The organism is Pseudomonas sp. SZ57 (assembly GCF_009495975.1).
Classification (GTDB): Bacteria; Pseudomonadota; Gammaproteobacteria; order Pseudomonadales; family Pseudomonadaceae; genus Aquipseudomonas; species Aquipseudomonas syringae.
The window spans coordinates 86,685-144,355 of the sequence record NZ_WIBD01000021.1; the positions used below are offsets into that span (position 1 = coordinate 86,685).

Genomic DNA, 57,671 nt, shown 5'->3' on the forward strand with positions numbered 1-57,671 from the left:
GCGCACGGCGTGTTCTTCGCTGTCCTGCTCGCTGATGCAGGTGTGCAGGGTCAGGCGGGCGCGGCCTCGGCGTTGGTAGGTGGCGATGAATTTGTCCCACTGCGCCAGCTCGGGCGCGTCGCAGCGGGCGATGGCGTCGCTGCGTACTGGCAGTGGATAACTGATCTGTCCGTCCTGAATCACGATATGCCCATCGGTGATCCCGGCCTCACGCAGTCGCAGGTGCAGCCAGCCCCAGCCCGCCAGTACTGCGCCGCAATACAGGCTGCCGCCGAACAGCGTGCTCTTGTGGTTGACGTTGGGTGCCAGCGGCAGGTGCAGGCGCAGGGTCTGGTTGTGCCAGTCAATCACGCGCATGCCCATCTCGCGGGTCAGCGGGATGTCGTGGTGCAGCACCTGCTCCAGCGCGTGGGCGGCGTCATGTTCAGGCTCAATCGTTGTCATCGGAAGCTCCGCTGCTGTCGCCAAACGTCAGGCCGTGCTTGCGCAGTTTGTCGTGTAGGGTCTTGCGCGGCACACCCAGCGCTTCCGCCAGGCTGCGCACCGAGCTGTGCGGGCGCGCCAGTTCGGCGGCGATCAACGCGCGCTCGAAGCTTTCCACCTGATCGCTCAGCCCGCCGCCCGGCGGTGGCGCCTGCTCTGCATCAGCGCCTTCCAGCTCCAGTTCCAGACCCAATGCAAAACGCTCGGCAGCGTTTTGCAGTTCCCGGACATTGCCCGGCCAGTTATGTCGCAACAGCAGCGCGCGCTGGCCCGGCTTGAGTTCGTGCTTGGGGATGCCGTGGCGCATGCTCGCGGCATCGGCATAATGTTCGAACAGCATCAGCGCATCTTCACCCCGTTCGCGCAACGGCGGGATGCGCAGCGAGGCCACGTTCAGTCGGTAATACAAGTCTGCCCGGAAGCGGCCCTGATCGGCCGCGTGCCGCAGGTCTTCCTTGGTCGCGGCGATGATGCGGATGTCCAGCGGGATCTGCTGATTGCTGCCCATTCGCTCGACCACGCGCTCCTGCAGCAGGCGCAGCAGCTTGACCTGCACGTCCAGGCTCATGCTTTCGATTTCATCGAGGAACAGCGTACCGCCGTTGGCAAACTCGAACTTGCCGATACGCCGCCTCTGCGCGCCGGTAAAGGCCCCTGGCTCGTGACCGAACAGCTCGCTTTCCACTACCGATTCAGCCAGCGCGCCGGCGTTGATCGCCACGAACGGGCCGCTGCGGCGGTTGGACAGATCGTGCAGCGCGCGGGCGACCACTTCTTTGCCTGCGCCGGTTTCGCCGAGGATCAGCACGTCGGCCCGCGTCCCGGCCAATGCGCCGATCTGTTCGCGCAGACGCAGGATCGGCGGCGACTGACCGATCAGGCGTGTGCTCAGTTGTTGCCGATCACTCAGGGCCAGGCGCAGGCTGCGGTTATCCAGCACCAGACGGCGCAGCGCCAGGGCACGGCGCACGCTGTCGAGCATGGCGTCGCTGGCGAAGGGCTTTTCCAGAAAGTCGTAGGCCCCGGCGCGCATGGCCTTTACCGCCAGCGGTACATCGCCATGCCCGGTGATCAGCAGCACCGGCAGGTCGGGGTCCTGCGCGTGAAGCTGGTCGAGCAGTTCCAGGCCATCCATGCCCTGCATGCGAATATCGCTGACCACCACGCCCGGCCAGTCGCGGCCGATGCGCTCGGCCAGCCCGGTCGCTTCGGGCAGCGACAGAACGTTCAGGCCAGCCAGGTCCAGCGTCTGGCGCAGTGCCTGACGCAGGTGCGAATCGTCGTCGATCAGCACCACCTGAATCTGGCTGTCGATGGCTGTGTCCGAACTCATGCAGAAAGGTCCTCTGGCGGTTGAAGATTGGCTCCGGAAGCACCGGCCCGCAGGCGCAGGGTCAGCAGCGCACCGCCGCTGGGATGGTTGGCGAACAGCAACTCGCCGCCCAGCGCGCGCATCAGCGTATCGCAGATGGCCAGACCGAGGCCAAGGCCCTGGGTGCGGGTCTTGGTCGTAAAGAAGGGCTCGCGGGCCCGCGCCAGTGCTTCCTGGGAAAAGCCGGGGCCGTTGTCACGAATGTACAGGTTAACGCCCTCGGCGGTCTGCTCGACACTTATCCACAGCCTGCGTGGCGGGCCTTTTTCAGTGAGGGCGTCCAGCGCGTTGGCGAGCAGATTGCCGAGCACCTGACGCAGACGGGTTTCGCCGGCCTGCACCCAGATCGTGGCGTCCGGCAGGTCGCGGATCAGTTCGACTTCCATGGCGCGCCGCCGCTTGGCCAGCAGCGCCAGCGCATCTTCCAGCGCCGGTTGCAGTGCCACGCTTTCAGGGGCGTGGCGGTCGCGACGGGCGAAGGCGCGCAAGTGCGCGATGATCGAGGCCATGCGCCCGGTCAGTTCGCTGATCAGCTTGAGGTTGCCGCGTGCGTCCTCGGTGCGCTGATGATCGAGCAGCACTTCGGCGTTTTCGGCGTAACTGCGGATGGCGGCCAACGGCTGATTCAGCTCATGGCTGATACTCGCCGACATGGTGCCCAGCGCCGTCAGTTTGCTGGTTTGCACCAGCTCGTCCTGGGCCTGCACCAGCTCCTGTTGCGCCTGTTCGCGCTCCAGCACTTCCTGACGCAGCCGGCTGTTGAGCCCCTCCAGATCGCTGGTCCGTTCGATAACCCGCATCTCCAGCTCGCGGCGCGCCTTGGCCTCGAACGCGATGCGGTCCAGATAATGACGACGACGCTGCATCATCAGGCCCAGCAACAACATCAGCACCAGCAGCGCTGCGCCGCCAATCGCCACCACCGTGCGCACCTGACGGTCGACAAGGGCGCGAGGCGCGAGGATGTTGACGTTCCAGCCGGTTTCTTCGATGGCCTGGGTCTGGGTCAGCCAGGCGTGTTCATCGATCCTCAACGGGCGCGGATCGCGGGTCGGGTAGGACTGGATCGCGACGATGGCTTTTTTCTCGTCATCGGTCAGGTCGCGGGTCGCCCGAAAGCGCCATTCGGGGTTGGACGTCAGAATCACCACGCCGTTCTGGTCGGTCAGCAGCAGTTGTTCGGGCGTCTTGCCCCACAGGGTTTCGGTGTGGTCCAGATCGACCTTGACCACCAGCACGCCGATGATCCGCTCACCGTCACGCACCGGGCCGGCGAAAAAGTAGCCACGCTTGGCAGAGGTCGTGCCGAGGCCGAAGAACCGCCCGGTTCTGCCCGCCCGTGCATCGATGAAATAGGGCCTGAACGAGAAGTTTCGGCCAATGAAGCTGTCCTTCTGCTCCGAGTTCGAAGCCGCCAGGGTCAGGCCGTTTGCGTCCATCAGATACATGACATCGGCACCGGTCTGGCGCGTGATTTCGCTGAGCAGACGGTTGGCGTTTGCCAGGGTAGGTGTGTCGCCCGGTGCCGCCAGTGCGGCGCGCAAGGCCGGCAGGTCGCCGAGGATCTGCGGCAGGGTTTCGTAACGGTGCAGGGTGCCGAGCAGGTTGGCGACGTACAGGTCCAGGGTCTGGCGGTTCTGATTGGCCAGCACGTTGCGGTAATAACGTTCGGCCAGATGCTCCAGCGGCCACAGCAACGGCGCCAGGCAGAGTGCCAGAAGGGCGAGGCTGCGCCAGCGAGGGCGGCGCGGCAGTGCGGGAGTCATGGTCATCGATTGGCCGTCGCCGAAGGGTTGACGATGCCTGCTGGCGATCACGCCGTGGCAGGCAACAGAAACACCCGGTCGATCCTGACGTGGGCATCAGGCGCGTATTATGCCCGCCGCCGGCTTGTCAGGCACCCGGACATTACGCCGGGCGGCCTTTGGTGGCGGGTTCAGGGAAACAGGTCGGCTTCTTTCAGGCGCTTGCCTTGTTGATCCTTGGCCGACAGGTTGGGCTGGCCGTCGAACTGCCAGTCGATGGCCAGATCCGCATCGTCCCAGGCGATGCAGCGTTCAGCCGAAGGCGTGTAGTAGTCGGTGGTCTTGTAGAGGAACTCGGCGTGTTCGCTGAGCACCACGAAACCATGGGCAAAGCCTTCCGGAACCCACAGCTGACGGGCGTTTTCAGCGGACAGCTCGACGCCGACCCACTGGCCGAAGTTCGGCGAGCTGCGGCGAATGTCCACGGCCACATCTAGCACCTTGCCGACCGTGACGCGCACCAGTTTGCCTTGGGCGTTTTCGATCTGATAGTGCAGCCCGCGCAGGACGCCGCGCTGCGAACGCGAGTGGTTGTCCTGCACGAATTCGCGGGTCAGGCCAGTGGCTGCCTGAAAAGCCTTGGCGTTGAAGCTTTCATAGAAAAAGCCTCGTTCATCACCGAATACCTTGGGTTCGAGAATCAGGACTTCCGGCAATTTTGTTGCGACTACGTTCACGTGGCTTCCCCTGCAATGTTGAATAAGTCGTGGCGACTCGGCAGTCTGCCCTGAGGCGCGCCTGCCGAGAAGGGTGCTGATCAGGCAATCAGGTCTTTAGGCTCGCTAAAGCCCAGTCGTTCGCCCTGATAACTGCCGTCCTGAACCCTGCGGCACCAGTCCAGGTTATCCAGGTACCACTGCACAGTCTTGCGCAGCCCGGACTCGAAGGTTTCTTCGGGCGTCCAGCCCAGATCGTTGTCGATCTTGCTGGCGTCGATGGCGTAACGCTGATCGTGGCCCGGACGGTCGACCACGTAGGTGATCAGGTCGCTGTACTGTGCGACGCCTGCCGGGTGCTGCGGGGCGAGCTCATCGAGCAGCGCGCAGATACCACGCACGACGTCGATGTTTTTCTGCTCGTTGTGGCCACCGATGTTGTAGGTCTCGCCGACCTCACCTTCGGTCACCACCTTGAGCAGTGCCCGCGCATGATCCTCGACGTACAGCCAGTCGCGCACCTGCAGGCCATTGCCGTACACCGGCAGCGGCTTGCCCGCCAGGGCGTTGAGAATCACCAGCGGGATGAGCTTTTCCGGGAAGTGGAACGGCCCGTAGTTGTTGGAGCAGTTGGTCACCACCACCGGCAGGCCATAGGTGCGGTGCCAGGCGCGCACCAGGTGGTCGGACGCCGCCTTGCTCGCCGAGTAGGGTGAGCTGGGCGCATACGGCGTGGTTTCGGTAAACAGATCATCGACACCGTGCAGGTCGCCATACACTTCATCAGTGGAAATATGGTGAAAGCGGAACGCCTGGCGCTGCGCTTCCGGCAGTTTCAGCCACCAGGCACGCGTGGCTTCCAGCAGGCTGTACGTGCCGACGATGTTGGTCTGGATGAACTCGGCCGGGCCATCGATGGAGCGGTCGACGTGGGATTCAGCCGCCAGGTGCATGATCGCCTGCGGCGCAAAGCGCTCGAGCACCGCGCTGACGCGGGCCTGGTCGCAGATATCCGCCTGCACGAACTCATAGCGCGTGTCGGTCGCAATCGACTGCAACGATTCAAGGTTGCCCGCGTAGGTCAATTTGTCGAAGTTCAGCACTTCGTGTTCGGTGTTGTTTATCAGGTGGCGGATCAGTGCAGAACCGATGAAACCTGCGCCTCCGGTAACGAGTATTCGCATGAACTGACCTTCTTGTGTGTTCTGGAGTAATGCAGCATAGCGCTTGAGCGCGTATGACATGATCGGATCATTAAACCCGAGCAGCAGATCGAATAAAATGCCGGCTGTTTTCCGACCTGGCGTGCAAGTGCGGATTGGTCGCGCAGCACAATCCCCCTATAGTCAATGCCCCTATAGTTGCGCGACTGCCCATCACGCCTTGCTCAACGAGCGTGGGCCTGACAACAACGAGGTTCTCCATGCCGCTTGCCACGCTTATTCGCCGATCCAGTCTGCCTTGCCCCGAGGTCAGCGTGGACCAGGCTTCGCAATTGCTCTCTGAGCACTACGGGCTGAGCGGTACGCTGAAAGCGTTGGGCAGCCAGCAGGATCGCAACTTTCTGCTGGATACCGGCACGCGGCGTTATGTGCTGAAAATCTGCCACGGGGCGTATTCGACCACCGAGCTGAACGCCCAGCACGCGGCGCTGCATCATCTGGCCGGCCACAGTACATTCAAGGTGCCGGGCGTGATCCGCGCCAATGACACCGAGCAGTTACTGTCGGTCGACATCGACGGGCAGGCGGTGCATGTGCGCCTGCTGGAGTTCATCGACGGGCAATCGCTGGGGCATGTCGAGCATCTGGGGCGTGACATCGTGGTCGAGCTGGGCGAGCTGTGTGCCCATGTGGATATCGCGCTGGCCGATTTCGACCATCCCGGTCTGCAGCGCATCCTGCAGTGGGACCCGCGCCACGCCCATGCGTTGATCAAGCACCTGCTGCCGGTGATCAAAGATGCCGACGCCCGCGCTTGTCTGATCGAAGCGGGCGAGCAGGCTCATCGCCGTTTGTTGCCATTGATTGCGGCACTGCCGATCCAGGCGGTGCATCTGGACATCTCCGAGCACAACGCAGTCTGGCGGCGTGAGGCGGGGCATCCGTGGCAGTTGCAGGGGCTGATTGATTTCGGCGATCTGCTCAGTACCTGGCGAGTGGCCGATCTGTCGGTGACCTGCGCGGCGCTGCTGCACCATGCCGAGGGTGATCCGCTGTACATCCTCCCGGCCATTGCCGCCTATCACGCCCTCAATCCGCTGAAGATCGAGGAATTGCAGGCGCTCTGGCCGCTGATCGTCGCTCGATCCGCAGTGCTTGTGCTCAGCAGCGAACAACAGGCCAGCGTCGAGCCTGGCAATGCCTATATCCAGGCCAACCTTGCCGGCGAATGGAACATCTTCGATGTCGCCACTTCGGTGCCGATGGCGCTGATGGAAGTCGCCATTCTGCGCGCGGTGGGTCTGGACCTGCCGCCCGTCGAGCAACCTGCCTATTCGCCATTGTTGCCCAGCCTGGCGGGGCTTCAGCCGGTGCTGGTGGATCTGGGCGTGCTCAGCGAACACTTCGTGGCAGGCAACTGGGAACAGAGCGGCATCGATGAATATCTGCTGTCGCAAGCGGCCGGGGACAATGGTCTGGCGGCCAGCAGGTTCGGTGAATACCGTCTGTCACGTACCTTGCCTGACTGCGCCAGCGAGCCGGAGACCTTTGCGCTGCACGTCGAACTGCATGTGCCCGCTACAACGCCGTTGCATGCGCCGTTCGATGGCACCTTGCGGCTGACGGCCGATGCCGCGGTGCTGTTGGTCGGCGAGCGCATCAGTTTGAAGCTGTGGGGTGTATTGCCGGAGGCTTCGCTAGCGGGTCAGGTGGCGGCGGGCTCGTTGATCGGGCAGGGCGGTGGTTCGCTGTTGCTGCAATTGTGTACGGCGCCAGACCTCAGCCCGCCGCTGTTCAGCACACCGGCCTGGGCAGATGTCTGGCGCGCAGTGTGCCCGTCGCCATCGGCCCTGCTGGGTTTTGATTGTGATGCGCCAGCGTTGCAAGACGCCGCGCAATTACTGGCGCGCCGTGATGCCAGCTTTGCCCGCTCGCAAAAGCATTACTACCAGGCCCCGCCGCAGATCGAGCGCGGCTGGCGCAATCACCTGATCGACATGCAGGGCCGCTCCTATCTGGACATGCTCAATAACGTCGCGGTTCTCGGTCATGGCCATCCGCGCATGGCCCACGAGGCGGCGCGGCAGTGGTCGCTGCTCAACACCAACTCGCGCTTTCACTATGCAGCGATCGCCGAGTTTTCCGAGCGCCTGCTCAAGTTGGCCCCCGAGGGCATGGATCGCGTGTTTCTGGTCAACAGCGGCACCGAGGCCAACGACCTCGCGATCAGGCTGGCGTGGGCTTACAGCGGTGGCCGCGACATGCTCAGTGTGCTGGAGGCGTATCACGGCTGGTCGGTGGCAACCGATGCCATTTCAACCTCGATCGCCGACAACCCGCAGGCACTCAGCACGCGCCCGGACTGGGTGCATCCGGTCACCGCGCCCAACACCTATCGCGGGCCGTTCAGGGGCGCGGACAGTGCGCCGGAGTACCTGTGCAGTGTCGATCAGGCCCTTGCCACGCTGGCTGAGCAGCAGCGGCAGGTGGCGGGCTTCATCTGCGAGCCGGTGTATGGCAATGCGGGTGGGATTTCCTTGCCGCCGGGGTATCTGCAACAGGTGTATCAGAAGGTCCGCGCGGTGGGCGGCGTGTGCATTGCCGATGAGGTGCAGGTGGGTTATGGCCGGCTGGGTCATTACTTTTGGGGCTTCGAAGAGCAGGGCGTGGTGCCGGACATCATCAGCATGGCTAAAGGCATGGGCAACGGCCATCCGCTGGGCGCGGTGATCACCCGCCGTGAGATCGCCGAGGCGCTGGAGGCCGAGGGCTATTTCTTCTCGTCATCCGGTGGCAGCCCGGTCAGTTGCCGGATCGGCATGGCGGTGCTGGATGTCATGGAGGAAGAAAAGCTCTGGGACAACGCCCGAATCGTGGGTGACCACTTCAAGGCACGGCTGCAGGCCCTGGCCGACAAACATCCGCTGGTGGGCGCGGTGCACGGCATGGGCTTTTATCTGGGCATGGAACTGGTCCGCGACCGGCACACCCTGGAGCCCGCCTCAGAAGAAACCGCCCGCCTGTGCGAGCGCCTGCGTGAACTGGGCATCTTCATGCAGCCGACCGGCGACTACCTGAATATCCTTAAAATCAAACCCCCGATGTGCACCACCCGCCAAAGCGTGGACTTTTTCGTTGATAACGTATCGAAGGTTTTGCACGAACTGGAATAGAGGACGCAGAGCGTCCAGAACGGCATACCCACGCGGAGCATGGGTACGATAGGGGTTGGCCGGACATTATCGTCATACCCGTATCTGTTTTTGATTCTGGCCGAAGGCCGTAGGAGCGAACCGGGCGACGCTTCGCTTGTTCGCGAAGGCGCCGCCGGACACTACCGTCATACCCGGATCTGCTTTTGATTCTGGCCGAAGGCCGTAGGAGCGAACTTGTTCGCGAAAGGGGCCTGCGCGTCACACCCATCTCGTAGAAATGAGCGCCGTCATGAGCCTTAAACAGATTAATATCGGTAAAATTCAAAATTTAATGCGATGAAAACATTTTTTTAGCTTTTAATGCCGATTTATATCCGCTATAAGGCGTTCATAATCGTCATCGCTCGTCTGCTATGGTGTTAAGTCCTTTGCAACCGCCCCTGGAGATATTTTCATGAGCCGTATCGTTTCTGTCGCTGCTACCCAGATGGCCTGCTCCTGGGATCTGGAAGCCAACATCGAGACCGCTGAAAAGCTGGTACGTGAAGCTGCCGCCAAGGGCGCCCAGATCATTCTGATTCAGGAACTGTTCGAAACCCCGTACTTCTGCCAGAAGCCGAACCCGGACTACCTGCAGTTGGCGACTACCCTCGAATCCAACGTCGCGATCAAGCACTTCCAGAAAATCGCCAAAGAACTGCAGGTCGTCTTGCCGATCAGCTTCTTCGAGCTGGCAGGGCGTGCGCGTTTCAACAGCATCGCGATCATCGACGCAGACGGCAGCAACCTGGGCATCTACCGCAAGAGCCACATCCCGGACGGCCCCGGCTACCACGAAAAGTACTACTTCAACCCGGGCGACACCGGCTTCAAGGTCTGGCAGACCCGTTACGCGAAAATCGGCGTCGGTATCTGCTGGGATCAGTGGTTCCCGGAGTGCGCGCGCAGCATGGCGTTGCAGGGCGCGGAAATTCTGTTCTATCCGACTGCCATAGGCAGCGAGCCGCACGACAAGACCATCAGCTCGCGCGACCACTGGCAGCGCGTGCAGCAAGGTCACGCCGGCGCGAACCTGATGCCGCTGATCGCCAGCAACCGCATCGGCAACGAAGAGCAGGACGGCTACGACATCACCTTCTACGGCTCGTCGTTCATCGCCAACCAGTTCGGTGAAAAAGTCGCCGAGCTCAACGAAACCGAAGAAGGCGTGCTGGTCCACAGCTTCGACCTGGACGAGCTGGAGCACATCCGCAGTGCCTGGGGCACGTTCCGTGATCGCCGGCCTAACCTGTACGGCGCGGTGAAGACCCTCGACGGTTCGCTGGAGTCCTGATCGCCATGACCACGCTCAATAGCACGCCACGCGCCGACGGCTTCCACATGCCGGCCGAATGGGCACCGCAAACCCAGGTCTGGATGGTCTGGCCCGAGCGCCCGGACAACTGGCGCCTGGGTGGCAAGCCTGCCCAGGCTGCCCACGTTGCCATCGCCAAGGCCATCGCCCGCTTTGAGCCGGTCACGGTGGCGGTCTCCGCTGCACAATACGACAACGCCCGTGCGCGGCTGGACATGCCGAACATCCGCGTTGTGGAAATGAGCAGCAACGACGCGTGGGTGCGCGACAGCGGCCCGACGTTCGTCATCAACGACCGTGGTGAAGTGCGTGGCGTGAACTGGGAATTCAATGCCTGGGGCGGCTTCGATGGCGGCCTGTATGCGCCGTGGAACCTCGATTCGCAGCTGGGCAGCAAAGTGCTCGAAATCGAGCGCTGCCCGCGTTACGTCACCGAAGGCTTCGTGCTTGAAGGCGGCTCGATCCACGTCGATGGTGAGGGCACACTGATCACCACCGAAGAGTGCCTGCTCAATCGCAACCGCAACCCGCACCTCACCCGCGAACAGATCGAAACGATCCTTGGCGATTACCTGGCTGTGGATAAAGTCATCTGGTTGCCGGACGGCCTGTTCAACGATGAAACCGACGGGCATGTGGATAACTTCTGCTGCTACATCCGTCCGGGCGAGGTGTTACTGGCCTGGACCGATGATCCCGAAGACCCCAACTACTCACGCTGCCACGCGGCATTGAGTATTTTGGAAAACACCCTGGATGCCAAGGGTCGTGCGTTTATCGTGCATAAAATGCCGATTCCGGGCCCATTGTTCGCCACGGAAGAAGAATGCGCAGGCGTCGATCAGGTGCATGGCAGCCAGGAGCGCAACCCTTCGGTGCGTCTGGCCGGGTCGTATGTGAATTTTCTGTTCGTCAACGGCGGCATCATTGCGCCCAGCTTCGACGATCCGATGGACGGAAAGGCCCGCGAGATCCTGCAAAAGCTGTTTCCGGAGCATGAGGTGGTGATGGCACCGGGCCGTGAATTGCTGCTGGGTGGGGGCAATATCCACTGCCTGACACAGCAACAGCCAGCCCCTCACAAGAACTAGTGCTTAGTAACTAGTTGTAACTAACAGCAACTAGTTGGTCCCGTTTTTGCTGGTATTAAGCCCGTCATCTGACGGGCTTTTTTATGCGTTACCTTATAACTAAATTGGGCTCGTTTATCCGAATGACCCTAAATCAGACTGGCGAAAACCCGTTTTCTTAGCTTGACTGTCACATGGCATCAGTAGATTTAGCCCCTCATGAATCAAGAGGTTTTCGTTATGAATGCAGGTATGAGCCAACAGCGAGTCCGTGGTTTTTCTGCTTCGCTCAGTAACGAGGCACGCCAGCGAGTGGCGGATTGGTTAAGGACGACCAGGCCCGTGAAAGCCAGACCGGACGTACGTGCCATGCTGCTGCAGCGCTATCCGGCAGGCCTGTTCAACGATGCTGAATTCGAAGCGTTGGCGCGCGTGCTGACAGATTAAGCAATACACCAGACCTGGCCCCGGCCATCCACACGTTTGACACCCCCAGGCACCCGAACTAGGATTCGCGCCCCACTGCCTGTGGCTCCACCCCCTGTACGTGCTTCGTAGTCCACTGCGATGACCTCGTGCGGCTCTCCACCGCCTGATCAGAGGCAGGAAGCCAGACGGCCATTGGCCGCCGCCACAGCGCATGTCATTTGCAGAACAAGGAAGACAAGATGCTTAACACACGTATGGGCATGCTCGCTTTGGGCATCATCAGCGCCGGTCAGGCCGTGGCTCAGGGCCAGGCGGATTCGAAGGGCTTCGTTGAAGACAGCAGCCTGAACGTCAACCTGCGTAACGCCTACATCAATCGCGACTACAAGAACGACCGTGAAGACAAATCCGAATGGGGCCAGGCCTTCATGGGCACCTTCGCGTCCGGTTTCACTCAGGGCACGGTTGGCGTGGGCGTCGACGCCTTTGCGCTGTATGGCATTCGCCTTGATGGCGGAAAGGGCCGCAGTGGCAATGGCGGCATCGACTTCTTCAAGCAGGGCGACAGCGGCGCGGCTGCCGATGACCTGTCCCGTGCAGGCGCGGCGGTAAAAGCTCGCTTCTCGAATACCGTCATCAAGTACGGCGATCAGATGCCGCAATTGCCGGTGCTGAACTACGACAACTCCCGCTTGCTGCCGGAAAGCTACACCGGCACCCTGATCACCTCCAAGGAAATCGATGGGCTGGAGGTGGTCGCCGGGCGTTTCACTCAGGAAGCGCGCAAGAGCGCCGAAGGTCGCGACAGTGGTGACCTGAAAAGCATCAACGTCTACGGCGCCAGCTACAAATTCACCGATGAGTTCAGCGCCGCTTTCTACGCTTCGGACAACGAAGACGTGTTCAAGAAGCAGTACCTGAACCTGAACTACGTCTTCGCCTTGCCGCAAGATCAGTCGCTGACCTTCGATTTCAATGGCTACAAGACCCGACTGGATAAAGACTTCACTGCCAGCGACGCACGTGACAACAAGATCTGGAGCCTGGCCGCGACCTGGGCTGTGGGCATCCACTCCTTCACCCTGGCGCATCAGCGCAGCACCGGTGACATGGGTTACGCCTACGGAGGCTATCGCAACGACGGTGGTTTTGGTGATGGCGGTAACACCATCTACCTCGCCAACTCCTACTGGTCCGACTTCAACGGCAAGGACGAACGCTCGTGGCAGGCGGCCTATGGCGTCGACCTGTCCGGGCTGGTCCTGCCCGGCCTGAGCTACAAGGCTGCCTACGTACGCGGCGACAACATCGACGATGGCACCGCAGGCAGCGGCGACGGCACTGAACGCGAAATCTTCAGCCAGCTGACCTATGTGGTCCAGAGCGGCCCGGCCAAAGACCTCTCGATCCGCCTGCGCAACTCGTTCCTGCGGGTCTCAGACGACGCACAGGCCTACAACAGCGAAGGCAACGAGACACGTATCTTCGTGGACTACCCGATCAACGTTTTCTGATCTGAAGGCGACGGCCTGGCAAAGGCCGTCGCCTGACTCAGTCCGCGACCAACTGAACAAACACTGCGAAACTGCCGAGGAATATCCAGAAAAAGCTGAACAGCCAAGGACTGCGCTTGGAGAACAGCAAGGACTTTTTCGGCCCGGTTTCACTGGATTCCCAATCGCTGAACAACGGCGAATCGTCATAGGTCAGCCCGATAACCGGCTCGCTGAGCAACAGTTGCGCCTGCTTGTGATGCCAGTGCTGGATGATGTCGCACGCCGCCCGAATACCCGGCCAGGCGAACAGCGTACTGAGCAGCCCCAACAGTGCCAGCATCGGCGGCACCACCAGCGTGAACATCGCGCCCCAGGCCGTGTTCATGTTGGCCATCGACGACGCGTAAGCAATCACCAGAAATGACTGCGCCGACAAATAGGCGTTGGTGCGGTTGGACAGGTTGGTGGTTTCGTAATGAATCTCGCGTCGATAAAAATCCAGCCGTTCCTTGGGCGAGCCAAACAATTTGACCTGCTGCTCATCCACCACTTTCGCGGGTGTTTCATCCGTTATGATTCTGGGCACTGGTGTTACCGATGTATAAAAGGTGCTGGATAGACCCACACCTGCCTTCAGCAGTTCGACTTAAATCCCCGGCATACGGGACCGTTCATCCAGTGAGCACGTTTCGACGAACCGAGACATCGTCATGACCATTACCCCCACGCTGCACACCGAACGTCTGCTGCTGACGCCACTGCAGCTCGAGGATGCGCCTGCGGTTCAGCAACGCTTTCCGCTTTGGGACATCGTGCGCTACCTGAACAACCGCGTCCCGTGGCCTTATCCACAGGACGGTGCGCTGCGCTACATTCAGGACGTCGCACTGCCCGCTATAGCAAACGGCACCGAGTGGCACTGGATGATCCGCCTGCAGAGCGCGCCCCACGACATCATCGGCAGCATCACCCTGATGACCCATCCCGGCAACAACCGCGGCTTCTGGCTGCACCCGGACTGGCAAGGCCACGGCTACATGAAAGAGGCCTGCCGCGTGATCAATCGACAGTGGTTCGACGTGATGGGCATGCCCCTGATGCAAGTGCCCAAAGCCGCCCCCAATGAAGCCTCGCGGCGCATCTCGATTAACGAAGGCATGCGCAAAGTGAGCACGCAGGACGGGGAGTTTGTTGGTGGACGGTTCGAGGTGGAAGTCTGGGAGATGACGCGGGAGGAGTGGTTGGCGCGAGCGCTGCAAGCAGGCACTTCGAACGTCTGACGTAGAGGCCGACCGGGCGTTATCTTGTTGCCAAGAAACACCAGCCCAAGTGATATTGCCCGATAAACAGGGAGCGACCCGCATGCCGTTGACCCGCAACACCGAGCCCGACATCACCTTGGTAACGGTCCAGCCCGAAGACTTCGAAACCTTGGTGGCCATACGTATCGAAGCCATGCGCGAAAGCCTCGAGCGCGTTGGCCGGTTCGATCCGGTGCGCGCCCGAGAGCGTTTTCGTGAAGGGTTTTCTGCGTCATGCACACACTACATTCAGGTCGCCGGCAGCAAGGTCGGCTTCGTGGTCGTTAAACCAACCAGCGACGGCCTGTTGCTGGATCACCTGTACATCAAGCCTGCTGTTCAAGGGCAGGGCATTGGTGCTGCCGTGCTTCGACAAGTGTTCGCACAAGCGGACGCAACCGCATCCACAGTACGAGTGGGCGCCCTGAAGGAAAGCGACTCCAACCGCTTCTACGTCCGCCACGGGTTTCAGCTCGTCGAGAGCGGCGAGTTCGACAACTACTACCTACGCCCGCCACGTTTTGAGGGTGCCCCGATGGCGTCTATCAACGTTCGTATCGACGACGATCTCAAAACGCGTGCTTACCTCGAGCTGGAAAGGCTTGGCGCCAACCCCTCGGAATTACTGCGCCAAACCCTTCAATACGTAGCTGAGCACGGCCAGCTACCCTCCATGATGACCGATGAAGACGAAGCGCTACTGGCAACTGTCCGCGAGCGCCTGGCATCTCCGCAGCGGGTCAAGGTTTCACTGGATGACCTATAACCTCGAATTCGATGCGCGGGCTCTAAAGGTTTGGCACAAATCAGGAGATACTGTGCGTCAGCAGATGCCACCGCATCCACGTTACACATCAGCCCCCTGAAAGAAAGCGACTCCAACCGCTTCTACGTTCGCCACGGGTTTCAGCTCGTTGAGAGCGGCGAGTTCGACAACTACTACCTCCGCCAGCAACGTTTGCCGATGTGCTGACGGGTGGGGATCAACCCGCCGAGGCAGCTTTCTCCGCCGCACGTGCAGCCAGCATGGCCGCCTCCGATTCCTGGGTGTGCAGCTCACCTTTGTACGCCAGTTGATTGAAGAACATGCCGTCGATCTGATCTTTCGATGGCGTCGACGTCTTGGGAATAAACAGCGCGCCCAAGTCCAGAGAATTGGCGAAGTTCTCTTTGTTCAGGTTGTAGCGACCCAGATAACTGCCGCTCCAGGGCGAATCGGCGTCGACCAGATCAATGGCCGTCTCCCGATAGGTAGCCGCAGCGGCTTTCAGCCCGCTGGACGCATTCAACAATGTATTGAGTTGCTTGGTATCCGCCTCGCTCAACTCACCGGAACTGTTGATCGCCTTCAGATTGCCGTCCGCCTCGATCGTGAAGCCGAACTTCTTGCTGGCCAGATCCGGATACACCGACGCCAGCGTCGACGTGAACGCTTCATGCGACGTCTTCAGCGCCTCCGTCGAGTTACTGTGCTGCGCCGCCATCTTCGGGAAATCAGGCGACTGCGAGCGACCTATCCAGGTATCAACCGCTTCCATCGGCTCAGTGGTCGCAGGCACTTCGGTACTCGGGTGATAAACGACAGCGGGTGTACTGGCAGCAGCGTTCTTAAACGCTTCTTTCTGCGCATCGGTGAGCGGCTTTGGAGTGAGCGTGATGCCGGAATTGGGCAGGGTGATGGTGGGAGACGTGTTGCCGCCGGGGGTGAGTGAGATAACCATTTCATCGATCCATGATTGCGGGGTTGTATGGAGGGTATCGACGGGGTGAGGGGGAGCTTTAGGGATATGGCTGGGGTAATGTGTTCAGGTTGTTACAGTGATCATGCGCTTGTGGGCGCTGACGAAATCGAGCAGAAAAAGCCCTGAGCAAACCCGGTAACTGTCAGATCAAATCTGAGCCTCTAAACGTTATGCGCTCTGAGACTGGGAGGCACTGCCAGCAGGGAGCGTACACTTCTGAATAAACCCAAATCTCTCCACGACACCAGAGCTCCGGTTAATGAAGCAGGTCAGACTAATTCGTCACGGACAAAGTGCTGCCAACGCAGGCGAAGCCAGTGTGGACCACGCGACTGTTCCCCTCACGCTGAAGGGCCTAGAACAAGCACAGTCAGTGGCTCGATCCTTCACTCAGGCACCGGACCTGATTGTCGCTTCGCCTTTCTCCCGAGCGCAGGCAACCGCGATGGCGACCGTAGCTACCTATCCTGACTCCCCGTTTGAAACCTGGCCTATTCAGGAATTCACCTACCTCGAACCCGCGCGGTGTGCCAACACGACCGTTGCCCAGAGAAAGGATTGGGTCGACGCCTATTGGGCCAGGTCAGACCCGGCGTTTACGGATGGCGCAGGCGCTGAGTCTTTTTCAGAATTTATAACCAGAGCCCAGACTTTCCTGGCTCGACTCGCAGAGCACCCCGCCCAGAACATCGCAGTGTTTTCGCATGGGCAATTCATCAATGCCGTCGCCTGGCTGATCGAGCGCAAGCCGCAGGACATTTGTGGGCGGACTATGGCTGAGTGGCGTGAGTATGAAATCGCGAACCATGTGCTTAATGGTGGTGGATATGTACTCTCCATGCGCGCAGACGATGCTGGATGGGGGTTAGGCTAAGTCAGCCAACTCCCAAGGCGTTGCGAGTGGATGGCACTCGGCGTGAGGAGTCATAGCTAGTCGGGGCTTTGGCTACCCACGTCTGCCCTGTGCGAAACGACCTTCGACATTCCCACACCCAGTGCCTGTAGCACCTTCAGGATGGTAGAAAGCTTCGGGTCGCCACCAGCAGCGATAGACCTGTAAAGATTGGGTCTGGCCAAGCCAGTATTTTTTGAGAGGTTCCCCATACCGCCTCTCGCCTCGATCAGTCGACGGATGGCCGTAAGGAAAACGTCTTCACCTCCATCTTCGTCGATTTCTTCCAGCGCAACAGACAGGTATTCGATGGCAAACGCTTCGTCTTCACGGAGCATTTCCAGAACGCTTTCATCATGGGAGCGCGTACGAGTCGTCATTTCTTTTTCACCTTGTGACATTTCCATAGAGCCTTGGCTTGGTCTATATCGTTTTGCTGCTTGTCCTTTGAGCCGCCACCCAAGAGAAATAGTATTTTTTGACCCTGGACCGCGTAATACACCCGAAATCCAGGCCCAAAATCCAGCTTCATCTCAAAGACCCCATCACCCACCGGCTCGGTTACGCCGAAGTGGCCAAGCGCCGCTCGGTCGATCCGGGTAGTGATTCTTGCTTTGGATCGCGTGTCTCGAATGGTGTCGAGCCAACCCTGATAGATATCCACTCCATTGGCAGACAGTGCGTGTTCCACTTCGTACATGAAGAGTGTACCTTAAAAGAGACAATTAGGTGATTGAATATTCTTATCGATAGCATGGCTATTGATCGGAAATGAGCGAAGCAGTGATTCAGATTAGAGGAATTACAGAAATGGGCGCTTGAGAGGGGCTGGTATAAAGCGGCGAAATGTTGCGGGAGGGGGAGGACGTTTGCTGAGCGCTGACGTAAGTGTTAAATGCTCTGCATAGGTCGCTATTAAGGCTGAGGGAAAAAGGGACTGCATCGCGGCGGACCCTTCTTTCATATTTGGTGCGGAACCAGACGACCGGTGGTAGCCAGATCAGAATAGATCTGTCGCAGGTCTGGAATTCCGTAGAAGTGTCGTTATATATAAAAGGATAACTAAAAACCAATTAGCTAACTATGGCGCTGAGTAAAGGCGAATAGACGCACGTACATGGAGTTGTATTAATTAGTTTCTAGAGTAGTACGATATCTCGCTGGTAAGGGTGAAAATGTTAGTTCCTAGCTACACCCGTGGCGGACAATGATTCAGAATTAACGGTGGTTGGTGTCGCGAGTCGCGTTTGAGTGGACAACGTGGGAATTTACAAAAAACGTTAGTAATCAGTAAAAACCTTAGTGAAATGTTAACTGGACGAAGGCGCGATTATAGCCGAGATTGCCCTAGGTACCAATACGGTACACGTATTGGTACCTGTCGCTTCGGACCGATTTGTCATTAGACTCTAGATATTGCCGGTCGATTCTTGGTCATATTTTGGATACTGAAAAAAGGCATCAGCAGGTTATGCGCTCTTAATAACGCCCCTACAGCACGTCTATATATTTCCTTATCTCAAACTGAGTTAGGTCATCCTGACGTTTTACATACTCAGAGAAATCGCTATTGTATTTAATTTCACCCAAGTCACTTATTGAAATATTTCCTGTCTGCTGGTCACGTTCCAATTTGTTGACCAAAGATCCGCTTATTCCCATCTTGACGAACTCGGCATTCATTTTTTTTATGGTTCCGTAAATGTGTAGGTTATATTCATTTTCAGTCAGAAGGCGTAAGTCGTATAAGGCTTTCACATATTCATTTAGTCTGTAAGAGACAAAATCACTTTCTATCTTAATCTTTACGAGAGCCAAATTCACTAACTCTTTGTCTGTCTTTTTTGATAGATCGATATATACATTGTTTCCATACGTGTCATCAGCCCTTTTTTTTGATATCTCTCCGTAGGAATTTCCGATAAAGAACTCTTTCCCACTATCGGTAACTTTGATGCTATGAAAATATCCAACCGTTTCTGAAAGGTGATCCTTAAGGTTCAAACGGTGTAGGTTTCTCGTGAATAACTTGTAGAAGTCCCTTGCTTTTGGGTGCTGAAGGCGAAGAAATGCGGCATCTGAAATCTGTTTTTCGAGAGATTTAATAAAGAACAAATAAACTTTATCGATTACGTCAGATGTGACCCACTGCTCGCTTGAGAAAATTGTGTCGAGACGCTCTTCAAGTAATCCAAAGACTGACTCAGGATTGTAATACATCGAAGAAATTCCTGACTCCATAAGTGTATACTTTACCTTGCTAGACTCGAGTCCATCACTGTGTATTAGAAACTCTTCCTTAATCTGAAGGTATTCCAGATTTTTGATTTTTTGCTCAAGATTTTCTATACTATCTTGATCAGTGTTCTCGCGTGCAACCTCTAACGCCCTAGTTATCCGCTCTAAGTCAAAGTTTAGCAATAGCGGATTTTCAATTTTATCCTTAAATACACCATTTTTCAGAAGTCTTATTTTGTTTTCCATTTTTCCACCCTTTCGATTAAACTCGTCTGAGTTTACGAAATGTATAGGTGGAAGAAGTCCTTCGAGCGATTTTTTTCTATCCTCGAAAACTTCGTTAAGCCGGTTTACTCGCCCAATCAGGTTGGTTAGTGACTTTCCATCTAGATCGTAAGTATTGAAAATGAAAAGGCTGTCGATTGGCAGGTTGACTCCCTCAAGAATAACTGAGTTTGCAACCATGTATTTAAGGTCTTTAGTGTTTGAAAACTTATGCTCTAAGTATTCCTTAACTAAATCAGGAAGCTTTCCGTGTAGATAGATCAGTCCCTTTTTTATATGATCTACACAATAAAAGTCATTATGCACATTGTTCGAAATAGTTTGGGATAACTCGTTGAGTGCTGTTGATTCTAGATAAGTCAGCTGCTGACTTACAAGCATGGATAGCTCTTCGACCTTTTTTGGAGCCCTTAGGTATAAAAAATTTTTATATCTTCTGTTTTTTATTATATAGCTAACGAAGCTCTGCTCATCTCTTATGTAATAAAATTCGTTCATGAATCTATTGTAGATATGTTGCTCACCGTTTGATTTTAATTCATATATATCCGGCTCTTTTATATTGTTTGCAATGCGTCGTTCAAAAATTTTCTGGTTTTCGTATATTTTAAGGTTTTCAGTTTTAGAGATTAGTGGCGAAAGATAGTAGTTTGTCGATTCTGGATTGCGCATCCTGTTCCTACGTATTAGCCTCGTCAGCAGAATACTTCTCGCGTCCATTTCGAATAGGTTATGAGCTTCATCAATTACAAGTAGTTCAAATGAGATGCTGGTGTTTTTCAAAAGCCTTAAGGCACGTTCTTGAGTAAATATGGAAATGAAATTACCACCACCACCACCATCATACATTTCGTCGTGGAATATGATGTGACGAAATGGAAAGTTGGACTTTATTAGCTTGTAAGTTTGAATTAAAAGTGATTTTGTTGGAACGATAATTGCGGTCGTTTTGGGGTTCTTTGCTTTTATTATGTCGACAATCAATGTGCTTTTTCCAAATGATGTCGGTGCGATATAACAGTTCTCCTTGCTATTACTAGCGATTATTTGCTCTCGATACTTTTTCTGCTCGTAAGTTTCAGTAATTTCATTTTTCAGGAACTTTTCCAGCTGGTACTCTAAGGTAAAGTTTGTGCTGGTTAGATTTTCCGTTAGTCTGTTTTTTGATATGTACTGCGCTATTGGGTAAAAGCCGAAGTTTGAGCTAACATCTAGGAGTGGTTGGTAATAGCTATTGTTGATTGCGCACTTCAGAGTAATGTAGTAGGCAATTTCGAAGTAGGTGGATTTTCTTTTATCACGACTATACTCATTTAAAAAAATAATCGCACAGCTCAGTATGAATTCAAGTTCGTTATCTTCAAGCTGAATATTTAGGGAGGTCTTCTTCATGACTTCTGAGAACAGTGGGTTGCTCTTTAGCCAAGTCAGACTAATTGTCATTTTACTTCTCCAGATATTTAATAAAGCTATCTAGGCTTGATTTGGTTAGGCACATCGCTTTGATCGTTTTTCCGTCAAATTCGAGCACGAAACTATTGTCGTTTAAAATCGCAGCGCTTGCTGCGGCATCCCAAGAGCCATTTAAAAAAATAGTTGAGCAGGTAATTATATTAAACTCTGTTATCTGGTTGAATGTACCTTTGTCAAACATATCCTGAAGGTCTTTTATTTTTTGTCTGATTGATTTTTCCGTTCCTACGTCTATGTGAGAAGCATGGTTGTAGGCATTCTTCCATGGATTGTTTTTACCTTTATCACTTTTCCCTGAAACGTACTTTTCTAAATCGGAATAGGCATTTTTTAGCTTGTCCTTGTGGCTGATTCTTTTACTAGAAACGGAGCCGGACTTGCTTTCCAATAAATAGGTTTCCGCGCCCTTAGAGAAAAATCCATCAAACCCCTTTTTTATTGAACCCTCTTCTAGGTTGAAAAATAGAAATTCTTGTTTATATCCTGATGTTCTTAAATACAAGTGCGCAAAAAGTTCCGCAGCGGCCCCCATGCGAGTCTTCTCATCCTTATCTCCAAGGAATTTTCTAAGCCTCAGTTTGACTAGGTCTAACTCGCTGTCAGAGCTTCCTTCACATATTGATACTAAGAACTCATCTAGGTGCTTGGCTATTTTTTTGTCCAGGGACTCTATGTTAAATACATGTAGTTCGTGTTTTGGGGATATTAGCTTTATTTCAACTGGAAGCATTTTTATAGCCCAGGTTGTTAGCTATGCGACGGAGATGACGCTGCCATGCAAATACATATCCAACAAATTGGTGGATTTGTTTTGTACACCAGGCGTATCGAGATAGAGGTTGTGAGGCTAATGATAGGTGAGCGAGGCCAGTTTCGCGCCACCGAGCATTTGCCGTGACCGCCTTGAGCAGTGGATTGAAACGAGCAATCGGCAAGATCAGGCTTTGCTTGCCCTCGGTTTGAGGGATGATAGGGGAAAAATCCATGATTCAACCTTTTTAGAAATCCTTATCTGCTTACATTCTACCGAAATTTCAAGTGATGGCCTCGTAGAATTGCACATTGATGAGGCATAAGTGCTAACTCTTTGAAATTTCGGTTGGATGCAAGGGCTTTGCAAATGGTCCCGACAACATGAACGCTAACTGTTAGATATATCTCCTAAACTAATCGCTTCCTGTTATATGGTTTTTACTAATTTTAGGGTTTTAATATTGCACTGTTTTGCTATTGGGTAGCTTAATAATTATACATATTTGACTTTGGGTTCATGACTCCTTCAACTCCCATATCAGACAGTCCTTTCTTTAATGCTTGGTATATGAAAAAAAAGCTTGGAAGTTGTAACTTTTTCTTTCCGCCTATTTTCTGTCTGCGCAATGTGGATGCGATATTTTTTTTGCGTATGTTAAACGGGCTGGAATGGTTTCTATGGTAGCCATGTTTAGAAAGTAGGTTTTTGCGAAGCTTAATTGATTTGAAAACTGTCAACACCAACCACGTATCAAGCTGACGCAATTGTAACTCGTCATTGAGAAGCGGGTAGAAGCTCATTGTCCCTTTGAAAAAAATTCTATTGCTGGCGCCATTTATATAGTTAGATATCATTTCATCAGTTAAATCGCCATAGAGAAATCGTCTTATTTCGGAAATTGCTCGTAATAAATCAATGTCTTTGTTGTTCGCGGGAATCCTCACGGATTTGAGGACGGAAGACTTAAGCGGTTGGATTAGGTGTTTATACAATATGTAGCTGATTTCTTTTTTTATCTTAATAACTGATTTTTCCTTTATTGATATTTTCTCTTTGGATAGTTTGTATCCTAAGAAATCGACAGAGTCTTTGCATTGGGCAAATTCGCTCTTATGATCTTTAGGGCACAGTAGGCTTATACCTTCAGATTTTTCTAAGTTGATCGCGACGCCAGTTTCCGAAGAGAATTTATAAATAATCTCATAAGCCGCATTGATTTTTTGATAATCATTTGCCCAAATGATTGTGTCATCTGCATACCGAGCGAATCTTAATCCCGCAAGCTCAAGCTTTTTGTCGAGCTGCCAGCATACTAGGTTTGCTAAGAATAAAGATATTGATGTGCCCTGTGGTATGCCTTTGCCGGAAGCCCCTAAAAAAGCTTTTATTACATTACGCTCGCTTTCGCTGATTGAAAATCCATTTTGGTCAAACTGCTCAAATAGGTAGTCGTGGCGAATATTGTCGAAAAACTTTGAAAAATCGAACTCCGCAACAAATATTCTAGGGGCTTGACCTAATTCAAGTGAGATATCCTGAATAGCAAAGTGGGCATTACGGTCATCTCTATATGCATAGGCAAAAGAGCTAAGCCTATGTTTATTTTTCTTAAGTAGTTGGTGATAAAACAATGCCGAGACTGCAGCGTCTGGAATTTGGAAAATTGATACTGTACGATAACCCCCAGAGGGCTTGCGAACCTCCATATGAGTAGGCGCATTTGGGATGTATGTACCTAAAAGTATCTTTCGCGATATAGAGTGCGCGATTTTTTTGCGATTCTTATTTACATAAAAGGGGTTGAATTTTTTATCTGCACTCCATTGTGGCGGCAAGTTAACAAGTTTTTCCCCGGGGTCCAATAGTCTTTTAGATCTACGCTGATATTCTAAGTCAACCGAGTTGTGGTAAGCATGATGGCGAGCGCTTAGCTTTTCCGCCTCAGCCTGAATAAATTTTAGAAGTTGCTTTTCTAATATCATAGGTCCCTCTGGATCAAAAAAAAGCTCAACACGAATGCTGAGCTTTTCCCCACGGATGCAACCACGCAAAAATAAATCGCTAAACCCAGCAGGTTCGAGGCTCTCTCTACTTCTGCTGCACATCTCTCTGATAGCTAAATCCAGAGCTTTAGGGCACCCGCTCACCCCCTAGGGGCATAAGTCGATTCTTGCATCAGTTTGAGATAATAGTCAACATGCCATCATGCCGCGGCGGGCAGCTCACCGGGTTTCGCGGTGCCATCGCTTAGCGATAGCGATTGAATAACCTTCGCCTAGCGCAGATGGCGTTGGTGTGTAGCATCTGATCCTGTGAAAACGACCGCCAAGAGCAGCTCCATATCGAAGGGCTTAGTCATGTTCCCCTTCCGATGTGGGCCGCCGGCATGTCGATACGTCCATACCCGAGCTATTAGCTAACTTGCCTTCTGGCGCCTTGATCGAACCTTCGGTCTATCTGATTGCAGCCCCATCATTGATCGGCGCCGCTGATGGGTAATCTGCTCATAGAGTTCGCATGCGTAGGCTGCTCGCAACTCATGGAAATCTTCGAGTCGTAGCTTATTTAGGATGTCCCGCGCGGGACATATCACCCCCTTGGCAAACTCAAGGTATCTTTCGCCCTGCGCAAGCAGATTTCAGCTGCCGATAGGAGAAGACTGCTCGGCAAATCTGAGAGCATCACGAACATGATCCACTACAATCCAACGAGGTGCCGACGCACCTGACGGCCATCTTTGGTGCCGTCCTTGATGTTGATCTTCCCTTGCTCGCACTCACGGATAAGCCCCCGGCATGTTTGCCAATATGCCCTCGCGTAAGCGCATGCCCTGCTGATGTGGGATTTTGTTGGAACCCGACGGAGAGTCCTAGAACGAAAAAACCCGCCAAAAGGCGGGTTTTTCGGAGATTTCAAAGGCTGCAAAAACCACCTTTGAAACCTTGTATGGTGCCGGCACCAGGAGTCGAACCCGGGACCTACTGATTACAAGTCAGTTGCTCTACCAACTGAGCTATACCGGCGTAATGGGCTGCGAGTATATAGAGTCTGATGCGCTTGTAAAGCCTAGCTGTCTGATTCAGTTGAAAAAAATCGACCATTGGCGCTTCGGGTCGGATGCTGGCGGGTGGTGGTGCAGGACGTGTCCTTCGGTTTTGACAGATTGGTCTGCGTGGTAGGGCGGATGGCGTTGAATTCGGGGGGTGATTTTGCCTTTGGCGCTCGTCGCTTGTGCCTGACAGAACGCTGGATTTTTAACCTGGTCGCGCAAACCAATGGGTCCAGCGTTGATGGCGATTTGGCGTAGGAACAGGCACCCATCCGACCCCGCCATTTTTGGGCAGTTGCGGGGCAGGAGGGCTTTGCATAGGCTTGTTCCCAACGGCCCAGGCTACTGAGTCAGCAGCACGGGTCGTTAGCTTTTCAGCCATGCAGATAAAGGACTATCTGATGAGTGATGCGATGGATCGTAACCGGGTTTGGGGTGTTGTATGCCGCAGGCTGGTCATTCGCTGAAGAGTTGTTGAAGGATATTTGCAGGTGCGCCTGGCCTGTCGGCTTTGCGCAGGGTGGGGCTGAGGATGGCTGTCTGAATCGCATGAATGTGCGTCTGGATGCCGACGAAGGCTTCATCGATGTTTCAAGAAATGCCCGGATCCTCTGGATTCGGGCATTTTCTTGTGGGCTGGTTGCTGTTGCGTCGGATTGCACTGGAGCTACCGGCTTTTTGGCCGATACAGCTGTATCGAAAATGGCAGTCAGCCATGGACAGCAAGTGCAATGCAGAGAACGCCTACGCATTACGAGCTGCTGAGTGTCGCTCGCGATGCCTCTCCTGAGCAGATCAAGAAGGCTTATCGCAAGCTGGCGCAGAAGCTGCACCCGGACAGGAATCCAGATCCTTACGCCTCGGACATGATGGGCGTCGTCAACGCGTCTCACGATGTGCTGGCTGACCCTTCGCGGCGTGCGGCTTATGATGCGCAGCTCGCTGCCAATGAGCACAAGGCGCGTATGGACGCTGCGCGCCGCAAGCAGGCGCATGCAGCGCGTGGGCAGGCGGTGCATGTGTATGCGGCCACTTCTGCAGCCACTGCTAATGCGCCGTCTCAGGCGGCTCGTTCGGGGCCGGCGCCCAAGTCTTCTTCCTATGCTTCTGGATCCCCTTCCCGTGACAGGCGTCGTCGCAGTGCGTGGCGTTGGGCGCTGTTGTTTGTGGTGTTCTGCGCGGGTGGCGCGTGGATGGGCTACGACCCGGGTGCAGGCAAGTCGTTTGTGCCGTCCGAGCCTGCGCCGGTTGCGCAGACGTGGGTCAAGCCCGCGCCTGTCATGCCTGCCGCGCCGGTCGAGGAGGCTGTAGCGAGCCCGGCTAAGCCGGTGGATGCGGCGGCGTCCGAGTGTGGTGTGCCGGCGCTTGATCCGATGGGCGCGCCGTGGCCGGACAAGGCGGGCTATGTGAAGGACATGCCGGTGCTCAAGGACAACGGCTGGTCGCAGATCACTGTGGATAACTCGGCGGGCGAGTCGGCGGTGTATGCCAAAGTTACGGATGCAGTGGGGCGCAGGGCGTTTCGGCATGCGTTTGTGCCGGCCGGGGCGGTGTTTACGTTCGCCAAGATGGACCCGGGGCTGTACCTGCTCAAGTACAAGATGATGAGTACCGGCTGTGCATTTGCCTCGGGTCGGATTTTGCTGGAGGAGACGCCGATGGGCAGTCAGATCAAGTCCAGTGCCTACAAGCTGACGTTGCGCAAGCTGCAGAACCGCAGTGTGCCGTTTGCGCGGTTGAAGGATGATCAGTTTTAGTAGTGAGTCATGACAGGCATGCGGCGCTGCTTATTCAGCCTTCGCGAGCAAGCTCGCTCCCACGCACTTCGTGCCATCGTACGCAGCCATCATGTTTTGCAACGCTTTCAGGCGCGTTTTTGCAGGCATCGTCTCTTTCTTTTGAAGGACATTTCCGAGAGAATCCCCGACCGCTTGCGCCCCTCTATCTGGGCTTCTACTCTCCGCCCGTCGCTGCCCATCAGCGATCGGGTTTAGTCGCCCGGATTTGAGTTAAGGCGTATCGCGTCGCTGTTTTGTTCAGGTCTTCTTCCTGCACTCCATGGCGGCTGTGCGTAAGGGCACCTTCGGGTGCGCCGGTCTTAGCTCCCGGTCGACTAACCTTTCGCACAGCTGCCACCTCAATCGTTTAGTCGCGACCCAGTGGCAGTTCCATTGAGGAGAGAGCTAAGCATGGTCAAAGTAACCCCCGATCCGCCCAATAAACAGTCCAGCGGCGCACCGGTCTTCGACAAGACTGTGGTCAAGCGCGCCATGGAGTGTTACCTGCCAATCTCCCGACCGGCCAAGGAACCCCACGACAGCAAGTTCGACTTCATCAGCCTGGAAGCCACCCTGGTGCACGCGCTGGATTTCCTGCGCTGCGCATCGGCTACCGCTCACGAACTCGGCGATGAACTGACCGGTTCGCAACGCGATCTGGCGTTCGCTTCCATGCACATGCTGGAAATGGCCAAAGTCATGGTCGAGCGCTCGCTGGAGTGTGTCGAAGAGGCCTGAAATCTTGCGCCGGACAGGTCGTGCACAGGCGTCTGCGTGTGCACGATTGGGCCACGCAAAACGCTTGCGCCAGAGCCTTTACCAAATCTTTATGCACAATTTGCTGATAAAGATTTGCGCAGTCGGGTAATTATGTGCAGTCAGGCGCATTGAGCCGCAAGGCATTGTTTTTGCGGGTTACGGGAAGGATTGCGGAAAAAAATAAGGGGCTTCAGTAACTGGCGCGCCAAGCTTTAACGCACTCATCCACATTTTCATCAACAGACTTATCCACAGGTTGCTCAACCGATTTGAGTCACAATTTTCGGGCCAAAATCAGCAGGTTGCGCGGTGTAATTCGGCTGTCACAGAAAGTGCCAACGCTCACGCTGTAACCCTGCTCACGCACATACATCGCCCTGTCCAGCACCAGCCACATCTCCAGCGGACGCCGAAACAGATCGCGGACCAGTTCCAGATTGCGCACTTCGGCCAGTCTCTTCCAGCCAGCGGCCTCCAGGGCGGCCCAGTCCTGCTGACCCGGTGCGGGCAGATGCTTGAGTTTTGCCAGATGGTTGCAGTAGTCCGCGTAGGACGCATCCAGCCAGGATGTCGGCAGCGAGGGTGTAGGCAAGTAGTCATCGATGCCGCGCAAGCGGCGCTGCAGCAGATCGAAGCCCAGGCGGCGGGCCATCGAGATGTCGCGTTGACGGCGTACGCGTGCGCCAGCCGTCACGGTCTCACTGAGCGGCAGACCCAGCTCGTCACGCGACAGCTTCAGGCCGGACGCCTTGCCCTCGCTGGACAGCGCCTGATACAGGTCGTGCCGGGTGCGGTTATAGCAGCACGGCGCAATCGCCATACGCCGACAGCCCGTCTGGCTGGCCAGCTCCATCAACTGAATGTGCAGGTCGCCGCAGGCATGCAGCGCCACAGGCGTGTGTTCGGGTTGCAGGTAGCGCCACGTGTCGTCGGCCATGACATCCTGCTGCACATGTCTGGCGTCGATGCCGTGCCGCTTGCTCAGGGCCAGGCCTGCTTCGATCAGCGCCGGGTCGTGCTCCAGACAGGTCAGACGCTGGCCGGGCCCGGTCAGGCGGCGCCCCAGATGGCCTTTGCCTGCGCACCAGTCCAGCCAGTGAGTTGTGCTGTCACGCATGTCCAGATGGCTGGCGAAGGCTTCGATCTGCTGCCACTTGCGCCCCGGCACATCGACACTCATGCGCGGCTCGACCGGCTGCAGAGCATGTACGGGCAGTTCGGCGACGTAGCTCAGCGCGACGGCTTCGGCGGCCAGTTGCTTGAACGGGAAGGGCGCGTCGAGGTGTTCCGGGTGGTTGTGCGCGGCCTCGGCCTGTTCCAGCGTGCGTTGCCGCAGCCAGTGCGCGAGGTCCCGGTATTTGTCTTCCCATGGCAGGGCCAGGTGCGTGAACGGCTTGGGCCGCCACAAGGCCTGATGCGCGAACAGGAAACTGTCCAGCGCACCGAAGTGGCTGTCGAGGTGTTCATCCTGCAAGGGAGGTTCAGAGGGCATGGTGGCGGCCTCGTATGGCAAGGTGCTGACTGGATCGACGCCAGCACCTTTCATATCAGCGACCCTGGCTGGCGTCTACACGCAATAGTTTTTCCAGCAGCCGGAAGCCTTGCACCAGCACGAAGGTCATGACCAGGTAGAACATGCCGGCGGCGAAGAAGATTTCCACCGGCAGGTAGGTGCGGGCGATGATCGTGCGCGCCATGCCGGTCAGTTCCAGCAGGGTGACGGTGCTGGCCAGCGCACTGGCCTTGAGCATCAGGATCACTTCGTTGCTGTAGGCCGGCAGGCCGATGCGTGCTGCGCGTGGCAGGACGATGTAGAACAGCGCCTTCCATTTCGACATGCCCAGCGCCCGTGCCGCTTCGACTTCACCTGGCGGCACCGCCTGCATGGCGCCACGCAGGATCTCGGCGATGTAGGCGGCGGTGTGTAGGGTCATGGTCACCACGGCACACCAGAACGGGTCGCGCAGGTACGGCCACAGCGCACTCTGGCGCACCGACTCGAACTGCGCCAGCCCGTAATAGACCAGAAACAGTTGCACCAGCAGCGGTGTGCCGCGGAAGAAAAAGATGTAGGCGTAGGGCAGGGCGCGCACCGGCCAGTGACGCGATGCGCGGGCGATGCCCATCGGGATGGCGAGGATCAGCCCGGCGATGACGGCAATCGCCACCAGCTCCAGGGTGAGGGTCGCGCCCTGTGCCAGGCGGGGCAGCCACTTGATGATGACTTCCCAGTTCATGACGCGCTCCTCAGAAAGCCGCGACTGGCGCGTTTTTCAAGGAAGTACATGCCGGCCATGGCCAGCACGGTCAGGCCCAGGTACATGAAGGCCGCGACCATGTAGAAGGTGAACGCTTGCTTGGTGAAGCCCACGGCGATCTGCGCGTGCCGCATGATTTCTTCCAGGCCGATCACCGAGACCAGCGCGGTGTCTTTCATCAGAATCATGAACAGGTTGCCCAGGCCGGGCAGGGCGATGCGCCACATCTGCGGCAGGACCAGTTTGAAGAGGATGCGCGAGCGTGACATGCCCAGCGCCAGCCCGGCTTCACGATGACCTTTGGGGATGGCCAGAATCGCGCCGCGAAACACTTCGGTCGCGTAGGCGCCAAAGCAAATGCCCAGGGCGATGACCCCGGCAGCAAAGGCGCTGAGGGCCAGGTCGGGAATGTCGAACAGTTTGCCCAGGGCGCGCATGCCGTTGACGGTGCCGAAGTAAATCAGCAGCACCCAAAGCAGTTCGGGAATGCCGCGTACCAGGGTCGAGTAGGTACTGCCCAGCCATTGCAGCGGCTTGTAGGGCGAGGTCTTGGCCAAGGCGCCGAGCAGTCCGAGCACCAGCCCCAGGCACAGGGCCGAGAGTGCAAGCTGGACCGTCATCAGCGCGCCAGCCGCAAGGGCCGGGCCGAATCCGTGGAGATCAATGTTCATGGGCAGGCTTTGTCAGGGCCGGTCGCCGCGCTTCAACAGGAAGCGGCGGCGACGCGGTCGGTGAATCAGAGGATGCTGAAAGGGAAATACTTGTCGTTGATCTTCTTGTAGGTGCCGTCAGCGATGATTTCTTTCAGGGCAACGTTCAGGCGTTCGCGCAAGGCATCGTCACCCTTGCGCACGGCGATGCCGATCTTGTCGTTTTCCACGACAGGCTCGCCCTTGAACTCGAAGTTCTGACCCGCTTCGCTTTTCAGCCACTCGAAGCTGACGTATTTGTCGGCCAGCATGGCGTCGACGCGACCGGAGGACAGGTCGAGGAAGGCGTTTTCCTGAGTGTCATAGAGTTTGGGGTCCATGATCCCGAGCTTGTCTTCCAGCCAGGTGGCAGCCAGCGTCGAGCGCTGTGCACCCACTGACTTGCCGGCAAGGCTCTCTTTGGCCTTTTCAATGCTCGATACGTCGATCGAGGAGGTTTTCGGCGCGATGAATTGCAGCTTGTTCGAGTAATACGGGTTGGTGAAATCGACCACCTGCTGGCGCTCTTCGGTGATCGACAGCGACGAGATCAGGAAGTCGAACTTGCTGGCCATCAACGCCGGGATGATGCCGTCCCAGTCGGACGTCACCGCTTCGCACTCGACCTTCATCCTGGCGCACAGGGCCTGGCCGATTTCATAGTCGAAGCCCACCACCTGGCCACTCGCGTCCTTGTTGTTGAACGGCGGGTAGGCACCTTCGATGCCCATTTTCATTTTCTCAGCAAAGGCACTGCCGCTGAAGGCAAGGGTGGCCGCTGCGATCAGCAAGATCTTTTTGTACGACTGCATGGGTGTTGCTCCGTTAGCGGTGACTCGACATGAATTGTTTGCACCTTGCCGACAGCGGGTTTTCGAATACTTGCTGCGGTGTGCCCTGTTCTTCGACCATTCCCTGATGCAAAAACACCACTTCACTTGATACCTGACGTGCAAAATTCATTTCGTGGGTCACCAGCAGCATGGTCCGGCCTTCTTCAGCCAGTGCGCGGATGACGCCGAGTACTTCCTGAACCATCTCCGGGTCGAGGGCCGAGGTCGGCTCGTCGAACAGGATAACCTTTGGTTGCATGGCCAGCGTACGCGCAATGGCGGCGCGTTGCTGCTGTCCGCCGGAAAGTTGTGCCGGGTAGGCATGGCGCTTGTCGGCGATACCGACCTTGGTTAGCAGCTCTTCAGCCACCGCTATGGCTTCGGCCTTGCTCTGACCGAGGACGCGACGCGGGGCTTCGATGATGTTATCGAGCACGCTCATGTGCGGCCACAGGTTGAAATTCTGGAACACGAAGCCGATCTGGCTGCGCAGGCGATTGATCTGCCGGTTATCGGCGGCAATCAGGTCGCCGTTGCGCGCGGCCTTGAGCTTCAATTCTTCGCCGGCCACCAGAATCTGGCCCTGATGCGGGTTTTCCAGCAGGTTGATGCAGCGCAGCAACGTGGACTTGCCGGAACCGGAGGAGCCGAGGATCGATATGACGTCGCCGTCGCGCGCCGTCAGCGAGATGCCTTTGAGCACCTCAAGCTGATCGTAGCGCTTGTGCAGGTTGCGGATTTCCAGGGCGGGCGTGGCCTCGGCCATGTGGGGTCCTCGTTGAAGTGTGCGCGCTGGCTGCCAGCGAACGCCAAGCTAGCACAGCGTTTAAAGGACAACCATCGACGTATTGTGTCCAGCGTGGAGGCGCTCGACGGGTTGTCAGATCCGGGCAGCGGACGGTCGCAAGAAGGCAAGCACGGTGCCCTGTAAAGCGGGGACGTGCGCGAAAAAGGCGCGATGTTGCCAGCTTTGGGCTGGTGTTGGAAGTAGCATTTGCTGAGCGGCGGTCTGATTTCTGCACCATGTTCGCGCTTGGAAGAAGGTTTGGGGCGTTTTTGGTGCGTGCATAGAGACGAATCTGAGGCGTTTGGTAACAAATCCTACAGACTGCGTATAAAAGCCATCGTCTTGCAGGCTTCACGGGTCAAGCCACAGCCCTCGTATTCTCTAAGCGACGTCGTTTTCGAAATATTTTGGCGCAATTCTTGCGTCAAATATAAAGAACGGCACCGTAGGTTTCTTTTTACGTAACGCTCCGGTGTGCCTCGCTCGTCTTGCACAGGTGGTTTTATGAGCAGTACCGCTAACTCTTCCGAGCTCGAACAAGGGCTGAAACCTCGACACATTACGATGCTGTCGATTGCTGGCGTGATTGGCGCCGGGTTGTTCGTCGGCTCCGGCCACGCGATTGCCGAAGCCGGGCCTGCCGTGCTGCTGGCGTATGCCGCTGCAGGTACGCTGGTGGTGCTGGTGATGCGCATGCTGGCCGAAATGGCCGTTGCCTCGCCTGACACCGGTTCGTTTTCAACCTATGCCGACCGCGCTATCGGTCACTGGGCCGGTTTCACCATCGGCTGGTTGTACTGGTGGTTCTGGGTGCTGGTCATCCCGCTGGAGGCCAACGCTGCTGCAACCATCCTCCATGCCTGGTTCCCCGACATCGCGATCTGGATGTTCACGCTGGTCATCACTTTGCTGCTGACGGCGACCAACCTGTTCAGCGTGAAGAACTACGGTGAATTCGAATTCTGGTTCGCCCTGATCAAGGTGGTGGCGATCATCGCCTTCGTGGTGCTGGGTGTTGCGGCGATCTTCGGTCTGCTGCCCACCAGCAACGTCAGCGGCGTCAGCCATCTGTTCGATACCGGCGGCTTCCTGCCAAACGGTATGGGCGCGGTGCTGGCAGCGATGCTGACCACCATGTTCTCGTTCATGGGCACCGAGATCGTGACCATCGCAGCGGCCGAGTCCAAGAACCCTGGCAAGCAGATCACCAAGGCCACCAATTCGGTGATCTGGCGGATCTTCCTGTTCTATCTGGTTTCGATCTTCATCGTTGTGTCGCTGGTGCCGTGGAACGATCCGCGCCTGGCCGAGGTGGGTTCGTATCAGACCGTGCTCGATGCAATGGGCATCCCGAACGCCAAGCTGATCGTCGATCTGGTGGTCCTGGTCGCTGTGACCAGCTGCCTGAACTCGGCCCTGTATACCGCTTCGCGCATGCTGTTCTCGCTGGGCAAGCGTGGCGATGCACCGGCCGTGTCCAAGCGCACCAGCAAGGGCGGCACGCCTCACTGGGCGGTGATCATGTCGACTGCGGCGGCGTTCCTGACCGTGTTCGCCAACTACATCGCGCCTGCGGCCGTGTTTGATTTCCTGCTCGCCAGCTCCGGTGCCATCGCACTGCTGGTGTACCTGGTGATCGCGGTGTCGCAGCTGCGTATGCGCCAGAAGCGCATTGCTGCGGGCGAGGCCATCGACTTCAAGATGTGGCTGTTCCCATGGCTGACCTGGGCAGTGATCGCGTTCATCGTCGCGGTGCTGACCATCATGCTGCTGCAGGAAGAGCATCGCCTCGAAATCATCGCCACCGGCGTGCTCAGCCTGTTGGTGATCGGCGCTGGCCTGATCGTATCGCGTCGCCGCAATGACGGACGCGTGGGCGCTGCTGCGCTGGGTTGATCGCGCCCTTGGGCGGATGACGTTCGTGCCAATGCCACGCATTGGCACGATCTTGCATCAGCGTGCGGCTCTGGTGTCTCTCTTCATCAGCAGGTCGGACGCCAGCGTGTAATCCTTCTGGAAGGCAGGGCTTTCGATCCACTCGATTGCGCTGTCTTCGTCTTCATCGTGGTACATGGCGCGGTACACGATAAGCAGACCCATCATGAAGTCCGTGGCCGGGTCTTCGTCCTCTTCGGAAATCACCAGTGCCAGCACCGGGTACTGCAGGAAGACGACGCACAGCGCGAGCTGGCTGATGGCCTCCGCTTGCTTCATGGCCGTGAACAGGTCGTCGTAGTCGGCCGGGTCAAAACCGTTCTCGACAATGTCGCTGAAGTCGAAGGTATTAAGGTCGAGCTCGACGTCGTCGAACGGCTGGTTGACCAGCGCCGAGGCAAACACCGGATGAACCAGGCTGGTTGCAGCCTTGCCCGAGCGGTTCTGCTTGGCCTTGATCTTTGCGCGCTTGGCACGTTTTTGCTGCTTGTCTGGCGAGGCCATGAGCGGTCCTTTGGCTGGCGTGGGGTGCAATGGGCGCTATTGAAGCGCAGACGGGCCCGATAACCAAGGTTTGTGCAGTAATCAGCGGTCGATAAAAAACCCGCAACATGCGGGTTTTTGATTTGCGGGGTGTTACCGACGCGTCACCGCTTACCCGGCTTTGCGAACGCTTCGGCTTCATCCATGCGGTTGGCGAACATGCTGACCGCCTCGACCGCATCGCTAGCGCCGTCGCGGATCTGCACAATGACCTGCCCGGCCTGGTCTGCCAGTGTCACACCGCGAATGGCTCCTTCCTGCGTGGCGTCCATGCTTGCCACGGCTTCGCGTGTTTCGGCGAGGATCTTGCCAATCATTTCGGCAATTTCGGTGGTCGAGCCGCTGGTACGTCCCGCCAGTTGCCTGACTTCGTCGGCCACCACGGCAAACCCGCGGCCCTGATCACCCGCCCGTGCCGCTTCGATGGCTGCGTTGAGCGCCAGCAGGTTGGTCTGATCGGCGATGCCGCGAATGGTGTTGACGATAGCGGTGATCTGCTCGGAGCGGTCGCCCAACTGACTCACCAGCTTCGCCGATGCACCGATGTTTTCGGAGATCTGACGCATCTCCCGCGCCGTGTCCTGAATGACCAGGGTTCCCTGTTCGGCCACTTTCTCGGTTTCTGCGGAGATATGGTAAGCGCGCGACGCACCATGCGCGTCCGCTTCCTGTTTTTCGACGCGCTGGGTAATGTCGCTGGCGAACTTGACGATTTTGTAGAGTTTGCCGTCGACATCAAAAACCGGGTTATAGGTTGCTTCCAGCCAGACGACCCGACCCTGTTTGCCGATACGTTTGAACTGGTCGCCGATGAACTCGCCGTGGTTCAGTTTGCGCCAGAACTCGGTGTATTCCGGACTGTTGACCAGTGTCGGCTCGCAGAAGGTTCGGTGGTGTTTGCCCTTGATCTCGGTCAGCGCATAACCCATGACGTTCAGGAAGTTGTTGTTGGCGGTGATCACATTGCCGTTGGGTTCGAATTCGCAGATAGCCATCGCCCGGTCTACTGCTGCCAGCTTGCTGTTGGTCTCGTTCTCCGACATCACGCGTGTGGTGACGTCCAGGGCGTACTTGACTACCTTGACTACGTTGCCCTGCGCATCGGTTACCGGGTTGTAGCTGGCTTCGAGCCAGACGCTGTGGCCATTCTTGCCGACGCGCTTGAATGTGCCCGAGATGAATTTCCCGGCCTTCAGGGACGCCCAGAGATCAGCGTACTCGCGGCTGCGGAGCATTTCCGGTTCGCAGAAGTCGCGATGCGTCTTGCTTGTCAGTTCTTCGGCCCGATAGCCCATCGCCGCGAGGAAGTTATCGTTGGCACGAAGTATTTTGCCATCGAGACTCAGCTCGATCACCGCCATCGATTTTTCCAGCGCGCTTGTCAGTCCGTTGAGTCCATCTACCTGGGCCTTCATGGCCGTCAGCTCAGCTTTGTTCTTATTTCCGAACATAACGTGCCCCTTGGTGTATTTGCGGACTTACTGTGATGAGGCTATCGACTCGAAAGGCTGCAGCATGAATGTGCATTGCTACAATCGAAAAAATAAATCAAGTATTTTTTTTGACGCCAGAAGACGCGCAGGTCTGATTTGCCAGGAAAAGCATTCGGCAATGAGTTCGGGGCTAATGCGGAGGTGGTTTGCCCGCCAGATTCCGGACAAAGAAAAGCCCGCGATGGGGGAGCGGGCTTAAGGATTCACACTTGGGAGCAGCTCTACAATGACGTGGCCGCTGTGAAAACTTTGTGAAGAGTTTTCACTGTTTTACTTTTTTTCAGGCTGAATGGTATTGGTCACTTCGGACGTCGGCACGAAGGTCTTCGACTCTTCGGCAGCCGCTTCCTTGGACTCGGCTTTATCCTTGGCCGCTTCGGTGTTCTCTTTGGCCGCTTCGTTCACTTTGTCCTGAGCAGACTCCATCTTCTCTTGGGATTTCTCCTGATGCGCCTGAGCGTCCTGTGCCTTCTGTTCGGATTTGCTGTCGCAGGCAGCCAGACCCAGAGTGGCGGCGAGGATGAGGGCGGAGGCGGTTAACTTGAGCACGGAATTTTCCTTGTGGAAGCAAATGTATGGCTTCGAGGGTGGGCAGGAAAAATTAGTTCAATGGGATGGGGGTACTCATGAGGCGCTCTTGCCCGCGCTTCTGCATCAGCTCTATGGTTTGTGGTGGCTATGAATTTTCCAGTCTCAAACGCACGGAGAGGCTAATTTCGTTCGTGCGGCCTTCTCAACCCATGATCAAGGCTTTTCCAGTGGCTCAGGTATGAACCCCTGATCCCTGAGAGACTTGATTACTCCTCGGATCAGATAGTTGTTTGAAAATCCGATGGTGTACTGCCTGGCACCCGCGCTGAGGGGCAAAAGCATTCCTTGATCAACTAGCTTTCTAATCAGGTAAGTTCTTTGATTGCTTGACTGTCGAGGCAGCACTTTTGCTACATCTGCAGACTTTACGATCTTCAGCTTGATTGCGGCAGACAGCACTGACTCTTCTGTTTCTGTGATCCATTCTCTTTCACGTGCGAACGCCACAGCCGGGACAAGGATGCATTTGGTCAGATACGCATAGTCTTTGAGGCGGTCGACTTTCTCAACCTCATCACGAATACCCTCCAGTACGTATGTGCACCACGCCTCAAGCCCTTCTTTTGTTCCTTTGTAGGCCGTAGCAAGCATGGCGTAATAACGCTCACGATCATTGCAGAATACGGCCGTAGGATTCAGGACGCGGCCACCTGCGGTGGCGTATCGCCTTCAAGCCTAAGGCGACGTAGATGCTCCAGTTCGCTCAGCACATCAACGAGATCTGAGTCGAAGGACGGATTCAAAAGCTCAAGGTCGTGGTGAGTAAACGTAGGCATGTGAGAATTATCTCGGTCGATCTGAAAGGTTATCTTGAAAAAAGTCTGCTAGACGCCGTACTTAAGGGGCTTAGCATAGCATGCAGAAAAAATTATCTTGAATTCAGCCTTGCGCTAAGTGAAAGAGGGAGAAATGGTTAAGTTGAATGTCACTCGGAGGGTGAGGCGGGCGCTTTAGCGTGTGGTGAGAATAGGTTTCCAGATCGAATGGGACTACCCACATACCTTTGGACTTGCAAGGGAGCGTTTGGAAACCCCAGACAACAAAAAGCCCGCACGAGGCGGGCTTTTTGTGTGCTTTCAGGTGTGCTTGGCATCACCTGAAAACGGAAGGTGGTGCCCAGAGACGGAATCGAACCGCCGACACGGGGATTTTCAATCCCCTGCTCTACCGACTGAGCTATCTGGGCAACGGGGCGCATTAGACGTGTTTTTCAGGAGGTCGTCAAGCGTGTTTTTTAAAAAATTTGAATTATTACCGACGCTTACGACCTTCACTGCGTGAAACGCTTTATTTTTCGGGGGGAACGTAGCCTTCGGCCTGGGCGTATTCTTCGCCGGAAAGAAACTTGTCCATCTCGGTCTGGAGGAATTTGCGGTCTTCGGCGTTCATCATGTTCAGGCGGCGTTCGTTGATCAGCAGGGTCTGGTGTTTCTGCCAGTCGGCCCAGGCTTTCTGCGAGACGTGGTTGAAGATGTCCTCGCCCTTGGCACCCGGATACGGGGCGCGTTCCAGGCCGGGCAGTTCTTCTTTGTATTTGCGGCACATTACGGTGCGGGTCATGACGACTCTCCTGCGTTCAATACGTCGGCTGCGCGTTTGAGCAGCTTTTTCACCGGGGCAGCAAGGCCCAGGCGTGGCGGGGTGGCGAGGTTATACCAGAGCCAGTCGGCCTCGGCCACGTGATCGGCGGACTCGCGGACCTTGACCAGCCAGGGTTCGATACTCAACTGGAAGTGGCTGAAGGTGTGGATAAGTCGCGGCAGTTCATGGTGCTCGCCCAGTTGCAGCGCGTGTTGCGTGGCCAGGTGCTGAAGGTCATCGAAGTCATCCAGTTCCGGCAGGCTCCACAGGCCGCCCCACAAGCCGCTGGAAGGGCGACGATAAAGCAGGATCGCGCCGTCTTCGTTGGCGAGCATCGGCATGAGCGTGCGTTTCTGCGGCACGGTCTTGCGCGGCTTGGGGATCGGGTAGCGCGTTTCCAGGCCCAGCATGTGCGCCTCACAGCTGCGCTCCAGCGGGCAAAGCAGGCAGCTGGGTTTGCTGCGGGTGCAGAGTGTGGCCCCCAAGTCCATCATCGCCTGGGTGTAGTTGTTGACCCGGCTGTGCGGCGTGAAGCGTTCAGCGGTGGCCCACAGCTGTTTGGCCACCTTCGGCTCGCCAGGGTAGCCCTCTTGCGCGGTGAAGCGTGCCAGCACGCGTTTGACGTTGCCATCGAGGATCGGCGCACGAATGCCCATGCTCAGGCTGGCAATCGCGCCTGCGGTAGACAGACCGATGCCGGGCAGCAGAATGAGTTTTTCGACATCGCGGGGAAACTCGCCGCCATGATCGGCGACGACGATTTTTGCCGTCTTCTGCAGGTTGCGGGCGCGGGTGTAGTAACCCAGCCCGGTCCACAGGTGCAGCACTTCGTCCTCGGGCGCTTCGGCCAGCGCCTGCACGGTCGGCAGGGCCTCCATGAAACGGTCGAAATAGCTCAGAACGGTGCTGACCTGGGTCTGCTGCAGCATGATTTCCGATACCCAGACCCGGTACGGCGTGATGTTCTGTTGCCAGGGCAGGTCATGTCGGCCATGACGGTCGTACCAGTCCAGCACGGCGCTGGAGAATTGTTCGGGTTGCATGGCCTGGAGGGCTCTCGTCGAGATGTGAGTCGGGATATAAAAGGAGCGCCGCGAGGGCGCTCCTGAGCAGTGCACGTTGCCCTAGCGTTTGAACAGTCCCTTCAGGGCGTCCTTGAGCTCGGGGCTGACCTTGTCACCGAGTTTGTCGTTCAGCTTGTCCTCAAGCTTCTCGCTGATCCGGTCGCCCGCCAGTTTCGCAGCGATCTGGCCGACGCCTTCCTTGTCCAGACGGCAGGCCTTGGCGCCCAGTTCCAGCGGGCCACGGCACTGCACCGGCCATTCGATGCCGACAAAGCGCGGGTTGACCTCGCAGGCCGGGTCGGGCATGTCGCTCTTGTCGCCTTCGACGATGATGCCGACGCGGTAGTTCATGCCCAGCACGCGCAGGTCGACGTCGCCGTTACCGTTGACGGCCATGCCCGGCGTACGGACCTTGAGGTCCGGGTTGCTGGCGACGCCATTGCGTATCACCAGATTGCCGTTGAGCTGCTGGAAAGGAGTGTCCTTGGCACGCGGTTCGCCGCTAAGCGTCTTGCGGTTGAGGATCGAAATACCCTTGCACAGCTGCTGCTCCAGATTGGCATTGACCAGTACGCCGTTATTGAGCGCAAAGCTGGCGGTGCCGTTCAGGCTGTCGATCAGGGCTTTTTCGCTGTTGCCTGTGCCGGTCAGGTTGCTGTCGAGGTTCAGCATGCCGCGCACCGGAGGTGTCTGGCCCTGGTTTTCCAGAATGCGTTCGACCGGTACTTTGACAATGCGCGTCTGCACCGTGGCCACAGGCGTATCCGGACGCGCGTCCAGATTGCCCTTGACCTCGAAGTTGCCGTTGTACAGATCGCCACTCAGCGTATCGACCTTGATAAGGCCACCGTTGGCCTGGGTCTTGAAGGCTGCGTTGTCGATGGGCAGTTTGTTCAGGGTCAGTTTGCCGAAGCTCAGGTCAGCCTCGACATCCAGCGTACGCAAGCGCTCCAGCGGCAGCAGTTTGGCAGTGCTCCAGGCGGCCTTGGTCGGTTGTTCGGGCAGCGGCGAGTCGCCCGCAGCGGCGGCGGCTTCACCGGACTGCACCTCGGATTTGCGCGCGGCCTTGGCACCTTTGCTTTCTTCGCTTTCAGCCGGACGGTAGCGGTCGGCGTCGAAGGTATCGCCCTTGAGCTGGACACGCAGCGCCTGTTTGGCGAAGTCGTCCACCGCGATGCGACCCGTGAAGGTGCTGTCGTCGACTTTCAGGTTGAGGTTTTCCAGCGCAAGGCTGGTAGGCGTACCCGCCAGGCGCGTGACCATTTCAACCTTGCTCAGCGCGCCCTCGGACATGGCTGGCAACGGCTGACCGATGTTCTCGAAGAACGCGCGCAGATCAAGCTGGGCAATGGACAGGCCGCCGCTGATCTGTGGCGTTTTGTCCAGATCGCGGGTACGCAGTTCGCCGAGTGCACGCAACTGGTTGGCCGAGACTTTGAGGCTGTTCCATTCAGCGATGTTGGCGGCCAGGTCGACGAGCAACTGGCCCTGCGCCGAGAAGGTCACGGTCTTGCCTTGCAGCGGCTCGCCGGCGACTTCACCGGACAGGCGCATGTCTTCGAATTGATAACGCTTGAGCACGCGGTCCATGCGCAATGCGCCGACCAGCTCGGTCTTGGCGCGCACGACGGGCTGGTTGGTGCTCAGGAACGCCGTCAGTTTGATCGGGATATCGGACGCCTCACGAATCGGCCCGGTACTCAGCTGAATGCTCTCGGCCATGAAGGTCCGGCCTTTTCGGGCATCGCTGTAATCCACGCGGGCGTTGTTGACGGTCAGGCTGTCAATATCCAGGCGGATCGGCTGGGAAGGGCGATCCGCTTTGGGCGCGTCCGGAGCCGGGGCTGGCGTTGTCTCGCCAGGTGCTTCAGTGCTTGCCACGGCAGGCTTGCCGATGTCTTCCCAGTTGCCATGACCGTTTTCATCGCGGTGCAGGGTCAGGTTCAGGCCTTCGACGCGAATGTCGCTCATCTGTACCTGGCGACGAAGCAATGGCAGGACACGTACGGACAGGCCAAGCATCTGCACATCGGCGAACGGCTGATCGGGAGCGGTCAGGGTGGCGACATGGGCGTCGTGCAATTCCAGGCCGAGCCAGGGAAACAGGCTCCAGCCGATATCGCCGTTGAGCGTCAGCTCGACGTTGGCCTTGTCGCGTGCCAGCTGGCGAATCTCGTCTTTGTAGTCGTTGGGATCAAACAGGTGGGTCAGGGCGAAGCCGAGAGCCACGATGATCAGCAACAACCCGAGAATAAACAGCCCCAGGATTTTGCCGAACGCTTTCATGGGCGAGTCCTTGTGTCGATGTTCAAAAATAGCCCACGAGTATACCGCTCTGACGAGCCGACCGGGCTGCGGATACCGTTATTGCTGTCTGGCCTCCGGTTCGGGACGCTGGCACCGTGCGCCACTAGGTCTGGGAGCCGATGAAAAAGTGCGAGTGGTCTTGTCGCGATATATCTTCCGAATCTTCGCGCGCCTGTCGGACAGTCACACAGTTGCTGCTCCAACTAAGCCTTGGGCACGTTTTCGCTAGTGCTTAATTGGTTGTATCTATGGCTCGATAGAGCGCGTGGATTAACTTACGAAAATAGACAATAAAAAGCATATGACGAGATGCTTATTTGCCATCAGAGAGTGATAGTCTCCGTTTTTGCTGGGTTGGGTGCGTCTTTTTGTCACGTATCTGAATAACCTGCCGATAAAACAGACATGGCCGCTCGGCACTGAGTCTGTGGCGGACCAGCAGACCATCTGCGAGCTTCACACATTGGGGTAATTATAATGAGCACAAGCACAGCCTTGGGCGGCGCAGCCGTTCAGCCTGCGTTCTTGTCCAAAGAGCGCATTATCGCCAAGCCAGGTTTCAACCGTTGGCTTGTTCCACCTGCAGCATTGGCCATCCATCTTTGTATCGGTATGGCTTACGGCTTCTCGGTATTCTGGTTGCCGCTGTCGAAGGCTATCGGTGTTACGGCACCTGTCGCTTGCACACCGGACATGGGTTTTTTCGCGCAGATGTTCGCGTCGACCTGTGACTGGCAGATCTCCATGCTGGGCTGGATCTACACACTGTTTTTCATCTTCCTGGGTTGCTCGGCTGCCATTTGGGGTGGTTGGCTGGAGCACGCAGGTCCACGCAAGGCGGGTGTGGTTTCGGCCCTCTGCTGGTGTGGTGGCTTGCTGATTTCCGCACTGGGCATTTATACGCACCAGATCTGGCTGATGTGGCTGGGCTCGGGCGTAATCGGCGGTATTGGTCTGGGGTTGGGCTATATCTCCCCGGTATCGACCCTGATCAAGTGGTTCCCGGACAAGCGCGGCATGGCGACCGGCATGGCGATCATGGGCTTTGGCGGCGGCGCGATGGTGGGCGCACCGCTGGCTACGGCTCTGATGAGTCACTTCGCTTCGGCTGAAAGCGTTGGCGTATGGCAGAGCTTCGTGGTGATGGCGGTGATCTACTTCATCTTCATGATCGGCGGTGCGCTGGGCTACCGCGTTCCGCCAACCGGCTGGAAACCTGAAGGCTGGACCGCTCCGGCTGCCAAGGCAAAGAACTCGATGATCACCAACCGTCACGTGCACGTCAGCGTGGCCTGGAAAACACCGCAGTTCCGTCTGGTCTGGCTGGTGCTGTGCCTGAACGTATCGGCCGGTATCGGCATCCTGGGCATGGCTTCGCCGCTGCTGCAGGAAGTCTTCGCCGGTAAACTGCTGGGCCTCGACCTGACCTTCAGCCAGCTCAATGCCGATCAACTGAAGGCCATTGCTGCGATTGCGGCCGGCTTCACCGGTCTGTTGAGTCTGTTCAACATCGGCGGTCGTTTCTTCTGGGCTTCGTGCTCGGACTTCATCGGTCGCAAGGCAACCTACTTCGTATTCTTCGCACTGGGCTTCCTGCTTTATGCGTCGGTTCCGACCCTGAGCCATATGGGGAGCATCGCCCTGTTCGTGGCCGCGTTCTGTATCGTGCTGTCGATGTACGGTGGCGGTTTTGCGACGGTTCCGGCTTATCTGGCTGACCTGTTCGGTACGCAGATGGTCGGTGCGATCCACGGTCGTCTGCTGACTGCCTGGGCTGCGGCCGGTGTGCTGGGTCCGGTACTGGTCAACTACCTGCGTGAGTACCAACTCGCCCACGGTGTTGCACGTGCCGACGCCTACGACATCACCCTGTACATCCTGTCGGGTCTGCTGGTGCTGGGCTTTATCTGCAACCTGCTGATTCGTCCGGTTGCCGACAAGTACTTCATGACCGACGCCGAACTGGCGGCTGAACAAGCCATCGGTCACGACAAGGGTGCCAACGCCACGACTTCGCTGGAGTGGAAAGCATCCGCAGGCAGCAAGCCATTGGTCATCGCCGCCTGGCTGGCCGTAGGCATCCCGCTGGCATGGGGTGTCTGGATTACCCTGCAAAAAACCGCAGTGCTGTTCCACTAAAAGCCTGCCGGTAACAGAAAAGCGCTTGCACCTCGGTGCAGGCGCTTTTTTTTGCCTGGGTTTTGGTGCGCTGCGCTTTTGACTATCGTGCCAATGCTCTGAACTCACCCCCCAAAAGTTGGACGCCTTTGCGCTTGATACCGCGCAAGGCTGCAGATTTGTGACGCGGAGCGTCACGAGCGGCATTCCCACGCGGAGCATGGGAACGATGACTAGTGTGTTCGTCGCGATAGTCATATTCAGTTGACCCTATGTACTCGATGCACTGCCCGTTCCGGTGCATACGCTGCTACATTAGTCAGCCCTGATTTTATTGCCCGAAGGAGTTGTTTGCATGCTAGCCCACGTGGAGTCATACGCCGGTGATCCGATCCTTTCGCTGATGGAGACCTTTGGCAAGGACTCGCGTGCGGACAAGGTCAATCTGAGCATCGGCCTGTATTACGACGCACAGGGCCGCATTCCGCAGTTGGCATGCGTAGCAACGGCACAACAGCAACTGGCCGAAGGCGAACAGGCAGCGTCCGTGTACCTGCCGATGGAAGGCCTGGCAGCGTATCGGCAGGCAGTGCAAACCCTGTTGTTCGGCGCCGATCACCCGCTGGTTCAGGCCGGCCGCGTCGCCACCATTCAAACCGTGGGCGGTTCGGGCGCGCTGAAGATAGGTGCCGATTTCCTCAAGTATGCGTTTCCGGACTCACAGGTCTGGGTCAGTGACCCGACCTGGGAAAACCATAACGCGCTGTTCGGCGGGGCGGGCTTCAAGGTCAACGCGTACCCGTACTTTGATACCCAGACCGGTGGCGTCAGGTTTGAGGCCATGCTCGACACGGTGCAGGGGCTGCCTGCGCAGAGCATCCTCCTGCTGCACCCGTGCTGCCATAACCCGACCGGTGCCGATCTGACGGTGGCGCAATGGGACCGGCTGATCGAAGTGATCAAGGATCGTCAGCTCATCGCTTTCCTGGATATCGCCTATCAGGGCTTCGGCAAAGGTATCGACGAAGACGTCTATGCCATCCGGGCGATGGCCAACGCAGGTATCACGACGCTGGTCAGTAACTCGTTCTCGAAAATCTTCTCGCTGTATGGCGAGCGGGTAGGCGGGCTGTCGGTGGTCTGTGAAGATGCGACCTCCGCGGCCAACGTGTTCGGCCAGCTCAAGGCCACCGTGCGACGCAACTACTCCAGCCCGCCTGCGCATGGTGCCTTCCTGGTCTCGAAAGTGCTCAACACGCCGCACTTGCGCGAGCAGTGGCTGGGCGAAGTCGAGGCCATGCGCCTGCGTATCATCGACATGCGCACGCGTCTGGTCGAGGTGCTGGCGCAGAAGGTCTCCGGCTACGATTTCAGCTTTATCCTCAGGCAGAACGGGATGTTCAGCTACACCGGTCTGACTCCGCAGCAGGTCGACGAACTGAAAGATGTTCACGGCATTTACATGCTGCGCAGTGGCCGGGTGTGCATGGCAGGTTTGAATGAAGGGAATATCGACAAGGTATGTGACGCAATCGCGAGCCTCTTTGCCCGTTAAATACCCTGCTGGTCGTCTGTTTGCTTCATGGCGGGCGCTTCTGGGCCTATAATGCTCGCCTTTTTTTCGCCCAATGATTTTGCGGAGCTGGTGATGGCCGAACGTAAGGCGTACGTCGAGCGCAATACTCTGGAAACCCAGATCAAAGCCTCGATCAACCTGGATGGTACCGGAAAGGCCCGATTCGATATCGGCGTGCCTTTCCTTGAGCACATGCTCGACCAGATCGCCCGGCACGGGCTGATCGATCTGGACATCGAATGCAAGGGCGACCTGGCAATCGACGATCACCACACGGTGGAAGACGTCGGTATCACCGTGGGCCAGGCGTTCAGCCAGGCGATCGGCGACAAGAAGGGCATTCGTCGTTACGGCCACGCCTACGTGCCGCTCGACGAAGCGCTGTCGCGCGTGGTCATCGACTTCTCCGGGCGTCCGGGCCTGCAGATGCATGTGCCGTATACCCGCGCCACTGTAGGCGGCTTCGATGTGGACCTGTTTCAGGAGTTCTTTCAGGGCTTCGTCAACCACGCGAACGTGACGCTGCACATCGACAACCTGCGTGGCACCAACACTCACCACCAGATCGAGACCGTGTTCAAGGCTTTCGGTCGCGCGCTGCGCATGGCGGTCGAGCTGGATGAGCGTATGGCCGGGCAGATGCCATCCACCAAGGGTGTGCTCTGATGCAGACAGTTGCGGTCATCGATTACGGCATGGGCAACCTGCACTCTGTCGCCAAGGCGCTGGAGCATGTGGGCGCAGGCCGTGTGCTGATTACCAGTGACGCCAAGGTGATTCGCGAAGCCGACCGCATCGTCTTTCCGGGTGTGGGCGCGATTCGCGACTGCATGGCCGAGATTCGCCGTCTGGGTTTTGATTCGCTGGTTCAGGAAGTCAGCCAGGATCGCCCTTTTCTGGGAATCTGCGTCGGCATGCAGGCGTTGCTCGACAGCAGCGAGGAGAACGGCGGTGTGGACTGCATCGGCATGTTTCCCGGTCAGGTAAAGTTTTTCGGCAAGGACCTGCATGAGGAAGGCGAGCACCTGAAAGTGCCGCACATGGGCTGGAACCAGGTCGCTCAGGCGGTGGATCACCCGCTGTGGCATGACATTCCGGATCAGGCGCGTTTCTACTTCGTGCACAGTTTCTATATCGATGCTGCCAATCAGCGTCAGGTGGTCGGGCGTGGTCACTACGGCCTCGATTTCGCCGCTGCGCTGGCCGACGGTTCGCGTTTTGCCGTGCAATTCCACCCTGAAAAGAGCCACACCCACGGCCTGCAGTTGCTGCAGAACTTCGCCGCCTGGGATGGTCGCTGGTAAGCGTATGAGCAAAGCCAAGGGCAAACCGCCGATCCTGACCCTCTCGCCCGAGCATGAGCAACAGGCGATCGACAAGCTCAAGCGCCTGTTCGCAGAGCGCTTCGAGCTGGATCTGGGCTCGTTCGAAGTGGCTGAAGTCCTTGAGCTGTTTACGCGCGAGATTGCCCCGCATTACTACAATCGCGCCATTTTCGATGTTCAGCAGCAGCTCAAGGAGCGCTTCGAGAGCATCGAAAGTGACTTGTGGGCACTCGAAAAGAATTAGATAAAGCAGCTTCAAGCGTTGAGCTTCAAGCCGCAAGAATCAGTGAGTACGCATACTTGCAGCTAACCGCTTGCAGCTTGCCGCTCTTTCAGACCAAGGAATAAGCATGCTGATTATCCCCGCTATCGATCTCAAGGACGGCGCTTGCGTGCGTCTGCGTCAGGGCCGGATGGAAGATTCCACGGTGTTCTCCGATGACCCGGTGGCCATGGCCGCCAAGTGGGTCGAGGGTGGCTGCCGCCGTCTGCATCTGGTCGATCTGAACGGTGCGTTCGAAGGTCAGCCGGTCAACGGTGATGTGGTCACGGCCATCGCCCGACGCTACCCGAACCTGCCGATCCAGATCGGCGGCGGCATCCGTTCGCTGGAAACCATCGAGCATTACGTCAAGGCGGGCGTGAGCTACGTCATCATCGGCACCAAGGCCGTCAAGGAGCCAGAATTCGTGGCTGAAGCCTGCCGTGCGTTCCCCGGCAAGGTGATTGTCGGTCTGGATGCCAAAGACGGTTTCGTCGCCACCGACGGCTGGGCTGAGGTCAGCTCGGTGCAGGTCATCGATCTGGCCAAGCGTTTCGAAGCCGATGGCGTGTCGGCCATTGTCTACACCGACATCGCCAAAGACGGCATGATGCAGGGCTGCAACATCCCGTTCACCGCGGCGTTGGCGGCTGCCACGCGGATCCCGGTGATCGCTTCGGGTGGCATCCATAACCTGGGCGACATCCAGGCGCTGCTGAATGCGAAGGCTCCGGGCATCATCGGCGCAATCACCGGCCGTGCGATTTACGAAGGCACGCTGGATGTGGCCGAAGCTCAGGCGCTCTGCGACCGCGAACAACGCTGAACAGCTGGAGATTGACCCTGTGGCCCTAGCCAAACGCATCATCCCTTGCCTGGACGTCGACAACGGTCGAGTGGTCAAGGGCGTCAAGTTCGAGAACATCCGCGACGCAGGCGATCCGGTTGAAATCGCTCGTCGTTACGATGAGCAGGGTGCCGACGAAATCACCTTCCTCGACATCACCGCCAGTGTCGATGGCCGTGACACCACGCTGCATACCGTCGAGCGTATGGCCAGTCAGGTGTTCATCCCGCTGACCGTTGGCGGCGGCGTGCGTACCGTGCAGGACATCCGCAACCTGCTCAATGCCGGTGCCGACAAGGTCTCGATCAACACGGCCGCGGTGTTCAACCCCGAGTTCGTCGGTGAAGCCGCCGCGCGTTTCGGGTCGCAGTGCATCGTGGTCGCTATCGACGCCAAGAAGGTCTCCGGTCCGGGCGAAACCCCGCGCTGGGAAATTTTCACCCACGGCGGGCGCAAACCCACCGGGCTGGACGCGGTGCTCTGGGCGAAAAAGATGGAAGACCTGGGCGCTGGCGAGATCCTGCTGACCAGCATGGACCAGGACGGCATGAAGAACGGCTTCGACCTGGGCGTCACGCGCGCCATCAGCGATGCGCTGGGTATTCCGGTGATTGCTTCGGGTGGCGTCGGCAACCTCGAGCACCTGGCTGCCGGTGTCATCGAAGGCCACGCCAGCGCTGTGCTGGCGGCGAGTATCTTCCACTTTGGCGAATACACGGTCCCCGAGGCCAAGGCCTACATGGCCAGCCGCGGGATTGTCGTGCGCTAAGCCACTGCGCATGAAAGCGGGCGCCGCTTGTTTCATGCCAAGGGTTTGAAACAGCCGGCGCTCGCTTTGTTTCAGCCCTGTGGCATTCGACTATTGCCTGTAAGCGACATCGCCGGACAGCGTGCTAGACAGTGCGCCGGGTTCACGGCACTCTGCATGCGTCGTTCACGATCGAGTGCCGGAACATGTTCAAACGCCTACTGCTTGCACTGATCGGGATCGGTGTCTTGTCGAGTGAAGGTGTCCGGGCCAGCGAGTCGACGCCTTATTCCATGGTGTTGCTGACCGAGAACTTCCCGCCGTTCAATATGGCGGTCGACGGCAAGAATTTCGCCCAGGAAAACAACATTGACGGTATCGCCGCCGAGGTGGTGCGCGAGATGTTCAAGCGCGCCAATATCGGCTACAGCATGACGCTGCGTTTTCCGTGGGACCGGGTCTACAAACTGGCCCTGGAAAAGCCCGGTTACGGCGTGTTTTCCACGACCCGCCTGCCCGAACGGGAAAACCTCTTCAAATGGGTCGGCCCGGTAGGTTCCTACGACTGGATCATGTTGGCGCGGGGCGACAGCCCGATCACCTTGACGTCGCTGGAGCAGGCCAGGGATTACCGTATCGGTGCCTACAAGGGCGATGCGATTGGCGAGCGTCTTAAAACCATGGGCTTGAACCCGATTCTGATGTTGCGTGACCGCGACAACGTGAAAAAGCTCGCCAACGGCCAGATCGACCTGTGGGCAGTAGGCGATCCGGTGGGCCGCTATCTGGCAAAACTGGAAGGCGTCACGGGCCTCAAGACGGCGCTGCGCTTCAACAGCGCCGAACTCTACCTGGCAGTCAACAAGAGCACGCCTGACGAGGTCGTCAGACGCTTGCAAAAGGCCCTCGATCAGATGCGCGCCGAAGGCTGGGTCGATGCCGCCAAGGCGCGCTATCAGTAACCACTCAACCTGCTGCGGGCGACGGGATGATGTCTTCGCGCAAGGCGGATGGCTGACCGTTGATGTCGTGGGCGTAAGTGCAGATCTTCAACGGCAACGACTGCGCGCGTAATACCAGATTGCGAAATTGCGGCTTGAAACCTTCAGGGGCGGAGCAGTCGGTGGTGTCCGGCTTGCCCATTTTGACCGTGTAGTAGTCGATCAGCCGGTGCTCGTGCGACCAGACGACCGATGTCGCGCCAGATCGGTTTTTGCCGATCTCCATTTGCGGTGCCGGAGTGGGGCCTGCCGGTTGCAGCTCTATGCCAAGCGTCAGGGCATTGCGCATCAGACCGATGCTTGGGCGTTGCTCGGCCGAAGACACGCCGACCATGCACAGCCAGTTGATGCCTATCTGTTTGTCCACAGGGTCATCGATGGCCGCGTCCTGTGAGCTGATGGTATGGCTGTAACCCACCGGGTCTTCGCACTGCATGGCCGAATCGACCTTCTTGTAGCGATACAAGGGCGTGTCGACCATGAAGCGCAAGTCCCAGGATGGATAGACATTCCTGCCCTCGGCATCCAGTTGCACCCTGGCATGCTGTGCGGGCTGCCGGCCCAGCGTTTCGAAATCGACCGAGAAGGCTGGGAACAGATCGCAGACTGCCGGATCCGTACTCAGCGTGCCGCTGACAAAACACTTCTTCAACAGCGTGACCGGGTTGCCATAGTTGCTGTCGGCGACCATGGGCGGAAAGCCGGGTATTTCATCACTGAGGTCTTCGATCGGGTTATCCGACGAGGCCTGGTTGGTGAGGTTCATGACCGCATAGAGCTCGCCGTTGTCACGGGTCAGCAGCGGACTGCCGGACGCGCCCGTACCGACATCCCGGCATTGATTGCGTACGGTGTGACGCCAGACCCAAGGCTGCTCCATGATCACCTCCGACGTCTGGTGAACACAGGCCGCCATGCGCAGATGTCCGGAATCCTTGTCGAGCGGTGCGCCCACCCACAAGATATCGCGACCCTGTTCGGGCATCTCGCTGGCGAGCCTGATCGGCTGAATACCGTCGTTGACGAGCGTTTCAAGCGTGGGCTGCAGCTCGACGATCGCCAGGTCGACACCCTGCATGCTGCTCCAGCGGACGCGCTTCAATGGATAGCTGCGCGCTTTGCTGTCGGTGAAGAAATTGAACTGCACGCTGCCTTCGACTTCGCCATCGGTGATGATCACGCCATTCTGGCGATTGATACAGTGGCCGCTGGTGAGTACGTAGGCGGGCGCGTCAGACGGGCTGTCGACGCTTCGGCTATCGATCAGCGTCGCCGTGCAGTTGGACCCTGACCTGCTGTTGATACGGCCAATGCCGTTCCAGTGGTCGCGCGAGCCGTCGGCGTTGAGCAGGGCTGTCGAAGGTGAGAGAGCTATCAGCCCTTCGCCCAGGTCTGCAGGTGTGGCGTGGATGGAAAAAGGCAGCAGTGCGGCGACGCAGCACGCCCCCGTCATCATGGTCGGTTTCATCATCAATCCCTGATAAATGTGTCTGGGCCCCCATCATGGGAACACCTTCCTTTAAGCCGGAATTGACACGTTTATCAAGGCTGAGACGGTGGTGGACACGGAAAGCAGATTTGGCTTACGTCTGATCTTGAACCTGCCGACGCAATCCGGGCGTATTCATGTACCTACCTCTGCCAAGCCGAGCTGATCCATGACAGTCAAACCTGATTCAAGTAAGGCCTGATGGCAGCCAGCCGCTGTGACGGGTAAGGAAATCCAAGGGCGTTCACGGCAATCCATACGTCGGTATCCGTGAGTTTGAGTAAGCCCCAATCGGCAAAAAACTCGGTCAGGTTACGTTTGGCGGCGATAGACGCAGTCAGTACGAAGTATTTAAGACCCAGGGCCTCGCCTGGATGTTCTCTGATGTAACGATGCCAGTCTGGCAGGAAGTTCTCGCCTAATCCCTTGCGAAGCTGTTCAAACATCGCCAAAGGGTCGGATTCAGGCGCCCCGTAGATTTTTTCAGTGCGTGGTAACGCCAGCCAATTCACGGTGCCAGGCCACCGCTCTGGAAATACATAGGTGTATTCGTTGATGTAGTGTCGTCCTACAGCAAGGGCATACAGATTGACGGTGACTTCGCGAAATGGGCCGTATGAGTTGTAAGAGGTTTGATAATGGTGTCCATACTCATGCAGCGTGACCCATCGCTCAGCGGCCAGCCCGCCGAGCAGAGCCTCGTTATACTCGCCGATATGTTCCATGTAAGGCAGACCAACTATGCCTGTGGTTGCGTAGGGACTAAAGGTTGATCGACTTTCCACCGCATAGAGCAAAAGATCCGACCTTTTGTGAACAGTAGCCGAACCATTCAGCCCGCTGAGCTCTGCTTCCAGCCGCATGACCTCTTCATGAGAATGCACTATGGCGCTGGGGTCGACATTGGAAAACTTGAGTGCCGTGCTCAGTAATGCCGCAATGACCATATGTGTTCCCGCCAGCTCGACTTCAGGCGCATTGGTGAGGAGGAGCATGCTGCGCCACTGGGTTTGAGTGGTAACCCCATTGACGTAGTAGGGCATCGGAATGGCTCCGGGCCCGAAAGTAACCCGCGCTGCGCCCGACCTGGGGCCGGCCAGCTTGCGGATATGAATGGCACCGCCCAACGGGTCTCGAATAGTGTTGACTACTCGGTTCAGAGGCGTTGCCCGCATGTTCTCGGACTGCTCTGAGGGGTTGTTGCGGTCAGCCATGCCTTGTGTACCGACCAGCAAGGTCAGATTATCGACGTTGCCCCATGCCCGCACCTCGATCTCTTGTCCTGCTGGCGCATAGTAGCCGGTCGGCTGATAGTCGGCCTTGCGAAGTAGCCAGGACCTCTCGGTCTGCTCGGCTGCAGCGTCCTGCATTGGTCGAATAAGCAAAGAGCGCGGCTGAGGGAATTCGAGCGTTGAATCCAGTGCGTAAGAGCAAATGTTTTTATCATGGCCGCATATTCGGACACGCAGGGTATCGGCGGTGTGCAGATAAGCAGACGGTACGGCCGGGTTGGAAAAGACCCCGCCGCTGACGATACCGATGCCTTTCCATTCTGAATCGGAAAATGCTTCTACCAGCCCCGACTGCATAGTGGTGGAGCCGCTGACTGACAGGCTGCCGTCGTTGTTCTTGTGCGATGACAGGCGGGTCAGTATCGGACGGACTCGAAACGTGGTGTCAGAGCCTGGAAAGCCGGCGACACGCAGGCGAATGTGGTCAGGGTCTACGAGATAACTTGCAGGCACATCCGGATTGAGTATGCCCATGGCAACCGAGCCGATCGAGGCCCAGGTGCCATCGGCTCTAAGCGCCTCTACCGTCGCCCCGTTTGCGCCGTAGACCATGACGATGACCTCGACGCGATCATCTGAAACTGCCGTTATGTCGACTGCAACAATTGAAACGGCTTGAGTTGCCTGCGGTTCGGAATCCTCTATGGAGGTGCCGCAGATGAAGCCCTGCATCGCCCCCGCACCCGTGACGGTTGAAGTGAAATCGCTCATGAAATGGTTACCCGTTGTTGCCCGGGCGCTTCATGCCCGAGAGAGAAATAGTGGGCAGGTACGAGGTGGGCGGTGAGGGCCACTATGCTCGTGCCTGTGATCTTCTCGTACAACAGCGGGAGTGGTGGATAGCGTCAGACGAGATCTGCTATCGGATGTCCATACTGCCCGAACCGAGTAAACGCAGTGTGGGCTTGTCCTTGCTTGGAAGGTACTGACAGAACTGACAGGGCGGTGCAGTGGTCTGCTGCGTCAGCGATAAATCCCGTTCTTGCCATGCGCCGCACTCGCCTGATTGCCGCGTTCGCCGATCATGCTGCGCAGGTCGATCCATTCGACGCCTTGTGCCTTGAGGTTGGGCAGTTCGCGTTCCAGTACGTCCAGCGTGACGGGGTAGGGGTGGCCGATAACCACGGCCGAGCCATATTTGCGGGCGATTTTTATCGCGGTCTGCAATTGGCGGGTGATGGCTTCTGCGGTGCGTTCGTCGTCCAGGAACACGTCGCGCGAGACGCTGGCCAGACCGATACGCTGCGCCTCGGCGGCTGCCACGGTTTTCGCGCTGGTGCGGCTGTCGACGAAAAACAGATGACGGCGCTGTAGCTCGGCCATCAGCCAGGTCATGGCGACCGGCTCGGCGGTCATCCGGCTGCCCATGTGGTTGTTGATACCGGCTGCATACGGCACTTTCAGCAGGGCAGCATTGAGACGGCTTTCCAGCTCAGGCAGTGGCAGTTCGGGGTGCCAGGCGTAAGGACCGGTCGCGGGGTCCATGGGCATGTGCAGCATGACCGTTTTGCCTGCGCGATGCGCTTGGCGGGCAAACTCGGTGGCATGCGGAGTATCAGGCATGATCGCCAGGGTGACCGGGCCGGGAAGCGCCAGTGTGCGGCTGTCGCGATCCTGGTTCTGGCCGAGGTCGTCGATGATCAGGCTCAGGTAAGCCTTGGGCGGTTTGCCGCTGTTCTCGGCTGGCGCTGCATGAGCAGCGCCAGTGATCGAGAGGGTCAGCAGTAGCAGAGCCAGAAAGCGCATCCGTCAGTTGCCGCGGGTAATACTCAGCCCCTTGAGCAGGCTGAGCGCCTGGCTGAGCTGGAAGTCGTCATCCTGCGGACGCGCCTTGGCGGCTGCGCCACTCTTGACGGTCGGTTTGTCCGCGCCGCCGTTGCCATTGCCCAGGTGACCCAGCAGGTCGGCTTCCTTGTAGTTCTCGCCGTCCGCTTCGTTGGTGACCTTGGCCCGACGTACCACGATGTCCGGGTTGATGCCCTGGGCCTGGATCGAGCGGCCGTTCGGCGTGTAGTACAAGGCGGTGGTGATCTTCAGGGCGCGATCGTTGTTCAGCGGCAGAACGGTCTGCACCGAGCCTTTGCCGAAGGTGTCAGTGCCCATCAGGATGCCGCGTTTCTGGTCTTGCAGGGCGCCGGCAACGATTTCCGATGCCGAGGCGCTGCCGCCGTTGATCAGTACTACCAGTGGCACGCCTTCGCTGGCGTCTGCCGGGTCTGCCGAGAAGCGCAGTTCGGAGTTGGCGATGCGGCCTTTGGTGTAGACGATCAGGCCTTTGGTGAGGAAGTGATCCGCCACCTGCACCGCCGATTGCAGCACGCCGCCCGGGTTGTTGCGCAGGTCGAGAATCAGGCCGCTCATCTTCTTGCCGTTGTCCTTGCGGAATTTGGCCAGCGCCTTGCCGACTTCGTCACCGGTCTTGACCTGAAACTGGGTGATGCGGATGTAGCCGTAGCCATTTTCCAGCATCTGCGCCTTGACGCTCTTGACCTGAATGGTTGCCCGCGCCAGGGTCACGTCAAACGGCGTGCCGCCATCGCGGACCAGTGTCAGGGTAATCTTTTCGCCGATCTTGCCGCGCATCTTGTCGACCGCTTCCTGCATGTTCTGGCCCTGGGTCGGCGTACCGTTGATCTTCACGATCAGGTCGCCTGCCTCGATGCCAGCCTTGGAAGCCGGTGTGTCGTCGATGGGCGAAACCACCTTGACGAAACCGTCCTCGACGCCGACTTCGATGCCCAGCCCACCGAACTCGCCGCTGGTGCTTTCCTGCAGCTCCTGGAAATCTTCCGGGCCGAGGTAGGCAGAGTGCGGATCAAGGTTGCTGAGCATGCCTTTGATGGCGTTCTCCAGCAGGGTCTTGTCGTCGACCGGCTCCACGTAGGCCGCCTTGACCCGGTCCATGACCTCGGCAAAGGTGCGCAACTCGTCGAGCGGCAGCGGTGGCTTTGCGGTGGCATTGGTTTTGGCGGGCGAGACTGCTGCAGGCGTGGCTGGCGCGGTCTTTTCGGCAGCTTGCGCCAGAGGCGCGCCGATAACGATGGCAATTGCCAGGGCCAGCGAGGTGAGGCGGGACAAATGCAGCATGTCTAACGAACTCCTACAGATATTGACGCCGACTTATCCTTGAGTGCGGCACCATTGGGCCGGATCGCTGGGGCGACCCTGCTGACGAATAGCAAAGTACAACGCTGCCGTGTCCTGACCGCCACTATTGCCGACCGTGGAAATCGCTTCACCGGCTTTTACAATGTCACCTGCCGACTTGAGCAGGCTCTGGTTGTGCCCGTAAAGGGTCAGATAACCGTTGCCATGGTCGAGAATGACCAGAAGCCCGGCACCGCGCAACCAGTCGGCGAACACCACTCGTCCGCCATGCACGGCACGTACCTGGCTTCCGGCTGCGGCGCTGATCATGACGCCGTCCCATTTGGTCCGTTCGTCATCACCGCGGGCTTCACCGAAACGCGCAAGCAGTCGACCATCGATAGGCCATGGAAGTTTTCCCTTGGCCTGTGCAAAAGGTCCGCCATAGGAAACACCGGCACTGGAAACGACTGCGCCGGGGGCTTTGACCGGGCGACGCGGTGCCGGTTCATCATCGCTTTTGCTACTGCTGTTGCTGCTGTTATTGCGGGCGACGGCTTCAGCTTCGCGCTGACGCTTTTCTTCTGCCTCGCGGGCGGCAACCAGCGCCTTCTGGCGAGCTTCTTCGGCTTCACGTGCCTGGCGGGCCAGGGTTTCTTCGATGGTCTTGAGGACTTTGGCCAGATCGGCCTGATCCTGCTGACGGGCCTGCATTTTCTGATCGCGGGCCTTGTAGTCCTGATTCAGCTTGGCCAGCGCCTGCTGGCGTTCCTGACGAACCTTGGCCAGTTCTTCGCTCTGGCTGTCCAGGTTGCTCTTCTGCACCAGCAGTTGGGCCTGCTGCAGGTCGATGTCTTTTTCGACATTGGCCAGCTGGCGCAGGGTTTCATTGAAATTGCGTAGCTGCTCCAGACGCGCCTGGCTCAGGTAATCGTAATACGTGAGGGTTCGGGCGAACTTCTCGGGGTGTTGCTGGTTGAGCAGCAGCTTGAGGTACTCCTGGCGGCCACTCTGATAGGCGGCGCGGGCCTGGATGGCAATCAGGCGTTGCTGTTCAACACGGGCGCTGTTCAGTTTCTTTTTTTCACTGTCGAGCTTTTGCAGCTCGGTTTCGGTCTTTTTTAGTTCCTTTTGCAGGACCTCGACCTGCTTTTCCAACTTGCCCATTTCGGTTTCAGTGGTGCGCAGGTCCTTCTGGACACCTGCACGTTCTTCCTGAAGCTTGCCCAGGACTTTTTGCAGCTCCGCCACATCCTGACGCGCAGCATCTATCTGTTTTTGGGTTTGCACACGCTCGTCTTCGGCAAACGCCGGATTGAGCAGGCAGATCAAAGCAAGGGCAATCAAGGCGCGAAGCATGTGGGTGGGCGATACCGAGGAATTGTGAGAAAAAATGTCAGGCCTAGTATGCCCGCCATGCGCTGCAAAAAAAACGCCTCGCAGCCACTGCTTTGAGGCCTGAAACATAAAAAACCGGCCTTGCCTGATGGCTAAAGGCCGGTTTTAACCAGGTTACTCGGTCACGAGGATCGAGTGACCGGTCATTTCCTGCGGTTTCTCCATGCCCAGCAGATGCAGCATGGTCGGCGCGACATCGGCCAGAACCCCGCCCTGGCGAACTTTCAGCTGACGTTTGCCGACATAAACGAACGGCACCGGCTCGGAGGTATGCGCGGTATGCGCTTGCCCGGTGTGGTCGTCAGTCATCTGCTCGACGTTGCCGTGGTCAGCGGTGATCAGCGCCTCACCGCCGACTTTCTCCAGCGCCTCGGTGATGCGCCCGACACACACGTCCAGGCATTCCACAGCCTTGATCGCGGCTTCCATGATGCCGCTGTGGCCAACCATGTCGCCGTTGGCGTAGTTGACGACGATCACGTCATAACGCTGATGTTCGATGGCATCGACAATCTTGTCGGTCACTTCCGGTGCGCTCATTTCCGGCTGTAGGTCGTAGGTGGCGACTTTCGGCGACGGGATCAGAATGCGCTCTTCACCCGGGAACGGTTCTTCACGTCCGCCGGAGAAGAAAAAGGTGACGTGGGCGTATTTCTCGGTTTCGGCAATGCGCAGCTGGGTCTTGCCGTTGTCCGCCAGGTACTCGCCCAGCACGTTTTTCAGGCTGCCCGCAGCAAAAGCGGACGGCGCAGGGATGCTGGCCGCGTACTGGGTCAGCATCACGTAGTTGACCTTCGGCTGACGGGCGCGCTCGAAGTCCTTGAAATCGTCTTCGACGAACACACGGGTCAGTTCACGGGCGCGGTCGGCGCGGAAGTTCATGAACACCACCGCATCGCCATCTTCCACGCGGGCAGCTTCGCCAATGCGGGTGGCTTTGACGAACTCGTCGTTCTCGTCGCGCGCGTAGGCGGCTTCGAGCCCGGCAACGGCGCTGTCTGCGTGGAAATCAGCGCTGCTGTCGACGATCAGGTTATAGGCGGAGGAAACCCGGTCCCAGCGGTTGTCACGGTCCATGGCGAAGTAACGGCCGACGATCGTGGCGGTGCGGCCCTTGCCCAGGCGGGCGAAGGTTGCGTCCATCAGCTCAAGGGATTTCTTCGCGCTGCGCGGTGGCGTGTCGCGGCCATCAA

Annotated in this window: 48 protein-coding genes, 2 tRNA genes and 6 pseudogenes (1 of these 56 only partly in view); 21 read left to right on the plus strand and 35 right to left on the minus strand. The window is 57.5% G+C overall.

Annotated elements, in window-relative coordinates:
• The 5 genes from GE543_RS19010 to rfbB all read right to left on the minus strand — a co-directional run.
• On the minus strand, window positions 1-444 hold a 444-nt coding region (locus GE543_RS19010), incomplete at its 3' end, for a YiiD C-terminal domain-containing protein (protein WP_178118639.1).
• Window positions 431-1,816 (minus strand): sigma-54 dependent transcriptional regulator, encoded by a 1,386-nt coding sequence (locus GE543_RS19015; protein ID WP_046235984.1) that lies wholly within the window; start codon window positions 1,814-1,816, stop codon window positions 431-433. The genes GE543_RS19015 and GE543_RS19010, both read right to left, overlap by 14 nt.
• A complete protein-coding gene (locus tag GE543_RS19020) occupies window positions 1,813-3,621 on the minus strand; it encodes an ATP-binding protein (RefSeq protein ID WP_032609702.1) in 1,809 nt (602 codons plus the stop codon). Before GE543_RS19020 ends, GE543_RS19015 begins: the two co-directional genes overlap by 4 nt.
• A gap of 170 nt (window positions 3,622-3,791) precedes the next feature.
• Entirely contained in the window at window positions 3,792-4,337 is a 546-nt protein-coding gene (gene rfbC, locus GE543_RS19025) for a dTDP-4-dehydrorhamnose 3,5-epimerase (protein WP_003318259.1), read from the minus strand.
• Window positions 4,338-4,417: 80 nt separating this feature from the next.
• Window positions 4,418-5,500, minus strand: coding sequence for a dTDP-glucose 4,6-dehydratase (gene rfbB, locus GE543_RS19030; RefSeq protein WP_153222140.1), 1,083 nt, complete (start codon window positions 5,498-5,500; stop codon window positions 4,418-4,420).
• A 239-nt stretch (window positions 5,501-5,739) separates the two neighbouring features.
• On the opposite strand from rfbB, the gene GE543_RS19035 reads away from it, so the two are divergent.
• The 4 genes from GE543_RS19035 to GE543_RS19055 all read left to right on the plus strand — a co-directional run bounded on the left by GE543_RS19035 (window position 5,740) and on the right by GE543_RS19055 (window position 13,001).
• Window positions 5,740-8,652, plus strand: a complete 2,913-nt coding sequence (locus GE543_RS19035) for an aminotransferase (protein ID WP_153222141.1) — start codon at window positions 5,740-5,742, stop codon at window positions 8,650-8,652.
• 436 nt (window positions 8,653-9,088) lie between these two features.
• Window positions 9,089-9,967 (plus strand): N-carbamoylputrescine amidase, encoded by an 879-nt coding sequence (gene aguB / locus GE543_RS19040; protein WP_003372277.1) that lies wholly within the window; start codon window positions 9,089-9,091, stop codon window positions 9,965-9,967.
• A gap of 5 nt (window positions 9,968-9,972) precedes the next feature.
• Complete coding sequence (gene aguA / locus GE543_RS19045; protein ID WP_046235980.1) at window positions 9,973-11,079, plus strand: agmatine deiminase; 1,107 nt, start codon at window positions 9,973-9,975, stop codon at window positions 11,077-11,079.
• A gap of 647 nt (window positions 11,080-11,726) precedes the next feature.
• Complete coding sequence (locus GE543_RS19055) at window positions 11,727-13,001, plus strand: OprD family porin (protein ID WP_003420302.1); 1,275 nt, start codon at window positions 11,727-11,729, stop codon at window positions 12,999-13,001.
• Window positions 13,002-13,038: 37 nt separating this feature from the next.
• Here the strand turns inward: GE543_RS19055 and GE543_RS19060 are convergent, their stop codons facing one another.
• Complete coding sequence (locus GE543_RS19060) at window positions 13,039-13,533, minus strand: hypothetical protein (RefSeq protein ID WP_003372272.1); 495 nt, start codon at window positions 13,531-13,533, stop codon at window positions 13,039-13,041.
• 160 nt (window positions 13,534-13,693) lie between these two features.
• On the opposite strand from GE543_RS19060, the gene GE543_RS19065 reads away from it, so the two are divergent.
• From GE543_RS19065 to GE543_RS28000, 5 genes and pseudogenes are all read left to right on the plus strand, one after another.
• The gene (locus tag GE543_RS19065; protein ID WP_153222142.1) at window positions 13,694-14,263 is read left to right on the plus strand and encodes a GNAT family N-acetyltransferase; all 570 of its coding nucleotides are present in this window, start codon (window positions 13,694-13,696) and stop codon (window positions 14,261-14,263) included.
• A gap of 82 nt (window positions 14,264-14,345) precedes the next feature.
• Window positions 14,346-14,804: pseudogene (locus tag GE543_RS19070) on the plus strand (GNAT family N-acetyltransferase); the annotation flags it as partial.
• Between the two features lie 15 nt (window positions 14,805-14,819).
• On the plus strand, window positions 14,820-15,050 hold the full coding sequence (locus tag GE543_RS19075) for a type II toxin-antitoxin system RelB/DinJ family antitoxin (RefSeq protein WP_080268384.1): 231 nt from the start codon (window positions 14,820-14,822) through the stop codon (window positions 15,048-15,050).
• A pseudogene (locus GE543_RS27495) lies at window positions 15,040-15,117 on the plus strand (type II toxin-antitoxin system mRNA interferase toxin, RelE/StbE family); the annotation flags it as partial. The gene GE543_RS19075 and the pseudogene GE543_RS27495, both read left to right, overlap by 11 nt.
• Window positions 15,102-15,257: pseudogene (locus GE543_RS28000) on the plus strand (GNAT family N-acetyltransferase); the annotation flags it as partial. The pseudogenes GE543_RS27495 and GE543_RS28000, both read left to right, overlap by 16 nt.
• Window positions 15,258-15,267: 10 nt before the next feature.
• Here GE543_RS28000 and GE543_RS19080 read toward each other — a convergent pair.
• Complete coding sequence (locus GE543_RS19080) at window positions 15,268-16,005, minus strand: hypothetical protein (protein ID WP_153222143.1); 738 nt, start codon at window positions 16,003-16,005, stop codon at window positions 15,268-15,270.
• Window positions 16,006-16,285: 280 nt separating this feature from the next.
• Here GE543_RS19080 and GE543_RS19085 point away from each other — a divergent pair, with 280 nt between their 5' ends.
• Entirely contained in the window at window positions 16,286-16,900 is a 615-nt protein-coding gene (locus GE543_RS19085; RefSeq protein WP_100073468.1) for a histidine phosphatase family protein, read from the plus strand.
• 56 nt (window positions 16,901-16,956) lie between these two features.
• Here GE543_RS19085 and GE543_RS19090 read toward each other — a convergent pair whose 3' ends face one another.
• The 8 genes and pseudogenes from GE543_RS19090 to GE543_RS19120 all read right to left on the minus strand — a co-directional run bounded on the left by GE543_RS19090 (window position 16,957) and on the right by GE543_RS19120 (window position 24,691).
• A complete protein-coding gene (locus GE543_RS19090; RefSeq protein ID WP_178118640.1) occupies window positions 16,957-17,319 on the minus strand; it encodes an addiction module antidote protein in 363 nt (120 codons plus the stop codon).
• Window positions 17,295-17,618, minus strand: coding sequence for a type II toxin-antitoxin system RelE/ParE family toxin (locus GE543_RS19095; RefSeq protein ID WP_153222144.1), 324 nt, complete (start codon window positions 17,616-17,618; stop codon window positions 17,295-17,297). Before GE543_RS19095 ends, GE543_RS19090 begins: the two co-directional genes overlap by 25 nt.
• A 791-nt stretch (window positions 17,619-18,409) precedes the next feature.
• A complete protein-coding gene (locus GE543_RS19100; RefSeq protein ID WP_153222145.1) occupies window positions 18,410-20,884 on the minus strand; it encodes a DEAD/DEAH box helicase in 2,475 nt (824 codons plus the stop codon).
• Between the two features lies 1 nt (window position 20,885).
• Window positions 20,886-21,644 carry a hypothetical protein gene (locus tag GE543_RS19105; protein ID WP_153222146.1) on the minus strand — a complete coding sequence of 253 codons (759 nt, stop codon included), beginning with the start codon at window positions 21,642-21,644 and terminating at the stop codon, window positions 20,886-20,888.
• Entirely contained in the window at window positions 21,631-21,900 is a 270-nt protein-coding gene (locus GE543_RS19110) for a hypothetical protein (protein WP_152533607.1), read from the minus strand. The genes GE543_RS19105 and GE543_RS19110 overlap by 14 nt, the downstream gene beginning before the upstream one ends.
• A 253-nt stretch (window positions 21,901-22,153) precedes the next feature.
• The gene (locus GE543_RS19115; RefSeq protein WP_371927197.1) at window positions 22,154-23,815 is read right to left on the minus strand and encodes a reverse transcriptase domain-containing protein; all 1,662 of its coding nucleotides are present in this window, start codon (window positions 23,813-23,815) and stop codon (window positions 22,154-22,156) included.
• Between the two features lie 265 nt (window positions 23,816-24,080).
• A pseudogene (locus tag GE543_RS28005) lies at window positions 24,081-24,498 on the minus strand (integrase); the annotation flags it as partial.
• A gap of 117 nt (window positions 24,499-24,615) precedes the next feature.
• Window positions 24,616-24,691, minus strand: a tRNA-Thr gene (locus GE543_RS19120).
• A 757-nt stretch (window positions 24,692-25,448) separates the two neighbouring features.
• Here GE543_RS19120 and GE543_RS19125 point away from each other — a divergent pair.
• Window positions 25,449-26,474, plus strand: coding sequence for a J domain-containing protein (locus GE543_RS19125; protein ID WP_153222147.1), 1,026 nt, complete (start codon window positions 25,449-25,451; stop codon window positions 26,472-26,474).
• Between the two features lie 432 nt (window positions 26,475-26,906).
• Window positions 26,907-27,233: a DUF6124 family protein gene (locus GE543_RS19130; protein ID WP_153222148.1), complete on the plus strand. Its 327-nt coding sequence runs from the start codon at window positions 26,907-26,909 to the stop codon at window positions 27,231-27,233.
• Between the two features lie 295 nt (window positions 27,234-27,528).
• Here the strand turns inward: GE543_RS19130 and GE543_RS19135 are convergent, their stop codons facing one another.
• From GE543_RS19135 to GE543_RS19155, 5 genes are all read right to left on the minus strand, one after another.
• The gene (locus tag GE543_RS19135) at window positions 27,529-28,800 is read right to left on the minus strand and encodes a methyltransferase (protein ID WP_153222149.1); all 1,272 of its coding nucleotides are present in this window, start codon (window positions 28,798-28,800) and stop codon (window positions 27,529-27,531) included.
• Window position 28,801: 1 nt separating this feature from the next.
• Complete coding sequence (locus GE543_RS19140) at window positions 28,802-29,491, minus strand: ABC transporter permease (RefSeq protein ID WP_003318320.1); 690 nt, start codon at window positions 29,489-29,491, stop codon at window positions 28,802-28,804.
• Window positions 29,488-30,183: an ABC transporter permease gene (locus tag GE543_RS19145; protein WP_003342249.1), complete on the minus strand. Its 696-nt coding sequence runs from the start codon at window positions 30,181-30,183 to the stop codon at window positions 29,488-29,490. Before GE543_RS19145 ends, GE543_RS19140 begins: the two co-directional genes overlap by 4 nt.
• A gap of 65 nt (window positions 30,184-30,248) precedes the next feature.
• Complete coding sequence (locus GE543_RS19150) at window positions 30,249-31,013, minus strand: ABC transporter substrate-binding protein (protein WP_003420249.1); 765 nt, start codon at window positions 31,011-31,013, stop codon at window positions 30,249-30,251.
• Window positions 31,014-31,026: 13 nt separating this feature from the next.
• Complete coding sequence (locus GE543_RS19155; protein ID WP_153222150.1) at window positions 31,027-31,800, minus strand: ABC transporter ATP-binding protein; 774 nt, start codon at window positions 31,798-31,800, stop codon at window positions 31,027-31,029.
• A gap of 525 nt (window positions 31,801-32,325) precedes the next feature.
• Between GE543_RS19155 and gabP the strand changes: the two genes are divergently transcribed.
• Window positions 32,326-33,717 (plus strand): GABA permease, encoded by a 1,392-nt coding sequence (gene gabP / locus GE543_RS19165; RefSeq protein WP_153222151.1) that lies wholly within the window; start codon window positions 32,326-32,328, stop codon window positions 33,715-33,717.
• Window positions 33,718-33,774: 57 nt separating this feature from the next.
• Here the strand turns inward: gabP and GE543_RS19170 are convergent, their stop codons facing one another.
• The 9 genes and pseudogenes from GE543_RS19170 to GE543_RS19205 all read right to left on the minus strand — a co-directional run bounded on the left by GE543_RS19170 (window position 33,775) and on the right by GE543_RS19205 (window position 41,314).
• Window positions 33,775-34,260 (minus strand): hypothetical protein, encoded by a 486-nt coding sequence (locus GE543_RS19170; protein WP_003342242.1) that lies wholly within the window; start codon window positions 34,258-34,260, stop codon window positions 33,775-33,777.
• A gap of 143 nt (window positions 34,261-34,403) precedes the next feature.
• On the minus strand, window positions 34,404-34,910 hold the full coding sequence (locus GE543_RS28010; protein WP_229636542.1) for a methyl-accepting chemotaxis protein: 507 nt from the start codon (window positions 34,908-34,910) through the stop codon (window positions 34,404-34,406).
• A gap of 63 nt (window positions 34,911-34,973) precedes the next feature.
• Window positions 34,974-35,750, minus strand: a pseudogene (locus tag GE543_RS28015) (PAS domain-containing protein); the annotation flags it as partial.
• Window positions 35,751-36,062: 312 nt separating this feature from the next.
• Window positions 36,063-36,341, minus strand: a complete 279-nt coding sequence (locus GE543_RS19180; protein ID WP_003318312.1) for a lipoprotein — start codon at window positions 36,339-36,341, stop codon at window positions 36,063-36,065.
• Between the two features lie 195 nt (window positions 36,342-36,536).
• Window positions 36,537-37,040 (minus strand): annotated as a pseudogene (locus tag GE543_RS19185) (Fic family protein); the annotation flags it as partial.
• 453 nt (window positions 37,041-37,493) lie between these two features.
• Window positions 37,494-37,569, minus strand: a tRNA-Phe gene (locus tag GE543_RS19190).
• Between the two features lie 101 nt (window positions 37,570-37,670).
• Complete coding sequence (locus GE543_RS19195) at window positions 37,671-37,943, minus strand: oxidative damage protection protein (RefSeq protein ID WP_002555777.1); 273 nt, start codon at window positions 37,941-37,943, stop codon at window positions 37,671-37,673.
• The gene (mutY, locus tag GE543_RS19200; RefSeq protein WP_153222153.1) at window positions 37,940-39,007 is read right to left on the minus strand and encodes an A/G-specific adenine glycosylase; all 1,068 of its coding nucleotides are present in this window, start codon (window positions 39,005-39,007) and stop codon (window positions 37,940-37,942) included. The genes GE543_RS19195 and mutY overlap by 4 nt, the downstream gene beginning before the upstream one ends.
• An 81-nt stretch (window positions 39,008-39,088) precedes the next feature.
• Window positions 39,089-41,314 carry an AsmA family protein gene (locus tag GE543_RS19205; RefSeq protein WP_153222154.1) on the minus strand — a complete coding sequence of 742 codons (2,226 nt, stop codon included), beginning with the start codon at window positions 41,312-41,314 and terminating at the stop codon, window positions 39,089-39,091.
• A 498-nt stretch (window positions 41,315-41,812) separates the two neighbouring features.
• Between GE543_RS19205 and GE543_RS19210 the strand changes: the two genes are divergently transcribed.
• The 8 genes from GE543_RS19210 (at window position 41,813) to GE543_RS19245 (ending at window position 49,173) form a co-directional block, all read left to right on the plus strand.
• The gene (locus tag GE543_RS19210; protein ID WP_046235963.1) at window positions 41,813-43,474 is read left to right on the plus strand and encodes an OFA family MFS transporter; all 1,662 of its coding nucleotides are present in this window, start codon (window positions 41,813-41,815) and stop codon (window positions 43,472-43,474) included.
• A gap of 334 nt (window positions 43,475-43,808) precedes the next feature.
• Window positions 43,809-45,008, plus strand: a complete 1,200-nt coding sequence (locus GE543_RS19215) for an amino acid aminotransferase (protein WP_153222155.1) — start codon at window positions 43,809-43,811, stop codon at window positions 45,006-45,008.
• A gap of 93 nt (window positions 45,009-45,101) precedes the next feature.
• Window positions 45,102-45,695 carry an imidazoleglycerol-phosphate dehydratase HisB gene (gene hisB / locus GE543_RS19220; RefSeq protein WP_002551454.1) on the plus strand — a complete coding sequence of 198 codons (594 nt, stop codon included), beginning with the start codon at window positions 45,102-45,104 and terminating at the stop codon, window positions 45,693-45,695.
• Complete coding sequence (gene hisH / locus GE543_RS19225) at window positions 45,695-46,333, plus strand: imidazole glycerol phosphate synthase subunit HisH (RefSeq protein ID WP_003318304.1); 639 nt, start codon at window positions 45,695-45,697, stop codon at window positions 46,331-46,333. The genes hisB and hisH overlap by 1 nt, the downstream gene beginning before the upstream one ends.
• A gap of 4 nt (window positions 46,334-46,337) precedes the next feature.
• Complete coding sequence (locus GE543_RS19230) at window positions 46,338-46,598, plus strand: DUF2164 domain-containing protein (protein ID WP_003342219.1); 261 nt, start codon at window positions 46,338-46,340, stop codon at window positions 46,596-46,598.
• A 106-nt stretch (window positions 46,599-46,704) separates the two neighbouring features.
• On the plus strand, window positions 46,705-47,442 hold the full coding sequence (hisA, locus tag GE543_RS19235) for a 1-(5-phosphoribosyl)-5-[(5-phosphoribosylamino)methylideneamino]imidazole-4-carboxamide isomerase (protein ID WP_003372206.1): 738 nt from the start codon (window positions 46,705-46,707) through the stop codon (window positions 47,440-47,442).
• A 19-nt stretch (window positions 47,443-47,461) separates the two neighbouring features.
• Window positions 47,462-48,232: an imidazole glycerol phosphate synthase subunit HisF gene (gene hisF / locus GE543_RS19240; RefSeq protein WP_002551458.1), complete on the plus strand. Its 771-nt coding sequence runs from the start codon at window positions 47,462-47,464 to the stop codon at window positions 48,230-48,232.
• A gap of 185 nt (window positions 48,233-48,417) precedes the next feature.
• On the plus strand, window positions 48,418-49,173 hold the full coding sequence (locus GE543_RS19245) for an ABC transporter substrate-binding protein (RefSeq protein WP_003413551.1): 756 nt from the start codon (window positions 48,418-48,420) through the stop codon (window positions 49,171-49,173).
• Between the two features lie 4 nt (window positions 49,174-49,177).
• Here the strand turns inward: GE543_RS19245 and GE543_RS19250 are convergent, their stop codons facing one another.
• From GE543_RS19250 to gpmI, 6 genes are all read right to left on the minus strand, one after another.
• Window positions 49,178-50,680, minus strand: coding sequence for a serine protease (locus tag GE543_RS19250; protein WP_046235961.1), 1,503 nt, complete (start codon window positions 50,678-50,680; stop codon window positions 49,178-49,180).
• Window positions 50,681-50,877: 197 nt separating this feature from the next.
• On the minus strand, window positions 50,878-52,704 hold the full coding sequence (locus GE543_RS19255; protein WP_153222156.1) for a M60 family metallopeptidase: 1,827 nt from the start codon (window positions 52,702-52,704) through the stop codon (window positions 50,878-50,880).
• Between the two features lie 252 nt (window positions 52,705-52,956).
• Window positions 52,957-53,739 (minus strand): divergent polysaccharide deacetylase family protein, encoded by a 783-nt coding sequence (locus GE543_RS19260; RefSeq protein WP_003413543.1) that lies wholly within the window; start codon window positions 53,737-53,739, stop codon window positions 52,957-52,959.
• A gap of 3 nt (window positions 53,740-53,742) precedes the next feature.
• Window positions 53,743-55,080 (minus strand): S41 family peptidase, encoded by a 1,338-nt coding sequence (locus GE543_RS19265; protein WP_003413541.1) that lies wholly within the window; start codon window positions 55,078-55,080, stop codon window positions 53,743-53,745.
• Between the two features lie 33 nt (window positions 55,081-55,113).
• On the minus strand, window positions 55,114-56,439 hold the full coding sequence (locus tag GE543_RS19270) for a murein hydrolase activator EnvC (RefSeq protein ID WP_044312436.1): 1,326 nt from the start codon (window positions 56,437-56,439) through the stop codon (window positions 55,114-55,116).
• 153 nt (window positions 56,440-56,592) lie between these two features.
• On the minus strand, window positions 56,593-57,671 hold the 3' portion of the coding sequence (gene gpmI / locus GE543_RS19275) for a 2,3-bisphosphoglycerate-independent phosphoglycerate mutase (RefSeq protein WP_153222157.1). The gene runs 454 nt beyond the window's last position; the window shows 1,079 of its 1,533 coding nt (coding positions 455-1,533); its start codon lies off the right edge, out of view; the stop codon is at window positions 56,593-56,595.

What these genes read in the sequence shown, in the direction of transcription:
- GE543_RS19015 (WP_046235984.1), bottom strand. Translation starts at nt 1,816, where the DNA reads ATGAGTTCGGACACAGCCATCGACAGCCAGATTCAGGTGGTGCTGATC.
- GE543_RS19020 (WP_032609702.1), bottom strand. Translation starts at nt 3,621, where the DNA reads ATGACTCCCGCACTGCCGCGCCGCCCTCGCTGGCGCAGCCTCGCCCTT.
- rfbB (WP_153222140.1), bottom strand. Translation starts at nt 5,500, where the DNA reads ATGCGAATACTCGTTACCGGAGGCGCAGGTTTCATCGGTTCTGCACTG.
- GE543_RS19035 (WP_153222141.1), top strand. Translation starts at nt 5,740, where the DNA reads ATGCCGCTTGCCACGCTTATTCGCCGATCCAGTCTGCCTTGCCCCGAG.
- aguB (WP_003372277.1), top strand. Translation starts at nt 9,089, where the DNA reads ATGAGCCGTATCGTTTCTGTCGCTGCTACCCAGATGGCCTGCTCCTGG.
- aguA (WP_046235980.1), top strand. Translation starts at nt 9,973, where the DNA reads ATGACCACGCTCAATAGCACGCCACGCGCCGACGGCTTCCACATGCCG.
- GE543_RS19055 (WP_003420302.1), top strand. Translation starts at nt 11,727, where the DNA reads ATGCTTAACACACGTATGGGCATGCTCGCTTTGGGCATCATCAGCGCC.
- GE543_RS19065 (WP_153222142.1), top strand. Translation starts at nt 13,694, where the DNA reads ATGACCATTACCCCCACGCTGCACACCGAACGTCTGCTGCTGACGCCA.
- GE543_RS19075 (WP_080268384.1), top strand. Translation starts at nt 14,820, where the DNA reads ATGGCGTCTATCAACGTTCGTATCGACGACGATCTCAAAACGCGTGCT.
- GE543_RS19080 (WP_153222143.1), bottom strand. Translation starts at nt 16,005, where the DNA reads ATGGTTATCTCACTCACCCCCGGCGGCAACACGTCTCCCACCATCACC.
- GE543_RS19085 (WP_100073468.1), top strand. Translation starts at nt 16,286, where the DNA reads ATGAAGCAGGTCAGACTAATTCGTCACGGACAAAGTGCTGCCAACGCA.
- GE543_RS19090 (WP_178118640.1), bottom strand. Translation starts at nt 17,319, where the DNA reads ATGTCACAAGGTGAAAAAGAAATGACGACTCGTACGCGCTCCCATGAT.
- GE543_RS19095 (WP_153222144.1), bottom strand. Translation starts at nt 17,618, where the DNA reads ATGTACGAAGTGGAACACGCACTGTCTGCCAATGGAGTGGATATCTAT.
- GE543_RS19100 (WP_153222145.1), bottom strand. Translation starts at nt 20,884, where the DNA reads ATGACAATTAGTCTGACTTGGCTAAAGAGCAACCCACTGTTCTCAGAA.
- GE543_RS19105 (WP_153222146.1), bottom strand. Translation starts at nt 21,644, where the DNA reads ATGCTTCCAGTTGAAATAAAGCTAATATCCCCAAAACACGAACTACAT.
- GE543_RS19110 (WP_152533607.1), bottom strand. Translation starts at nt 21,900, where the DNA reads ATGGATTTTTCCCCTATCATCCCTCAAACCGAGGGCAAGCAAAGCCTG.
- GE543_RS19125 (WP_153222147.1), top strand. Translation starts at nt 25,449, where the DNA reads ATGCAGAGAACGCCTACGCATTACGAGCTGCTGAGTGTCGCTCGCGAT.
- GE543_RS19130 (WP_153222148.1), top strand. Translation starts at nt 26,907, where the DNA reads ATGGTCAAAGTAACCCCCGATCCGCCCAATAAACAGTCCAGCGGCGCA.
- GE543_RS19135 (WP_153222149.1), bottom strand. Translation starts at nt 28,800, where the DNA reads ATGAAAGGTGCTGGCGTCGATCCAGTCAGCACCTTGCCATACGAGGCC.
- GE543_RS19140 (WP_003318320.1), bottom strand. Translation starts at nt 29,491, where the DNA reads ATGAACTGGGAAGTCATCATCAAGTGGCTGCCCCGCCTGGCACAGGGC.
- GE543_RS19145 (WP_003342249.1), bottom strand. Translation starts at nt 30,183, where the DNA reads ATGAACATTGATCTCCACGGATTCGGCCCGGCCCTTGCGGCTGGCGCG.
- GE543_RS19150 (WP_003420249.1), bottom strand. Translation starts at nt 31,013, where the DNA reads ATGCAGTCGTACAAAAAGATCTTGCTGATCGCAGCGGCCACCCTTGCC.
- GE543_RS19155 (WP_153222150.1), bottom strand. Translation starts at nt 31,800, where the DNA reads ATGGCCGAGGCCACGCCCGCCCTGGAAATCCGCAACCTGCACAAGCGC.
- gabP (WP_153222151.1), top strand. Translation starts at nt 32,326, where the DNA reads ATGAGCAGTACCGCTAACTCTTCCGAGCTCGAACAAGGGCTGAAACCT.
- GE543_RS19170 (WP_003342242.1), bottom strand. Translation starts at nt 34,260, where the DNA reads ATGGCCTCGCCAGACAAGCAGCAAAAACGTGCCAAGCGCGCAAAGATC.
- GE543_RS19195 (WP_002555777.1), bottom strand. Translation starts at nt 37,943, where the DNA reads ATGACCCGCACCGTAATGTGCCGCAAATACAAAGAAGAACTGCCCGGC.
- mutY (WP_153222153.1), bottom strand. Translation starts at nt 39,007, where the DNA reads ATGCAACCCGAACAATTCTCCAGCGCCGTGCTGGACTGGTACGACCGT.
- GE543_RS19205 (WP_153222154.1), bottom strand. Translation starts at nt 41,314, where the DNA reads ATGAAAGCGTTCGGCAAAATCCTGGGGCTGTTTATTCTCGGGTTGTTG.
- GE543_RS19210 (WP_046235963.1), top strand. Translation starts at nt 41,813, where the DNA reads ATGAGCACAAGCACAGCCTTGGGCGGCGCAGCCGTTCAGCCTGCGTTC.
- GE543_RS19215 (WP_153222155.1), top strand. Translation starts at nt 43,809, where the DNA reads ATGCTAGCCCACGTGGAGTCATACGCCGGTGATCCGATCCTTTCGCTG.
- hisB (WP_002551454.1), top strand. Translation starts at nt 45,102, where the DNA reads ATGGCCGAACGTAAGGCGTACGTCGAGCGCAATACTCTGGAAACCCAG.
- hisH (WP_003318304.1), top strand. Translation starts at nt 45,695, where the DNA reads ATGCAGACAGTTGCGGTCATCGATTACGGCATGGGCAACCTGCACTCT.
- GE543_RS19230 (WP_003342219.1), top strand. Translation starts at nt 46,338, where the DNA reads ATGAGCAAAGCCAAGGGCAAACCGCCGATCCTGACCCTCTCGCCCGAG.
- hisA (WP_003372206.1), top strand. Translation starts at nt 46,705, where the DNA reads ATGCTGATTATCCCCGCTATCGATCTCAAGGACGGCGCTTGCGTGCGT.
- GE543_RS19245 (WP_003413551.1), top strand. Translation starts at nt 48,418, where the DNA reads ATGTTCAAACGCCTACTGCTTGCACTGATCGGGATCGGTGTCTTGTCG.
- GE543_RS19250 (WP_046235961.1), bottom strand. Translation starts at nt 50,680, where the DNA reads ATGAAACCGACCATGATGACGGGGGCGTGCTGCGTCGCCGCACTGCTG.
- GE543_RS19255 (WP_153222156.1), bottom strand. Translation starts at nt 52,704, where the DNA reads ATGAGCGATTTCACTTCAACCGTCACGGGTGCGGGGGCGATGCAGGGC.
- GE543_RS19260 (WP_003413543.1), bottom strand. Translation starts at nt 53,739, where the DNA reads ATGCGCTTTCTGGCTCTGCTACTGCTGACCCTCTCGATCACTGGCGCT.
- GE543_RS19265 (WP_003413541.1), bottom strand. Translation starts at nt 55,080, where the DNA reads ATGCTGCATTTGTCCCGCCTCACCTCGCTGGCCCTGGCAATTGCCATC.
- GE543_RS19270 (WP_044312436.1), bottom strand. Translation starts at nt 56,439, where the DNA reads ATGCTTCGCGCCTTGATTGCCCTTGCTTTGATCTGCCTGCTCAATCCG.